50 protein-coding genes and 2 rRNA genes (1 of these 52 only partly in view) are annotated in these 57189 nt (G+C 73.7%); 42 read left to right on the forward strand and 10 right to left on the reverse strand.

Going from position 1 to position 57189, the window contains the following annotated elements:
• Nucleotides 1–93, forward strand: a 23S ribosomal RNA gene (locus tag ACIBIW_RS27315); the annotation flags it as partial.
• A gap of 129 nt (nt 94–222) precedes the next feature.
• A 5S ribosomal RNA gene (gene rrf, locus ACIBIW_RS27320) occupies nt 223–339 on the forward strand.
• A gap of 60 nt (nt 340–399) precedes the next feature.
• Here the strand turns inward: rrf and ACIBIW_RS27325 are convergent.
• Nucleotides 400–1797, reverse strand: coding sequence for a hypothetical protein (locus ACIBIW_RS27325; RefSeq protein WP_399339717.1), 1398 nt, complete (start codon nt 1795–1797; stop codon nt 400–402).
• Here ACIBIW_RS27325 and ACIBIW_RS27330 point away from each other — a divergent pair.
• The gene (locus ACIBIW_RS27330; protein WP_399339718.1) at nt 1780–2643 is read left to right on the forward strand and encodes a tetratricopeptide repeat protein; all 864 of its coding nucleotides are present in this window, start codon (nt 1780–1782) and stop codon (nt 2641–2643) included. The genes ACIBIW_RS27325 and ACIBIW_RS27330 overlap by 18 nt on opposite strands.
• Nucleotides 2644–2706: 63 nt before the next feature.
• Here ACIBIW_RS27330 and ACIBIW_RS27335 read toward each other — a convergent pair whose 3' ends face one another.
• A complete protein-coding gene (locus ACIBIW_RS27335; RefSeq protein WP_399339719.1) occupies nt 2707–4005 on the reverse strand; it encodes a DUF1015 family protein in 1299 nt (432 codons plus the stop codon).
• Between the two features lie 103 nt (nt 4006–4108).
• Here ACIBIW_RS27335 and ACIBIW_RS27340 point away from each other — a divergent pair, with 103 nt between their 5' ends.
• The 4 genes from ACIBIW_RS27340 (at nt 4109) to ACIBIW_RS27355 (ending at nt 8280) form a co-directional block, all read left to right on the forward strand.
• Nucleotides 4109–5137 carry an HAD-IIA family hydrolase gene (locus ACIBIW_RS27340; RefSeq protein WP_399339720.1) on the forward strand — a complete coding sequence of 343 codons (1029 nt, stop codon included), beginning with the start codon at nt 4109–4111 and terminating at the stop codon, nt 5135–5137.
• Between the two features lie 83 nt (nt 5138–5220).
• Nucleotides 5221–6264 (forward strand): FecCD family ABC transporter permease, encoded by a 1044-nt coding sequence (locus ACIBIW_RS27345; protein WP_399339721.1) that lies wholly within the window; start codon nt 5221–5223, stop codon nt 6262–6264.
• Nucleotides 6261–7289, forward strand: coding sequence for a FecCD family ABC transporter permease (locus ACIBIW_RS27350; RefSeq protein WP_399339722.1), 1029 nt, complete (start codon nt 6261–6263; stop codon nt 7287–7289). The genes ACIBIW_RS27345 and ACIBIW_RS27350 overlap by 4 nt, the downstream gene beginning before the upstream one ends.
• Nucleotides 7290–7380: 91 nt before the next feature.
• Nucleotides 7381–8280 carry an ABC transporter ATP-binding protein gene (locus tag ACIBIW_RS27355; protein ID WP_399339723.1) on the forward strand — a complete coding sequence of 300 codons (900 nt, stop codon included), beginning with the start codon at nt 7381–7383 and terminating at the stop codon, nt 8278–8280.
• 150 nt (nt 8281–8430) lie between these two features.
• On the opposite strand, the gene ACIBIW_RS27360 is transcribed toward ACIBIW_RS27355, so the two are convergent.
• A complete protein-coding gene (locus ACIBIW_RS27360; protein ID WP_399339724.1) occupies nt 8431–8778 on the reverse strand; it encodes a sterol-binding protein in 348 nt (115 codons plus the stop codon).
• Between the two features lie 43 nt (nt 8779–8821).
• On the opposite strand from ACIBIW_RS27360, the gene ACIBIW_RS27365 reads away from it, so the two are divergent.
• The 5 genes from ACIBIW_RS27365 (at nt 8822) to ACIBIW_RS27385 (ending at nt 14429) form a co-directional block, all read left to right on the forward strand.
• Entirely contained in the window at nt 8822–9286 is a 465-nt protein-coding gene (locus ACIBIW_RS27365; RefSeq protein ID WP_399339725.1) for a hypothetical protein, read from the forward strand.
• A 7-nt stretch (nt 9287–9293) separates the two neighbouring features.
• On the forward strand, nt 9294–10106 hold the full coding sequence (locus tag ACIBIW_RS27370; RefSeq protein ID WP_399339726.1) for a TlyA family RNA methyltransferase: 813 nt from the start codon (nt 9294–9296) through the stop codon (nt 10104–10106).
• Nucleotides 10103–11017 carry an NAD kinase gene (locus ACIBIW_RS27375; RefSeq protein ID WP_399339727.1) on the forward strand — a complete coding sequence of 305 codons (915 nt, stop codon included), beginning with the start codon at nt 10103–10105 and terminating at the stop codon, nt 11015–11017. The genes ACIBIW_RS27370 and ACIBIW_RS27375 overlap by 4 nt, the downstream gene beginning before the upstream one ends.
• A gap of 124 nt (nt 11018–11141) precedes the next feature.
• Nucleotides 11142–12899 (forward strand): DNA repair protein RecN, encoded by a 1758-nt coding sequence (gene recN, locus ACIBIW_RS27380; RefSeq protein WP_399339728.1) that lies wholly within the window; start codon nt 11142–11144, stop codon nt 12897–12899.
• 387 nt (nt 12900–13286) lie between these two features.
• Nucleotides 13287–14429 carry a glycosyltransferase family 4 protein gene (locus tag ACIBIW_RS27385; RefSeq protein ID WP_399339729.1) on the forward strand — a complete coding sequence of 381 codons (1143 nt, stop codon included), beginning with the start codon at nt 13287–13289 and terminating at the stop codon, nt 14427–14429.
• Nucleotides 14430–14679: 250 nt separating this feature from the next.
• On the opposite strand, the gene ACIBIW_RS27390 is transcribed toward ACIBIW_RS27385, so the two are convergent.
• Nucleotides 14680–16452 carry a glycoside hydrolase family 15 protein gene (locus ACIBIW_RS27390; RefSeq protein WP_399339934.1) on the reverse strand — a complete coding sequence of 591 codons (1773 nt, stop codon included), beginning with the start codon at nt 16450–16452 and terminating at the stop codon, nt 14680–14682.
• A 599-nt stretch (nt 16453–17051) separates the two neighbouring features.
• On the opposite strand from ACIBIW_RS27390, the gene ACIBIW_RS27395 reads away from it, so the two are divergent.
• The 14 genes from ACIBIW_RS27395 to ACIBIW_RS27460 all read left to right on the forward strand — a co-directional run bounded on the left by ACIBIW_RS27395 (nt 17052) and on the right by ACIBIW_RS27460 (nt 33345).
• Nucleotides 17052–18716 carry a CTP synthase gene (locus ACIBIW_RS27395; protein WP_399339935.1) on the forward strand — a complete coding sequence of 555 codons (1665 nt, stop codon included), beginning with the start codon at nt 17052–17054 and terminating at the stop codon, nt 18714–18716.
• A gap of 153 nt (nt 18717–18869) precedes the next feature.
• The gene (locus tag ACIBIW_RS27400) at nt 18870–19490 is read left to right on the forward strand and encodes an NUDIX domain-containing protein (RefSeq protein WP_399339730.1); all 621 of its coding nucleotides are present in this window, start codon (nt 18870–18872) and stop codon (nt 19488–19490) included.
• A 342-nt stretch (nt 19491–19832) separates the two neighbouring features.
• Nucleotides 19833–22112, forward strand: a complete 2280-nt coding sequence (locus ACIBIW_RS27405; RefSeq protein ID WP_399339731.1) for a tetratricopeptide repeat protein — start codon at nt 19833–19835, stop codon at nt 22110–22112.
• A 167-nt stretch (nt 22113–22279) separates the two neighbouring features.
• Nucleotides 22280–23395, forward strand: a complete 1116-nt coding sequence (gene ald, locus ACIBIW_RS27410; protein ID WP_399339732.1) for an alanine dehydrogenase — start codon at nt 22280–22282, stop codon at nt 23393–23395.
• 457 nt (nt 23396–23852) lie between these two features.
• Entirely contained in the window at nt 23853–25010 is a 1158-nt protein-coding gene (locus ACIBIW_RS27415; RefSeq protein ID WP_399339733.1) for a ParA family protein, read from the forward strand.
• Nucleotides 24995–25654: a hypothetical protein gene (locus tag ACIBIW_RS27420; protein WP_399339734.1), complete on the forward strand. Its 660-nt coding sequence runs from the start codon at nt 24995–24997 to the stop codon at nt 25652–25654. The genes ACIBIW_RS27415 and ACIBIW_RS27420 overlap by 16 nt, the downstream gene beginning before the upstream one ends.
• Nucleotides 25655–25696: 42 nt before the next feature.
• Nucleotides 25697–26938, forward strand: coding sequence for a segregation and condensation protein A (locus ACIBIW_RS27425; protein ID WP_399339735.1), 1242 nt, complete (start codon nt 25697–25699; stop codon nt 26936–26938).
• 136 nt (nt 26939–27074) lie between these two features.
• Entirely contained in the window at nt 27075–27767 is a 693-nt protein-coding gene (gene scpB / locus ACIBIW_RS27430) for an SMC-Scp complex subunit ScpB (RefSeq protein ID WP_399339736.1), read from the forward strand.
• Nucleotides 27767–28834 carry a pseudouridine synthase gene (locus ACIBIW_RS27435; protein ID WP_399339737.1) on the forward strand — a complete coding sequence of 356 codons (1068 nt, stop codon included), beginning with the start codon at nt 27767–27769 and terminating at the stop codon, nt 28832–28834. The genes scpB and ACIBIW_RS27435 overlap by 1 nt, the downstream gene beginning before the upstream one ends.
• Nucleotides 28835–29041: 207 nt before the next feature.
• Entirely contained in the window at nt 29042–29908 is an 867-nt protein-coding gene (locus ACIBIW_RS27440; RefSeq protein WP_399339738.1) for an NUDIX hydrolase, read from the forward strand.
• Nucleotides 29905–30963, forward strand: coding sequence for an ADP-ribosylglycohydrolase family protein (locus ACIBIW_RS27445; protein ID WP_399339739.1), 1059 nt, complete (start codon nt 29905–29907; stop codon nt 30961–30963). The genes ACIBIW_RS27440 and ACIBIW_RS27445 overlap by 4 nt, the downstream gene beginning before the upstream one ends.
• Before the next feature lie 122 nt (nt 30964–31085).
• Nucleotides 31086–31535: a hypothetical protein gene (locus ACIBIW_RS27450; RefSeq protein ID WP_399339740.1), complete on the forward strand. Its 450-nt coding sequence runs from the start codon at nt 31086–31088 to the stop codon at nt 31533–31535.
• Nucleotides 31536–31558: 23 nt separating this feature from the next.
• Complete coding sequence (locus ACIBIW_RS27455) at nt 31559–32725, forward strand: sensor histidine kinase (RefSeq protein ID WP_399339741.1); 1167 nt, start codon at nt 31559–31561, stop codon at nt 32723–32725.
• Nucleotides 32722–33345 (forward strand): response regulator, encoded by a 624-nt coding sequence (locus ACIBIW_RS27460; protein WP_399339742.1) that lies wholly within the window; start codon nt 32722–32724, stop codon nt 33343–33345. The genes ACIBIW_RS27455 and ACIBIW_RS27460 overlap by 4 nt, the downstream gene beginning before the upstream one ends.
• 9 nt (nt 33346–33354) lie before the next feature.
• Here ACIBIW_RS27460 and ACIBIW_RS27465 read toward each other — a convergent pair whose 3' ends face one another.
• Nucleotides 33355–34047 carry a DNA polymerase beta superfamily protein gene (locus ACIBIW_RS27465; RefSeq protein ID WP_399339743.1) on the reverse strand — a complete coding sequence of 231 codons (693 nt, stop codon included), beginning with the start codon at nt 34045–34047 and terminating at the stop codon, nt 33355–33357.
• A 242-nt stretch (nt 34048–34289) separates the two neighbouring features.
• Between ACIBIW_RS27465 and aroH the strand changes: the two genes are divergently transcribed.
• The 5 genes from aroH to der all read left to right on the forward strand — a co-directional run bounded on the left by aroH (nt 34290) and on the right by der (nt 38842).
• Nucleotides 34290–34652, forward strand: coding sequence for a chorismate mutase (aroH, locus tag ACIBIW_RS27470; protein WP_399339744.1), 363 nt, complete (start codon nt 34290–34292; stop codon nt 34650–34652).
• On the forward strand, nt 34649–35743 hold the full coding sequence (locus ACIBIW_RS27475) for a prephenate dehydrogenase (RefSeq protein ID WP_399339745.1): 1095 nt from the start codon (nt 34649–34651) through the stop codon (nt 35741–35743). Before aroH ends, ACIBIW_RS27475 begins: the two co-directional genes overlap by 4 nt.
• Before the next feature lie 153 nt (nt 35744–35896).
• A complete protein-coding gene (cmk, locus tag ACIBIW_RS27480; protein WP_399339746.1) occupies nt 35897–36616 on the forward strand; it encodes a (d)CMP kinase in 720 nt (239 codons plus the stop codon).
• Between the two features lie 56 nt (nt 36617–36672).
• A complete protein-coding gene (locus ACIBIW_RS27485) occupies nt 36673–37293 on the forward strand; it encodes a lysophospholipid acyltransferase family protein (protein ID WP_399339937.1) in 621 nt (206 codons plus the stop codon).
• A 76-nt stretch (nt 37294–37369) separates the two neighbouring features.
• Nucleotides 37370–38842 (forward strand): ribosome biogenesis GTPase Der, encoded by a 1473-nt coding sequence (gene der, locus ACIBIW_RS27490; protein WP_399339747.1) that lies wholly within the window; start codon nt 37370–37372, stop codon nt 38840–38842.
• 18 nt (nt 38843–38860) lie between these two features.
• On the opposite strand, the gene ACIBIW_RS27495 is transcribed toward der, so the two are convergent.
• Nucleotides 38861–39265, reverse strand: coding sequence for a hypothetical protein (locus tag ACIBIW_RS27495; RefSeq protein ID WP_399339748.1), 405 nt, complete (start codon nt 39263–39265; stop codon nt 38861–38863).
• Between the two features lie 116 nt (nt 39266–39381).
• Nucleotides 39382–40236: a hypothetical protein gene (locus ACIBIW_RS27500; RefSeq protein WP_399339749.1), complete on the reverse strand. Its 855-nt coding sequence runs from the start codon at nt 40234–40236 to the stop codon at nt 39382–39384.
• Nucleotides 40237–40734: 498 nt separating this feature from the next.
• Between ACIBIW_RS27500 and ACIBIW_RS27505 the strand changes: the two genes are divergently transcribed.
• The 3 genes from ACIBIW_RS27505 to ACIBIW_RS27515 all read left to right on the forward strand — a co-directional run bounded on the left by ACIBIW_RS27505 (nt 40735) and on the right by ACIBIW_RS27515 (nt 43563).
• Nucleotides 40735–41997: a glycosyltransferase gene (locus ACIBIW_RS27505; RefSeq protein ID WP_399339750.1), complete on the forward strand. Its 1263-nt coding sequence runs from the start codon at nt 40735–40737 to the stop codon at nt 41995–41997.
• A complete protein-coding gene (locus ACIBIW_RS27510) occupies nt 41994–42842 on the forward strand; it encodes a hypothetical protein (protein WP_399339751.1) in 849 nt (282 codons plus the stop codon). The genes ACIBIW_RS27505 and ACIBIW_RS27510 overlap by 4 nt, the downstream gene beginning before the upstream one ends.
• Nucleotides 42843–43347: 505 nt before the next feature.
• Complete coding sequence (locus tag ACIBIW_RS27515) at nt 43348–43563, forward strand: I78 family peptidase inhibitor (protein WP_399339752.1); 216 nt, start codon at nt 43348–43350, stop codon at nt 43561–43563.
• Nucleotides 43564–43604: 41 nt separating this feature from the next.
• On the opposite strand, the gene ACIBIW_RS27520 is transcribed toward ACIBIW_RS27515, so the two are convergent.
• Together ACIBIW_RS27520 and ACIBIW_RS27525 are read right to left on the reverse strand one after the other, a co-directional pair.
• Nucleotides 43605–44642: a phosphatase PAP2 family protein gene (locus tag ACIBIW_RS27520; RefSeq protein ID WP_399339753.1), complete on the reverse strand. Its 1038-nt coding sequence runs from the start codon at nt 44640–44642 to the stop codon at nt 43605–43607.
• Nucleotides 44643–44902: 260 nt separating this feature from the next.
• Nucleotides 44903–46090 carry a hypothetical protein gene (locus ACIBIW_RS27525; RefSeq protein WP_399339754.1) on the reverse strand — a complete coding sequence of 396 codons (1188 nt, stop codon included), beginning with the start codon at nt 46088–46090 and terminating at the stop codon, nt 44903–44905.
• Between the two features lie 271 nt (nt 46091–46361).
• On the opposite strand from ACIBIW_RS27525, the gene ACIBIW_RS27530 reads away from it, so the two are divergent.
• Nucleotides 46362–47906, forward strand: a complete 1545-nt coding sequence (locus ACIBIW_RS27530; RefSeq protein ID WP_399339755.1) for an MFS transporter — start codon at nt 46362–46364, stop codon at nt 47904–47906.
• 72 nt (nt 47907–47978) lie between these two features.
• Complete coding sequence (locus ACIBIW_RS27535; RefSeq protein WP_399339756.1) at nt 47979–49160, forward strand: acyl-CoA dehydrogenase family protein; 1182 nt, start codon at nt 47979–47981, stop codon at nt 49158–49160.
• Between the two features lie 51 nt (nt 49161–49211).
• Here ACIBIW_RS27535 and ACIBIW_RS27540 read toward each other — a convergent pair whose 3' ends face one another.
• Nucleotides 49212–49652 (reverse strand): cell division protein SepF, encoded by a 441-nt coding sequence (locus ACIBIW_RS27540; RefSeq protein WP_399339757.1) that lies wholly within the window; start codon nt 49650–49652, stop codon nt 49212–49214.
• Between the two features lie 323 nt (nt 49653–49975).
• Here ACIBIW_RS27540 and ACIBIW_RS27545 point away from each other — a divergent pair, with 323 nt between their 5' ends.
• From ACIBIW_RS27545 to kdpB, 6 genes are all read left to right on the forward strand, one after another.
• The gene (locus tag ACIBIW_RS27545; protein WP_399339939.1) at nt 49976–51334 is read left to right on the forward strand and encodes a DUF5685 family protein; all 1359 of its coding nucleotides are present in this window, start codon (nt 49976–49978) and stop codon (nt 51332–51334) included.
• Nucleotides 51335–51774: 440 nt separating this feature from the next.
• Entirely contained in the window at nt 51775–52671 is an 897-nt protein-coding gene (locus tag ACIBIW_RS27550) for a S1 family peptidase (RefSeq protein WP_399339758.1), read from the forward strand.
• Nucleotides 52672–52992: 321 nt separating this feature from the next.
• Nucleotides 52993–53115 (forward strand): hypothetical protein, encoded by a 123-nt coding sequence (locus ACIBIW_RS27555; RefSeq protein ID WP_399339759.1) that lies wholly within the window; start codon nt 52993–52995, stop codon nt 53113–53115.
• A 20-nt stretch (nt 53116–53135) separates the two neighbouring features.
• Nucleotides 53136–53219: a K(+)-transporting ATPase subunit F gene (gene kdpF / locus ACIBIW_RS27560; protein WP_399339940.1), complete on the forward strand. Its 84-nt coding sequence runs from the start codon at nt 53136–53138 to the stop codon at nt 53217–53219.
• A gap of 6 nt (nt 53220–53225) precedes the next feature.
• Nucleotides 53226–54893, forward strand: coding sequence for a potassium-transporting ATPase subunit KdpA (kdpA, locus tag ACIBIW_RS27565; protein WP_399339760.1), 1668 nt, complete (start codon nt 53226–53228; stop codon nt 54891–54893).
• A 170-nt stretch (nt 54894–55063) separates the two neighbouring features.
• A protein-coding gene (gene kdpB / locus ACIBIW_RS27570) for a potassium-transporting ATPase subunit KdpB (RefSeq protein ID WP_399339761.1) crosses the window boundary here: on the forward strand, nt 55064–57189 show its 5' portion. The gene runs 1 nt beyond the window's last position; the window shows 2126 of its 2127 coding nt (coding positions 1–2126); the start codon lies at nt 55064–55066; its stop codon straddles the right edge of the window (only 2 of its three bases are visible, at nt 57188–57189).

The following is a 57189-nucleotide window of genomic DNA, read 5'->3' on the forward strand; positions in this document are numbered from 1 at the left end:
GGCTCCCAGGAGACGACTGGGTTGATAGGCCAGGTATGGAAGCCGGGTGACCGGTGGAGTTGACTGGTACTAATAGGCCGAGGGCTTGTCCTCAGATACTCGCGTCCACTGTGTTGGTTCTCAGACAACGAACAGTTGTGCTGGCTGAACAGCGTCACTAATTGAAGAGTGTGCTTGTTCGCTGCCCTGTTCTGGCCCCCGCAAGGGGGAAACTGATGGGGTTTCGGTGGTCATAGCATAAGGGAAACGCCCGGTCACATTCCGAACCCGGAAGCTAAGCCTTATTGCGCCGATGGTACTGCGAGGGGGACCTCGTGGGAGAGTAGGACGCTGCCGAACAATTTGTGGAGGACCCTCGGTCCCGGCGTGCATGCTGGGACCGAGGGTCCTTTTGTATTTTCAGGGCTTGTTTTCCAGGGCGCGGCACGCGGGCGCCCGCGTCAGAATGATCGCTGTACCCAAGAAGGAGCCAGAGCGATGCCCACCAACTCTCCCGACGAGCGACCGGAGCGCGGAGAGCGCCGCCGGGACAGTGGTGAACGCGGCGGCTACCGCGGCGGTCCCCGCAGGGACGGCGACCGCCCACGCAACGACCGCTCCGGCGACCGCGGTTACGGCAGGGGAAGCCGGCAGGGCGACCAGGGTGACCGCGGCGGTTTCCGCCGTGACGACGACCGTGGCGGCTTCCGCGGGCGGGACAGCCGGGACGGCCGGGGCGGGCGCGGTGAGCGTGATGAGCGTGGGCGTGGTGGGCGTCCGCCGTTCCGGCGTGACGACAGGCCCGGTGGTGGGCGTGACAGCGGTGGTTACCGCGGTGGCGGCGACCGGCCCCCGTACCGCCGCGACGACCGCCAGGACCGCGACGACCGCCGCCGCGACGACCGGGGTGACCGCTACGAGCGGGGCGGCAGCTATGACCGTGGAGGCCGCGGAGACCGGGGTGAGCACCGGGGGAGTGACCGCGGTGGCTACCGAGGCGGCTTCGACCGCGGCGACGACCGCGGGGACCGGGGGCGCCACGGCGACCGGCCGCGCTCCGGCGGCTACGGGGACAGGCCCAGGTCCGACCGCTACGACGACCGCCCCCGTTCTGACCGCTACGGCGACCGGGGCGACCGGGGCGACCGCGGCCGGAGCCACGACCGCCGCGACGACCGCGGTGGCTACCGCCGTGACGACGACCGCGGTGGTTTCCGTCGCGATGACGACCGTGGTGGCTTCCGTGGGCGTGACGGCCGTGATGGCCGTGATGATCGGGGCGGGCGCGGTGAGCGTGATGAGCGTGGGCGTGGTGGGCGTCCGCCGTTCCGGCGTGACGACAGGCCCGGTGGGGGACGTGACAGCGGTGGTTACCGCGGTGGCGGCGACCGGCCCCCGTATCGCCGCGACGACCGTGGTGACAGGGCCGGTGGTGGTTTCCGCAGGGACGGTGACAGGGCGCCGTACCGCCGTGACGACCGTGGTGGGCCGCGCCGCGAGGGTGAGAGGGGCGGCGGTGAGCGGCCCGCGTTCCGGCGCGACGAGCACCGTGGCGACACCCGGCCCGGCGGCGGCTACCGCGGCCGCGACGACCGCGACCGGCCCGGCAGGGGCCCGCGCCGCGACGACCGGTGGGACGGCGGACGCGGGCGGACCGGTGGTTTCCGGGGCCGCGACGACCGGCGCGGTGACGACCGCCGGGGCGGCGGGCGCTTCCGCGACGAGCGCGACCGGGACCGGGAGCCCATCAGGCGGCTGCCCATCCCCGAGGACGTCACGGGCGACGAGATCGACAAGGACGTGCGGCAGGAGCTGCACAGCCTGCCCAAGACGCTCGCCGACGACGTGGCGAAGAACCTGGTGATGGTCGCCCGCCTGCTCGACGAGGAGCCCCAGCGCGCCCACGAGTACGCCAAGGTGGCGCTGCGGCTCGCATCGAGGGTGGCCGCGGTGCGCGAGTCCGCCGGGTTCGCCGCGTACGCCAACCAGCTCTACGGCGAGGCGCTCGCCGAGTTCAGGGCGGCCCGCAGGATGACCGGGCACGCCGAGCTGTGGCCCGTGATGGCCGACTGCGAGCGCGGGCTCGGACGCCCAGAGAAGGCGCTCGACATGGCAGGGGCCCCCGAGGTGAACAAGCTCGACAAGGCCGGCCAGGTCGAGATGCGGCTCGTCGCCGCAGGAGCCAGGCGCGACCTGGGGCAGTTCGACGCCGCCATCGTCACGCTCCAGAGCCCCGAGCTGGCCTCGGGCTCGATCCACCCGTGGACCGCGCGGCTGCGGTACGCCTACGCGGACGCGCTGCTCGCGGCCGAGCGCACCGACGAGGCACGCGACTGGTTCGCCAAGGCCGTGGAAGCCGACAAGGACGGCGCCACCGACGCCTCCGACCGGCTCGCGGAGCTGGACGGCGTCGAGTTCACCGACGCCCTCGACGCCGAACAGGAACTGGCCGTCGCCACCTTCGACGCCATCCAGGATCTCGACCCCGTCGCCCCCCTCACCGACGACACCGACCCCACCGACGACATCGACGACATCAACAGCGCCGACGAGGTGACGGACGAGCCGGGCGCCGACGACGCTCCCGACACCGACGAGCCCTCGGGCGCCGCCACCGACACCGACCCCGACACCGGCCGCGACCCCGGTCAGAGCCCCGCCTAGCCCCACCACCGCCGAGCCCGGCTCGGCCCCCCGGAACCGGCCCCGCCGCACGCCCCGCCCGCCTCACACCCTGAGGCTCCGCAGGACGAGCCCCGTGGCCGGTTTCGGGCCGAACGACGTGGACTTGCGCGGCATCATCACGCCCCGCCGCGCCAGTTCGCGTACCGCGTCCTCGTGGACCGGGTGCAGCAGCACCGCCGTGCCGTTCTCCCGCTCCGCCTTCGCCACCGCTGCCGGGGCGTCATGGATGTAGGCGACGTCCTCCGGGGCGTCCCGTACCCGCCAGACGCCGTCGAGCAGCGTCTCGTGGAGCACCGTCGCGTCCAGGGAGCGCCAGCGCTCCGGGCGGTCGGCGGGCACCGTCCGCGCCAGCAGGGCGGGCTCCGGGCGGTCCAGCAGATGGAACGACCCGTCGCCCGCGAGCAGGAACGCGTTGCCCTCCGCCGCCGCCCCGGCCAGCTCCGCGAGGGCGTCCTCCAGCGGCCCCGCCACCCGGCGCACCCGGAAGAGACCGGCCGCCGCCGCCAGCGCGTCCCGTACCGGAAGGCGGTGCAGCACCCGGTGGATCGCGCGGACCCGCAGCGGATGGCGGGCCGTGTCCACCAGCAGCACGAGACCGAAGTCCCAGGGGCCGGGAGCTAGTTGCTCCGCGCGTAGATTCAGATACGTGGCCCAGCGGTGGTGGCCGTCGGCGATGAGGGCCTGGTGGCGTGCCAGGTCCGCGCGGACCTCCGCGATCCGCGCCGGGTCCGTGACCGCCCACAGCCGGTGCAGGAAGCCGTCCTCGGTGACCGTCGACAGCAGCGGCTCGGTGGCCGCCGCCCGCTCCACCACCGCGGCCGTTCCCGTCACCGAGCCGTCGCCGCGGTAGGTCAGCAGCAGCGGCTCCGGATTGGCGGCGGTGGCACGCATCAGCTCGGCGCGCTCGGCCACCACCCCCGGCATGACGTCCTCGTGCGGCAGCACCACGCCCTCCCGCGGCGGGGTCAGCCGCAGCGCCCCGATCACACCGCGCTGCACAAGGCCGTCGCCGCGCTGCTCGTACACATACAGGCCGGGCTCGGGGTCGACGGCGAGCACGCCCTGCGCGAGCCAGCCGTCGAGGGTCGCCGCGGCCTGCTTCGGGCCGGTCGACGGCGACGGCGCCCTGGGCAGGATCAGCCGGACCACGTTGTGCGGGTCGGCCGACTCCAGATGGTCCTGGCCGTCGGGGCGCACCACGACGTCGTACGGCGGCGACATGACCGCCGAGAGGCTGCCGACGCGCGCGGGCACATAGCGCACGCCTTTGAAGGGAACGAGATCCAGGCCGCCGCGCGGTGGAATCGCAGGCGTACCCTCGCTGGAACCGGCGCTGTTCATTGCGGCATCGTATGTGCACGGTCGGTATCGGTGCAGTGGTGCCGATGCGGGATGATCGGGGCACTGCTTCCCGACCAAGTCCCCGACCAAGGAGCGATCTGCGATGAGCCAGACCGTCAGGACGCGGCCCGGCGCCAGCCCCCGGGAGCTGCACCGGGCCTACGACACGGCGCTGCTCGACCTGGACGGGGTGGTCTACGCGGGCGGCGCGGCGATCGCGCACGCGGTGGAGTCCCTCGACCGCGCGCGCGGCGCGGGCATGCGGCTCGCGTACGTCACGAACAACGCGCTGCGCACACCGGACGCCGTCGCCGCGCACCTGACGGAGCTGGGGATTCCCGCGGCCGGCGACGACGTCGTCACCTCGGCGCAGGCGGTGGCGCGACTGATCTCCGACGCGTTCCCCGACGGGGCGCGGGTCCTCGTCGTCGGCGGCGAGGGGCTGCGCGCGGCGCTGCGCGAGCGCGGACTGCGCCCCGTCGAGTCCGCCGACGACGAACCGGACGCCGTCGTCCAGGGATACGGCGGCCCCGACCTGGCCTGGGGCCGGTTCGCCGAGGCGTGCTACGCGGTGGCCAGGGGAGTGCCCTGGTTCGCGTCGAACACGGATCTGACCATCCCGAGCGGGCGCGGCATCGCCCCGGGCAACGGGGCGGCGGTCGAGGTCGTACGGATCGCGACCGGCGCGGAGCCCCGGGTCGCGGGCAAGCCGCTGCCGCCGATGCACCGGGAGACCATCCTGCGGACCGGGGCGAAGCGGCCCCTGGTCGTCGGCGACCGCCTCGACACCGACATCGAGGGCGCCTTCAACGGCGGGGTCGACTCCCTGCTCGTGCTGACCGGCGTCACGGACGCCGCCGGGCTGCTGGCCGCGCCGCCCGAGCACCGGCCCACGTACGTCGACGAGGACCTGCGCGGGCTGCTCACCGGGCAGCCCGAAGTGGAGTCGGGCGACGGCGAGTTCCGCTGCGGCGGCTGGCGGGCCGCGGCCGGGCGCGAGGAGTTGGCGCTCGACGGCGACGGCGCGGCCGTCGACGGGCTGCGCGCGCTGTGCGCGGCGGCCTGGACCGCCGCGGGGGACGGCGGGTGCGCCCTCGACCCCGGCAAGGCGCTGGCCCGCCTGGGTCGCTGACCGCACGCGGGGCGGCCCCCGGGGGGTGAGGCAAGGCCAGGGGAGTGGCGGCGCGGAGGGACGGTTAGGTTAACCTAACCTCTGTGTTGGTCGACAGTCCCCCAGAAAAGCGCGCCGCCGCGGCGCCCGCCCCGCCCCGGCGGCGTGCGGTGCGCGGTCTCGGGCTCCTCGTCACCGTGGTGATCCTGGCGCTCGTCGCGGCGGCGAGCATCGCGATCGGCGCCAAGCAGCTCTCCCTGGGGCAGGTGTGGCACGGCCTGTTCCACGACACCGGCACCTACGCCGACGTCGTCGTCGGGCAGCGCCTGTCCAGGACCCTGCTGGGGCTGCTCGCCGGGGCCGCGCTCGGCCTCGCGGGCGCGGTGCTCCAGGCGCTGACCCGCAACCCGCTGGCCGACCCCGGGCTGCTCGGCATCAACGCGGGTGCGTCGGCCGCCGTGGTCACCGCCATCACCTTCCTCGGGGTCACCTCGCTGGCGGGCTACGTATGGTTCGCCTTCGTCGGCGCCGCCGTGGTCGGGGTGCTGGTGTACGCGCTCGGCGGCAGCAGGGGCGCCACCCCGGTGCGGCTCGCGCTCGCCGGGACGGCGCTCTCCGCGGCGCTGTCCGGCTACCTCCAGGCCGTGATGCTCTCCGACAGCCAGGCCCTGGGCACGATGCGCTTCTGGACCGTGGGATCGCTCGCCTCCGCCAACAACCACACCATCCTCCAGGTGCTGCCGTTCCTCGGTGTCGGCGCCGTCATCGCGCTCGGCCTCGCCAGGCCGCTGAACGCGGTGGCCATGGGCGACGACACCGCCAGGGCGCTCGGCGCCGGGCTCGGCCGCACCCGGTTCCTCTCGATGCTGTCCGCGACGCTGCTGTGCGGGGCCGCGACCGCCGCGTGCGGGCCCATCGTCTTTGTCGGGCTGATGGTGCCCCATGTCGTACGGTCCTTCACCGGGCCCGACCTGCGGTGGATTCTCCCGTACGCGACGCTGGCGTCGCCGGTGCTGCTGCTGGGCGCCGACGTCATCGGGCGGCTGATCGCCCGGCCCGCCGAGATCCAGGTGGGCATCGTCACCGCGGTCCTCGGAGGCCCCGTCTTCATCTACCTGGTCCGCAGGCGGAGGGTGGCACAACTGTGAGGGCGGTAAGGACGCGGGGCGGGCTCTCGCTGCGCTTCGACACCCGGGCCCTCGTGGTCGTGGTGCTGCTGGTGCTGATCGCGCTGGCCGCGGGCGTCGTACTGATCGGCACGGGGGACTTCCCCATCCCGGTCTCCGGGGTGCTGCGCTCGCTCGTCGGCGACGGCGACCCGGGCCAGGAGTTCATCATCAACGAACTGCGGCTGCCCAGGGTCCTCGTGGGCCTCCTCGTGGGGTCCGCGCTCGGGCTCTCGGGGGCGCTGTTCCAGGCCGTCGCGCGCAACCCGCTGGGCAGCCCCGACATCCTGGGCATCGGACAGGGCTCCACCGCCGGGGCGCTGGTGGTGATCGTGCTCGTCTCCGGCAGCGCGGTGGAGGTCGCCCTCGGGGCGCTCGTGGGCGGTCTCGCCACCGGCGCCGCCATGTACCTGCTCGCGTGGAAGCGTGGGGTGCACGGCTACCGCCTCGTGCTCGTCGGCATCGGCGTCTCCGCCATCATGACGGCGGTCAACGGCTACCTCCTCACCAAGGCCGACCTGGTCGACGCGGCGCGCGCCGTGGTGTGGATGACCGGGTCGCTCGACGGGCGGGACTGGGCCCAGGTCTGGCCGCTGCTCGTGGTGTGCGGGGTGCTGGTGCCCGTGGCGCTGTTCCACGCCCGGGCGCTGCGGATGCTGGAGATGGGCGACGACACCGCGTACGCGCTCGGGGTGCGGGTGGAGCGGACCAGGATGACGCTGCTGCTGACCGGCGTGCTGCTGGCCGCAGCGGCCACCGCGGCGGCGGGCCCCGTGGCGTTCGTGGCGCTGACCGCGCCGCAGCTCGCCAGGCGGCTCACCCGCTCGCCGGGGCCCAACCTGCTGCCCGCGCTCTGCATGGGCGCGGCCCTGTTGATCGGCGCCGACTGGGCCTCCCAGCGCGTCTTCGGCGCCGACCAGCTCCCCGTCGGCGTGCTCACCGGTGTCCTCGGCGGGGTCTACCTGCTGTGGCTGCTGGTCACCGAGCGCAGGGCGGGGCGGATATGACCCCGGGGGCAGCCGCCGGAGCCCGCCAGGGACCCGGTGCGCACACGAACGAGACGACCACAGGCGCGAGCGGAGCGAAGGAGGGCCCGGCATGACGGTCGGCGCGGGAACCGGAGAAGGGATGAGCGTGGTCGAGGACCGCAGCCCACGGGACGGCGCGGCGGCGCCCGCGCCCGGGGCCCGGGAGGGCAACCGGCTCGTCGCGGACGGCGTCACCCTCGGATACGACCAGCGCGTCATCGCGGAGAACCTCTCCGTGGAGATACCCGACCGCTCCTTCACCGTCATCGTGGGACCCAACGCCTGCGGCAAGTCCACCCTGCTGCGCGCCCTGTCCCGGATGCTCAGGCCGCACCGGGGCACGGTCCTCCTCGACGGGCAGGCCATCCACTCGCTGCCCGCGAAGAAGGTCGCCAGGACCCTCGGGCTGCTGCCGCAGACGTCCATCGCGCCCGACGGCATCACCGTCGGCGACCTCGTGGCCCGCGGCAGGTACCCGCACCAGGGGCTGCTGCGGCAGTGGTCGTCCGAGGACGAGCGCGTCGTACGGGAGTCCATGGAGTCCACCGGCATCGCGGAACTCGCCGACCGCTACGTCGACGAGCTGTCCGGAGGGCAGCGGCAGCGGGTGTGGATCGCCATGGCGCTTGCGCAGCAGACCCCGCTGCTCCTCCTCGACGAGCCCACCACCTACCTGGACATCCAGCACCAGATCGACGTGCTCGACCTGTGTGCGGAACTCCACGAGGAGCAGGGCAGGACGCTGGTCGCGGTGCTGCACGACCTCAACCACGCCGCCCGCTACGCCACCCACCTCGTGGCGCTGCGCGACGGGCGCGTGGTGGCCGAGGGCGCCCCCTCCGACATCGTCACCGCGAAGCTGGTCGACGACGTGTTCGGGCTCGCCTGCCAGGTCATCGAGGACCCCGAGACCGGTACGCCGCTGGTGGTACCCGCGGCCCGCAGGCCGAAGGCGCGCGGCGGGAAGTGACACGGGGTCCGGGCGGCCGGGGTCCGGGCGATCGTGGTCCGGGCCGATCGTGGTCCGGGCGATTGCGCCGGAGACCCTGTCCGCCGGTGGCCCATACCCCGCCGGCCCGCCCCGGCCGGGGCCGTGCGGGGGGTGTGCTCCGCGCCGGGGTCAGAGCAGTTTGCGCAGCCGCAGCAGGTCCCGTACGCCCGCCTCCAGGCGGACCCGGCCCGAGCCCCAGGCGCGGGCGAAGTTCAGTTCGCCGTCGACCATCGCCACCAGGTCGTCCCCGGTCGCGGCGATCCGGATCTGCGCCCGCCGGGACGGGGCGCCCCCGACCGTGTCCTCGACCTCGATACTGCCGTCCCGCAGCCGGCCCGTGAACGTCGTGTCGAGGTCCGTGACGTGGCAGCTCAGGGAGCGGTCGAGGCCCGCGGTGCCCGGCACCCCGCCCGCCGGGGCCGCCATCCGCCGCGAGAGCCTGTCGAGTGCCGCACGGCACTCCTGAATCGTCGCCATCGGCAGCGACGGTACCCCACCCCTTCGGGGTAGCGTCGGGGCCATGAACGACCTCCCCGCCGGCCGGCCCGCACCCTGGCCGCCGCGCCCCGCGCCGCAGCGGCCCGTACCCCCGCCGCCCCCAGGGCCGGAGAACGCCGCGGACGGCCGGGACACCGACCCGGGCCCGCCCGCGCCGGAAGGCCACGCACCCGACGCCCCCGGGCGGACCGGCGCCCACCAGGACGCCCCCGAGGAAGCCGACGAGCGGGACGGCCCCGACGCCGCCGGGCCGCACCCCGGTCCCGCCGGGCCCGAGGCGCTGGGTGTGCCGCGCTCGCCCACCGGGAATGCCGAGGTGGACGCGCGGCTCGCCCGGCTCGCCGACACCGACCTGCTCGCCACCGACGGGCACCTGGAGGTGTACGAGGACGTCCACCGCGCCCTGCGGGACACCCTCACCGCGCTGGACGCCCCGCCGGGCCCGAGACCCCCCGCGCCCGCACCCCACGACCACACCAGGAGCTGAAGAGAACGTGGCAGGAGTGGCACGCAGCCGCCTCGACGCCGAACTGGTGCGCAGGGGCCTGGCACGCTCCCGCGACCACGCGGGCACACTGATCGCGGAGGGGCGCGTCCGGGTCGGCGGGCTCACCGCGACCAAGTCGGCCACCATGGTGGAGACCGGCGCCGCCGTCGTCGTCGCGGCCGACGAGAACGACCCCGGGTACGTCTCCCGCGGCGGCCACAAGCTGGCCGGGGCGCTCGCCGCCTTCACCCCGCGCGGGCTCGTCACCGAGGGCCGCCGCGCCCTCGACGCAGGCGCCTCCACCGGCGGCTTCACCGACGTCCTGCTGCGCGCGGGCGCCGCGCACGTCGTCGCCGTGGACGTCGGGTACGGACAGCTCGCCTGGTCGCTCAGGAGCGATCCCAGGGTCACCGTCAGGGACCGCACCAACGTCCGCGAGCTGACCCTCGAACAGGTCGGCGAGCCGGTGGACCTCGTCGTCGGCGACCTGTCGTTCATCCCGCTCGCCCTGGTACTGCCCGCGCTCGTACGGTGCGCGAGCCCCGGGGCCGACCTGGTGCTGATGGTCAAGCCGCAGTTCGAGGTCGGCAGGGAGCGCCTCGGCAGCGGCGGCGTGGTGCGCAGCCCCCGGCTGCGCGCGGACGCGGTGCGGGGCGTCGCCGAGCACGCCTGGGGCATGGGGCTCGGGGCGCTCGGCGTCACCGCGAGCCCGCTGCCTGGCCCCGCGGGCAACGTTGAGTATTTTCTGTGGCTGCGTGCCGGTGCGGCCGAGCCGGAACCGGCCGACATCGAACGCGCAGTGGCGGAGGGGCCGCGGTGACACAGACGCACGATCCGAAATCCCGGACAGTCTTCCTTCTCGCGCACACCGGACGCCCCGCGGCGATCCGCAGCGCGGAACTGGTGGTGCAGGGGCTCCTCAGGTGCGGCATCGGGGTACGGGTGCTCGCGGCCGAGGCCAGCGACCTGCCGCTGCCGCCCGAGGTCGACCTGGTGGACGAGGCGGCCCCGGGGTCCCTGGACTCCTGTGAACTGCTCATCGTGCTCGGCGGCGACGGCACCCTGCTGCGCGGCGCCGAGTTCGCCCGCGCCTCGGGCGTGCCGATGCTGGGCGTCAACCTCGGCAGGGTCGGCTTCCTCGCCGAGGCCGAGCGCGACGACCTGGACAAGGTCGTGGACCGGGTGGTGACGCGCTCCTACGAGGTCGAGGAGCGTATGACCGTCGACGTGTCCGTGCACACCAACGGCGACGTGGTGCACCGCGACTGGGCGCTCAACGAGGCCGCCGTGCAGAAGGACTCCGCCGAGCGGATGCTCGAAGTGGTGCTGGAGGTCGACGGGCGCCCGGTCACCGGCTTCGGCTGCGACGGCATCGTCTGCGCCACCCCCACCGGCTCCACCGCCTACGCGTTCTCCGCCGGGGGCCCCGTGGTCTGGCCCGAGGTGGAGGCGCTGCTGATGGTGCCGATCAGCGCCCACGCCCTCTTCGCCAAGCCGCTGGTGACGTCGCCCGACTCGGTGCTCGCCGTGGAGGTGCAGCCCGGCACCCCGGTGGGCGTCCTGTGGTGCGACGGGCGGCGCACCATGGAACTGCCGCCCGGCGCCCGGGTCGAGGTGCGCCGCGGCGCGGTCCCGGTACGGCTCGCCCGGCTCCACCACGCCAACTTCACCGACCGCCTCGTCGCCAAGTTCGCGCTGCCGGTGGCCGGATGGCGGGGCGCGCCCGTCTGATCCGGGCGCGGCGGGGGCCGCGGTCCCACTCCAGCGGGTGACACCTTGGCTACCGGCGCCCCCGCCACCTGCGCTTTCGCGGCGGCGGGGCAGGGGCCGTCGCACAGGCGGCCCCCGACCTCGTATGGTCGGAAGCGTGTTGGAGGAGATGCGGATACGGTCGCTCGGAGTCATCGACGACGCGGTGGTCGAGCTGTCCCCCGGGTTCACCGCCGTCACCGGCGAGACCGGCGCGGGCAAGACCATGGTCGTCACCAGCCTCGGACTGCTGCTCGGCGGCCGCGCCGACGCCGCCCTGGTACGGATCGGCGCCAAGGCGGCCGTCGTCGAGGGGCGCCTCAGCGTGCCCCCCGACGCCCCCGTCGCGGGCCGCGCCGAGGAGGCCGGCGCCGAACTCGACGACGGGGCGCTGCTGATCAGCCGCACCGTCTCGGCAGAGGGCCGCTCCCGCGCCCACCTCGGCGGCAGATCCGTGCCCGTGGGGCTGCTCGCCGAGCTGTCCGAGGACCTGGTCGCGGTGCACGGCCAGACCGACCAGCAGGGTCTGCTGAAGCTCACCCGGCAGCGCCAGGCGCTCGACCGCTACGCGGGCGACGCGGTCACCGTGCCGCTCGCCAAGTACACGACCACGTACCGCAGGCTGCGGGCCGTCGCCGCGGATCTCGACGAGATCACCACCCGCGCCAGGGAGCGCGCCCAGGAGGCCGACCTGCTGCGCTTCGGGCTCGACGAGATCGCGGGCGTGGAGCCACGCGCGGGGGAGGACACGGATCTGGCGGCGGAGGCCGAGCGGCTCGGCCACGCGGAGGCGCTGGCCTCGGCCGCCGCCGCGGCGCACGCCGCCCTCGCGGGCAACCCCGAGGACCCGGAGGGCGTGGACGCCACCACCCTCGTCGCGGGCGCCCACCGCACCCTGGAGACCGTGCGCGGACACGACCCGGCGCTCGGCGCCCTCGCGGGCCGGCTCGGGGAGATCTCCATCCTGCTCGCCGACGTCTCGGGAGAACTGGCCGGATACGCCGACGACCTCGACGCCGACCCGCTGCGGCTCGCCGCCGTCGAGGAGCGCCGCTCTCAGCTCACCCAGCTCGTCCGCAAGTACGGCAGTCCCGACGAGGGCCTGGCCGCCGTCCTCGACTGGGCCGAGCGCGGCGCCGCCCGCCTCGCCGAACTCGACGGCGACGACGACCGCGTCGGCGAGCTGAGCGCCGAGCGCGACGCGCTGCGCGCCGAACTCGGCGGCTTCGCCCAGGCGCTCACCGAGGCACGCACCGAGGCGGCCGAGCGCTTCGGCGCCGCCGTCACCGAGGAGCTGGCCTCCCTCGCCATGCCGCACGCGCGCGTGACGATCGAGCTGCGGCACACCGAGGCGGAGGCTCCCGACGGCATCGAGGTCGACGGCCGCACCCTCGCCTACGGGCCCAGCGGTGTCGACGAGGTCGAACTCCTCCTCGCCCCGCACCCGGGCGCCCCCGCGCGGCCCATCGCCAAGGGCGCGTCGGGCGGCGAGCTGTCCCGGGTGATGCTCGCCGTCGAGGTCGTCTTCGCGGGCACCGACCCGGTGCCCACCTACCTCTTCGACGAGGTCGACGCGGGCGTCGGCGGACGCGCCGCCGTCGAGATCGGCAGACGGCTCGCCAGGCTCGCGAAGACCGCGCAGGTCGTCGTGGTCACCCACCTGCCCCAGGTGGCCGCCTTCGCCGACCGCCAACTGCTCGTCGAGAAGACCGATGACGGCTCGGTCACCAGCTCGGGCGTGAAGACCCTGGAGGGCGAGGACCGCGTCAGGGAGCTGTCGCGCATGCTCGCGGGCCAGGACGACTCGCAGACCGCGCGCGCCCACGCCGAGGAACTTCTCGCCGCCGCCCGTGCGGACATCTGACGCACACCCACCCGCCCACCTGACCCCTCGGGCATGCCCCAAGGGGACGGGTCCGGGCGCCCGATCGGACTAGTTCCCTCCGCTGATATCGCTCGTGTGGGTGATATCCGGCCGATCTTCTGACGACTGTGTGACGGTGAACACCCGTATCGCCAGGGGCGAGCGCCAGAGCGAGGACACAACAACCGTGCGCAGTGGCATCCTTGGCCCTGTACCAAAATAGGGGTGCCGTGTTCGAGAGCGGCCGGGAGCGAAAGGGGACGCGCCGTGCCGCACGCCGCCCCGCCCCCGCCGTCCGCCCCCGCCTCCGGTGGTCGAGAACCGTCCGGCGCCCCCGCGCCGCGTCCCCGTAAGACCGTCCCCCCGCCGAACCAGGAGCCCGGCCCCGTGAGCAGCCACGCACCGCACGGCCACGCGTCGCTGCGCGCCGTGCAGGTGGTCGGCGGGCGCGGCGCGGGCCTGGTGCGCCCGCTGGCCGCGGGGCTTGTCGCCAGGGGCGTGCGGGTGCTGGTGTGCGCCCCGCCCGAGGCCGAACGCCTCCACCGTTACACCGAGGCCGGGGCCAGGCATCTGCCGCTGCCCTGGCACCGCGGCCCGGTGAGCGTCGCCGCCCTGCGGGCCGCCTGCCGCGACGCCGACGTGGTGCACGCGCACGGGTTGCAGGCCGCGCTGCGCAGCGCCCTCGCCCTCACCGGGCGCGCCACCCCCCTCGTGGTGACCTGGCCGCCGCCTCTCGTCACGGGCACCGCCGAGCCCGAGGGCTCGCGGGGGCGGCTGCGGCGGATGCTGGAGCGGCGCGCCGCACGCGCCGCGTCCGTGGTGTTGGGCGCGGACCCCGACGCCGTGGCCACCGCGCGGCGGCGCGGCGCGAGGGACGCCAGGCTCGCCGCGGTCGCCCTCGTCGTCGCCAGGTCACCGCACCCGCGCCGGGACACCGACCCGGACGACCCCGGCGGCAAGGCACGCGCCGAACTCGGCGCCATGGGCCGCCCGCTGCTGCTCGCGGTCGGCGCGCTGCGGCCGCGCCAGGGCATGGACGTGCTGCTCGACGCGGCCCGTAGCTGGCGCGGCTTCGACCCCGAGCCGCTGCTGGTCGTCGTCGGCGAGGGACCGCTGCACGGCAGCCTCCAGCGCCGCATCCACCGGGAGCGGCTGCCGGTGCGGCTGCTCGGCGAGCGCGACGACCTGCCCGACCTGCTGGCCGCCGCCGACATCGCCATCGCCCAGGGCGGCGCCGCCGCCCGCCCCGTCCTCGCCCACCAGGCGCTGCACGCGCGCGTGCCGCTCGTCGCCGCCGACTCGGGCTGCACCGCGGCGCTCGTCGGCCAGGCCGCCCAGTTCTTCCCCGACGGCGACGCGCGCGCCCTCGGCCGCGCCGTCGTACGGCTGCTCGCCGATCCGGCGCGGCGCGAGGCGCTCAAGGACCTCGGCGCCGAGCGCGCCGCGACCTGGCCGACCGAGGACGAGACCGTCGCCCAGACCCTCAGCGTCTACGACGAACTCACAGGACCCGCGCCCGCGCTCGCCTGAACCCTGCCCCCGGACCGCCCCTGACCCCCGAGCCCGGCCCCGGAAGCACCCCCCGGAGAGGGAACGTTTTTCGGCCTGGGACGAAACGGAGAAGCTGGCCGGAAAACGGCGAAAACCAGCGGAAAACCTACGGAAACACCAAAGACACAAAGCGGAAAAGAGCTGGCAAAGCGCCCATGAAAAAGGGGACCTCGACACCGCGAGATCCCTCGAAAGGGAACCCGCCCGAACACCCGGGCGGGCCCTTGCCTCAGCCCCCGTACGCCCCGCACGCCGTCAGGCGCAGCGCGGTGTCGATGAGGGGCACATGGCTGAACGCCTGCGGGAAGTTCCCGATCTGGCGCTTGTTCACCGGGTCCCACTCCTCCGCGAGCAGCCCCAGGTCGTTGCGGAGCGCCAGCAGCTTCTCGAAGAGCTTGCGGGCCTCCTCCACCCTGCCGATCATCGCCAGGTCGTCCGCGAGCCAGAACGAGCAGGCGAGGAAGGCGCCCTCGGCGCCGGCGAGCCCGTCCACCCCCTCGTCACCCGCGTCGTCCCCGGTCGTCGGGTAGCGCAGGATGAAGCCGTCCGGCGTCGACAGCTCCCGCTGGATGGCCTCGATGGTGCCGATCACCCGCTTGTCGTCCGGCGGCAGGAAGCCCATCTGCGGGATGAGCAGCAGCGAGGCGTCCAGCTCCTTCGACCCGTAGGACTGGGTGAAGGTGTTGCGCTCCTTGTCGTAGCCGCGCTCGCACACATCGTGGTGGATGTCGTCGCGCAGCGCCCGCCACTTCTCCAGCGGGCCGTCCGCCTCACCCGACTCGATCAGCTTGATCGTGCGGTCCACCGCCACCCAGGCCATCACCTTCGAGTGCACGAAGTGCCGCCGGGGCCCGCGCACCTCCCAGATGCCCTCGTCGGGCTCGTCCCAGTGGTCCTCCAGATAACGGATCAGCTTCAACTGCAACAGCGCCGCATAGTCACTGCGTGCCAACCCGGTCATGTGCGCCAGGTGCAGCGCCTCGGTGACCTCGCCGTACACGTCGAGCTGGAGCTGCTGCGCCGCGTTGTTGCCGACCCGCACCGGCTGCGACTCCTCGTAGCCGGGCAGCCAGTCCAGCTCCGCCTCGCCCAACTCGCGCTCGCCCGCGATGCCGTACATGATCTGGAGGTTCTCCGGGTCGCCCGCGACCGCCCGCAGCAGCCACTCGCGCCAGGCCCTCGCCTCCTCGCGGTACCCGGTGCGCAGCAGCGACGACAGCGTGATCGCCGCGTCCCGCAGCCAGGTGTAGCGGTAGTCCCAGTTGCGCACGCCGCCGATGTGCTCAGGCAGCGAGGTGGTGGGGGCCGCGACGATGCCGCCGGTCGGCGCGTACGTCAGCGCCTTCAGCGTGATCAGCGAGCGGACCACCGCCTCCCGGTAGGGACCGTGGTACGTGCACTGCGCCACCCACTCGCGCCAGAAGTCCTCGGTGGCCTCCAGGGCGGCGTACGGCTCCGGCAGCGCGGGCGGCGCCTTGTGCGACGGCTCCCAGGACAGGGTGAACGCCACCTTGTCACCGGGTGCCACGGTGAAGTCCGCGTAGGTCGTCAGGTTCTTGCCGTACGTGCCCACCGGCGTGTCGAGCCAGACCGAGTCGGGCCCCGCCACGGCGACCGTACGGCCGTCGATCCGGCGCACCCACGGCACCACGCGCCCGTACGAGAAGCGCATCCGCAGCGCGGAGCGCATCGGCACCCGGCCGCTGACCCCCTCCACGACGCGCACCAACTGCGGTGCCCCGTCCCGCGGGGGCATGAAATCGGTCACCCGCACCGTGCCCCGCGGGGTGTCCCACTCGGACTCAAGTACCAGGGACTCCCCGCGATAGCGCCGCCGCGCCGCCGACGGGGGCTCGGTATCGGCGGGGTGGGCGGGCCCCAGCCGCCAGAACCCGTGCTCCTCGGTGCCCAGAAGGCCCGCGAAGATGGCATGCGAGTCGAAGCGGGGCAGGCACAGCCAGTCCACGGTGCCGTCCCGGCAGACCAGGGCGGCGGTCTGCATGTCTCCGATGAGTGCGTAGTCCTCGATGCGCCCGGCCACGTGTATCTCCAGTCAAACGGCCACGTCGCCCCCCCCCAGGGGAAGGCGTCCGCTTTGCGGTCAAGGGATTGTCAATGCGATATCACTGCTGAGAACGCCTGCCGAGGGGCTCTTCAGACCGGTGTCCACGGGCGGGATGGTGCCCTCTTCCGGCCTGCTCGGCTGCGAGCGTCCGAGCAGCATACGACGCACCTGGGCGATCCGTGCGCCGCATCTGGGAACCGGGAGCGGCCACGGGAGTGACGTCGTCTACGCGTGTCCGGGCGGCTGCGGAGCGTGGCCGAGTACAGCCCCTTTTCGGCACTGTTAGTCTGGTGGTCCGTGGACCGGTGGGTGTTCTTTCCGGTGATCTGACCCGACTGCACCAGATGCTGAGCCAGGCCCGACCGCTGACGGACCGGGCTTCGCGGCAGGCGGGACTGACCCGGAGGGACCCGGGGTCGTGTCGTTCACATGGCCCACCCCCTCCGAGCCGCAGCGAAGGCGCCTGGCGGACACCTCTCCGACAGCGGCCGCCGCTCCGCATCTCCGACCGCGACCACGGGAGCCCCGTCTTGGCCATGCCGAACCGCCTGCCGACATCCCCCATGACAAAACACATCTTCGTCACCGGAGGTGTCGCGTCCTCCCTCGGCAAGGGCCTCACCGCCTCCAGCCTCGGCGCGCTGCTCAAGGCGCGCGGGCTCCGGGTCACCATGCAGAAGCTCGACCCGTACCTGAACGTCGACCCCGGCACGATGAACCCCTTCCAGCACGGCGAGGTGTTCGTCACCAACGACGGCGCCGAAACCGACCTCGACATCGGACACTACGAGCGATTCCTCGATGTCGACCTTGACGGTTCCGCCAACGTCACGACCGGCCAGGTGTACTCGCAGGTCATTGCCAAGGAGCGGCGCGGCGAATTCCTCGGCGACACCGTGCAGGTCATCCCGCACATCACCAACGAGATCAAGCACCGCATCCGCCGTCTCGCCAGCGACGACGTGGACGTCGTCATCACCGAGGTCGGCGGCACCGTGGGCGACATCGAGTCGCTGCCGTTCCTCGAAACCGTCCGCCAGGTGCGGCACGAGGTGGGCAGGGACAACGTCTTCGTCGTCCACATCTCCCTCCTCCCCTATATCGGTCCTTCGGGCGAACTGAAGACCAAGCCCACCCAGCACTCCGTCGCCGCGCTGCGCAACATCGGCATCCAGCCCGACGCCATCGTGCTGCGCGCCGACCGCGAGGTCCCCACCGCCATCAAGCGCAAGATCTCCCTGATGTGCGACGTGGACGAGGCGGCCGTGGTCGCCGCCATCGACGCCAAGTCCATCTACGACATCCCCAAGGTGCTGCACACCGAGGGCCTGGACGCGTACGTCGTGCGCAAGCTCGACCTGCCGTTCCGCGACGTCGACTGGACCGTCTGGGACGACCTCCTCGACCGCGTGCACAACCCCGACCACGAGGTCACCGTCGGCCTCGTCGGCAAGTACATCGACCTGCCCGACGCCTACCTCTCCGTCACCGAGGCGCTGCGCGCGGGCGGGTTCGCCAACCGAGCCCGGGTCAAGATCAAGTGGATCACCTCGGACGACTGCCGCACCCCCCAGGGCGCCGAGGAGCAGCTCTTCGACGTCGACGCCGTCTGTGTGCCCGGCGGCTTCGGCGACCGCGGCGTCAGCGGCAAGGTCAGCGCCATCCGCTACGCCCGCGAGAACGGCATCCCGCTCCTCGGGCTCTGCCTCGGCCTCCAGTGCATCGTCATCGAGGCCGCCCGCGACCTCGCCGGCATCGCCGACGCCAACTCCACCGAGTTCGACTCCGGCACCGCCCACCCCGTCATCTCCACCATGGCCGAGCAGCTCGACATCGTCGCGGGCGACGGCGACATGGGCGGCACCATGCGGCTCGGCATGTACCCGGCGAAGCTGGCCGAGGGCTCCCTCGTCCGGGAGGTGTACGAGGGCAGGGAGTACGTGGAGGAGCGCCACCGGCACCGCTACGAGGTCAACAACGCCTACCGCGGCGAGCTGGAGAAGAAGGCGGGCCTCCAGTTCAGCGGCCTCTCGCCGGACGGCAAGCTGGTGGAGTACGTCGAGTACCCCCGCGACGTCCACCCCTACCTCGTCGCCACCCAGGCCCACCCCGAGCTGCGCTCCCGCCCCACCCGCCCGCACCCCCTTTTCGCCGGCCTGGTCGCGGCCGCGGTGCGGCGCAAGACCGGCAAGGCCGCCTGACCCGCCGCCACCCCCGGGAGATACGGTGACCGGGGCACGCCCTTTGCGGAGCGTGCCCCGGTTTCGCCTGCTCCGTACCGGCGTCCGAGGGCGTGCCCGGCGCGCCCGGGCGGGGTCGGCGCCTGTACCCCCGTGTGCGGAAGGACGGCAGCAATGACGATCAGGGACACCGCCGACGAGTGGCGCGTCCGCGCCACCAGGACCCCCTTCACCGGTCACAAGACCTCCGTCCGCACCGACGAGGTGGTCATGCCCGACGGCTCCCTGGCCGGGCGCGACTACCAGGTGCACCCCGGCTCCGTGGCCATCCTCGCCCTCGACGACCAGGACCGTGTGCTGCTCATCCGCCAGTACCGCCACCCGGTGCGCCACCGGCTCTGGGAGATCCCCGCGGGGCTCCTCGACGTGCCGGGCGAGAACCCCCTCCACGCCGCGCAGCGCGAGCTGTACGAGGAGGCCCACGTCAAGGCCGAGGACTGGCGCGTCCTCATCGACGTCTACACCAGCCCCGGCGGCTCCGACGAGGCCGTGCGCATCTTCCTCGCCCGCGACCTCGCCGAGGCCGAGGGCGCACGCTTCGCGTCCGAGGACGAGGAGCAGGACATGGAGCACGCCCGCCTCCCCCTCGACGAAGTGGTGCGCGGCCTGCTCGCGGGCGACCTCCACAACACCTGCCTCGCCGCGGGCGTCCTCGCCCTGACCGCAGCCAGGGGCGCCAACGCCGTGGAGTCGCTGCGCCCCGCCGACGCGCCCTGGCCCGCCCGCCCCTTCTAGGCCGTGTCGTTCGGATCTTCGCGGGGGCGCGACGCCAGCTACGGCACCTCGCCGCGTTGTCGGACCGTCCACGTACGCCCAGTACGAGGACGATCCTCCGCCTTGCGATGCACCGCATCTGACGCCGCACCCTGGTCCACGAAGATCCAAACGACACGACCTAGGTCCTGTCCTGCCGGCAGGCCCGGTCCTGCCGGTCCTCGCGGGGCCGCCCCACCCGTGCGAACGAGTACGAAACCCGCACCCCGCCGGGGCCTTCCCGGCTCCGCGCGGGGGTGTCAATTAGGCTCGGGAAACCCGGTGAGACCCCCGCCGGGACGGTGTGCGACGGGAGCGTGACCCGTGACGGATCAGGCGGCGGATTCGGACGGCGCGAGAGCGGCCCGGCCCGAGGAACCGGACCGGGACCGAGAGCCGACAGAGCGTCAGCTCATCGGCCGGGAACGGGAGTTGAAGGAACTCAAGGCCGACATCGCGCGCACGGGGCTCGACACCCTCGCCGGCCGCAAGGCACCGCGCGCCCGCGTCCTGCTGATCGCGGGAAGGCCGGGCTCCGGACGCTCCGCGCTCGCCGCGGAACTCGTGCGCCAGGTCGCCCCCCGCTACCCGGACGGCGTCCTCAGGGCCCGGCTGAGCGAACCGGACGGCACACCCGTGCCCCTCTCCCGCACCGCCCGCGACCTGCTCACCGCCCTCGACCTCGGCGCCGTGCCGGGAGCGGCCGAGGACGACCTCACCGGGGCCCTGCGCGACGCACTCGCCGGCCGCAGGGTCCTGCTCCTCCTCGACGCCGCCGCCGACGCGGAACAGGTCGACGCGCTGCTGCCCGACGCCCCCGACTGCCTCGTCGTCACCGTCTCGCGCGGCCCGCTCACCGGCATCCAGGACGTGCGCCCCTGCACCCTCGGCGGACTCGACACCAAGTCCGCGGTGGAACTCCTCACCCGCTACACCGGCAGCGTCCGCGTCACCTGCGACCCCAGGGCCGCCGAGACCCTCGCCGAGCTGTGCGGCGCGCAGCCCGCGGCCCTGCTGCTCGCGGGCGGCTGGCTTGCCGCCAGGCCCAAGGCGTCCGTGGCCGACCTCGTCAGACGGCTGCGCGCGGAACCCGCCGTCGGCTCGCCGCTGCGCCGGGCGTTCCGCCAGGTGTACGCGGACATGCCGGCCCCCGCCGCCCGGATACTGCGACTGCTCGCGCTCGTCCCCGCCGGGCTCGCCGACCCGCACACCGTCTCCGCGCTGGCCGGCTGCTCGGTCACCACCGCGCACACCACCCTCGACGACTTCACCGCCTTCGGGCTGCTGCGCGCCGTGGCCTCCCCGCTGCCGCAGTACGAGGTCCCCGACTGCCTGCTGCCGCTGCTGGACGAACTCGCCGGGGCCGAGGACCGCCCCGCCGAGCTGCAACTCGCCCGCGCCCGCATGCTGGAGCGCACCGTACGGCTGCTGAACTCCTGCCGCGCCGTCACCGAGCCCGAGGGCTCAGAGGCGCGCCGCCAGCTCGCCGCACTGCCCCGCACCCTGCGCTTCCCCAACAGGGCGACCGCCGCCTGCTGGCTGCGGCTGCGCCTGCCCGCGCTCCTTGCCACCGCGCGCGCCGCTGTCGCCGACGGCGGCCTCGACACGCTGGCGCGCCGGCTGATGGCGGCACTCGTACGGGCGCTGCTCGCGCATTACGGCACCCAGGCGGCCGCGGCCGAGCTGTACGGCGTCCACGAGATGGTCCTCGACGTCGCCGAGCGCCGCGGACTGCACAGGGAACGTGCCGCCGCGCTGCTCAACCTGGCCGACCTCGACGCCCGCACCGGGCGCACCGGGGACGCGCTCGCCCGCTACCGGGCCGCGCTTGAGGCGGGACGCCTCGCTCAGGACACCTATGCCACCGGGCGCGCCATGGAGTCCATCGGCGGCGCCCACCAGATGCTGGGGGACTGGCAGCGCGCGGGGGACTGGTTCGGCAGGGCGCTCTCCCAGCGCCTCGGCCGCGAGGAGCGCGCGGACGCCGCCAGGCTCTACGGGCGGCTCGCGGGCGTGCTCACTCAGCAGGGGCGCCACGAGGACGCGATGCGCCACTGGCGGGCCTGCGCCACGGGCCACCGCAGGGAAGGCGACGCGGAGGGGCACGCCAGGGCCCTCGCGGAACTGGCCAGGGTCCAGGAGTACGCGGGCCGCCCCACCGACGCGCTGCGCACCTGCGAGGAGGCGGTGGAGTGGGCCAGGCACGCGGGCGACACCCGCCTTGAGGCGGCGCTCGGGCTGCGGCTCGCCGACACCTTCGAACGGCTCGGCGACCCCGCCGCCGCCCGGCTGCACCGGTCGGCGGCACACCGGCTGCTGGGGGAGGAGCGCTCCCCGGAGCCTGCCGTGACGGCGGGTGCTGCTGCGGCGGCGGACGGTGCGGGGGCGGAGGGTGCGGGGGCGGAGGGCGCCGCGGAGGGGCCCGATGTCTCCGAGGCCGTCGAAGGCGCCGAAGGCTCCCGGGGCGCCGAGGGCGCGGACGAGGCGGAGGCGCAGGTGGCGGAGGAGCCGGAGGAGTCGGAGGAGCCCGATCCTTCCCCGGAGCCCGCCTCACTGCCAGCGGCCTCTACCTCTGAAACCAGTGGCTCCACGGAAGGAAAATGAAACATTGGAAGGATAGACTCCGGGAAATCCTTCATTAGAATGGTCCAGCGGCCGGCCTGCGCGATTTTGCTGTGACCGCCGCGAATGCGGCGTCTGTGCGGGTACGGAGCGCTATGCCTGGAGCCCCGAAGGACCCCGAATCCCTGAGCCAAGGACCGTGATCGACGATGAAGGTCGGCATCCCCCGCGAGGTCAAGAACAACGAGTTCCGCGTGGCCATCACCCCCGCGGGGGTGCATGAACTGGCGCGCCATGGACACGAGGTCGCCGTCGAACGGGACGCGGGCGCCGGGTCCTCCATCACGGACGGCGAGTACACGGCGGCGGGCGCCCGTATCGCCCGTACCGCCGACGAGGTCTGGGCCGCCAGCGACCTGGTGCTGAAGGTCAAGGAGCCGATCGCCGAGGAGTACGACAGGCTCCGCAAGGACCAGACCCTCTTCACTTATCTGCACCTGGCCGCGTCGAAGGAGTGCACCGACGCCCTCGTCCAGTCGGGCACCACCGCCATCGCTTACGAGACCGTGGAACTGCCCAACAGGACGCTGCCGCTCCTCGCCCCGATGTCCGAGGTCGCGGGCCGGCTCGCGCCGCAGGTGGGCGCGTACCACCTGATGCGGGCCGCGGGCGGGCGCGGTGTGCTGCCCGGCGGGGTGCCCGGGGTGCCCGCGGGCCGCGCCGTCGTCATCGGCGCCGGGGTCTCCGGCTGGAACGCGGCCCAGATCGCCGTCGGGATGGGCTTCCATGTCACCCTCCTCGACAAGGACATCACCAAGCTCAGGGAGGCGGACCGGATCTTCGGCACCCGCATCCAGACCGTCGTCTCCAACGCCTTCGAGTTGGAGCGCGCCTGCCTCGCCGCCGACCTCGTCGTCGGCGCCGTGCTGGTGCCGGGCGCCAAGGCGCCCAAGCTGGTCTCCAACGAGTTGGTGGCGCGGATGAAGCCCGGCAGTGTCCTTGTCGACATCGCCATCGACCAGGGCGGCTGCTTCGAGGACTCGCGCCCCACCACCCACGCGGAACCGACCTTCCCCGTCCACGACTCGGTGTTCTACTGCGTCGCCAACATGCCCGGCGTCGTCCCCAACACCTCCACCCACGCCCTCACCAACGCCACCCTCCCCTACATCGTGGAACTGGCCGACCGGGGCTGGGTCGAGGCGCTGCGCCGCGACCCGGCCCTCGCCAAGGGGCTCAACGTGCACCACGGCCGGGTCGCGTACGCCGAGGTCGCCGAGGCCCACGGCATGGAGCACGTCGAACTCGCCGCGCTCCTCGGCTGACCCGCACGCCCGGCCCCCCGGTGAGGCGGCGCGCCACGCCCGGCGCGCCGCCGCCGCGTCAACTCCGTGTGCACGGGCCGCGGTCCCCGGCGGGTCCGATCGCGCCGAACCCGCTTCGGCGTGTCGCGTGAGTGTGTGTCGCGCCACTGTGCCAATGCCATCGGGATGTTCGCCCCGCGCGGGGTTCAACTCGCCTCGAACGTAACCCTTTAACCGATTCGCACACCCGCCGCGATCGCTGAACGCCCCCCGTGCACCCTTGACAGCGGGGTGTTCCATTGCCGACACATCGCCTCGGGTACGGCGGATTGTGTTGCTGCGAACCCGTGACACGCCATAGAGTCGCCAACCGTCGGCATGGTGCCACGCTGACCTATCTAGAAGTCCCCAGGTCCCCAAGGAGGTAAGACGACTTGTGAATGAGTCGACATTTTCTCCCGGGGGTGGTCAACCAGGGATGTCCGCGCAGGCCGAGGTCCCCGCGGGCTTCGAGGCTGTCGGCTCCGTCGCTGTCCGCACCTTGACCGCACAACAGAGCCCGCTGGCGACACCGTCGCGTACGGCGCGTACCAAGCAGACTCTGCCAGCACACCAGAGCATGGATGGCCATCACGTGAACGCCATGGCCGGCGACCGAAGTGGCGACAACCGCGGCCGCTTCGCCGACTACGACGACCTGCCCGAGGGGCACTTCTACGACCCCGACGCCGAGTACGAGCCGGACCCCGAGTACGCGGCCACGCTCGCCCCCGACGCCGCACGCCAGCGCCGCGAGCGCGTCGGCCCCACCGGCCGCCCGCTGCCGTACTTTCCCATCCCGGGCCCGCTGACCGACCACGGCCCCGCGAAGATCATCGCGATGTGCAACCAGAAGGGCGGCGTGGGCAAGACCACGTCGACCATCAACCTGGGTGCCGCGCTCGCCGAGTACGGACGGCGTGTGCTGCTGGTGGACTTCGACCCGCAGGGCGCCCTCTCGGTGGGGCTCGGCGTCAATCCGATGGAGCTCGACCTGACGGTCTACAACCTGCTCATGGAGCGGGGCATGGCCGCCGACGAGGTCCTGCTGAAGACCGCCGTGCCCAACATGGACCTGCTGCCGAGCAATATCGACCTGTCCGCGGCCGAGGTCCAGCTCGTCTCCGAGGTCGCCAGGGAGTCCACGCTCCAGCGCGCCCTGAAGCCGCTGATGGCCGACTACGACTACATCGTGATCGACTGCCAGCCCTCGCTCGGCCTGCTGACGGTCAACGCGCTCACCGCCGCCCACAAGGTCATCGTGCCGCTGGAGTGCGAGTTCTTTGCGCTGCGCGGTGTCGCCCTGCTCACCGAGACCATCGAGAAGGTCCAGGAGCGGCTGAACCCGGAGCTGGAACTCGACGGCATCCTCGCCACCATGTACGACTCCCGTACGGTGCACAGCCGCGAGGTGCTCGCCCGCGTGGTCGAGGCGTTCGACGACCACGTCTACCACACGGTCATCGGCCGTACCGTCCGCTTCCCCGAGACCACCGTCGCGGGCGAGCCCATCACCACCTACGCCTCCAACTCCGTCGGCGCCGCCGCCTACCGCCAGCTCGCCAGGGAGGTGCTCGCCCGGTGTCACGCCGAGTGAGTCTGCCGGGGGCCGACGAACTGTTCCGCACCACCGGGGGGACCGCGCTCCAGGCGTCCACCCCCAGGCGCCCGGCCAACGGCGAGCCGAGAGTGCCGCCGCCCGCGGGCGAGAGCGACCCGGTGGGGACGGGCACCGCCAACCCGAAGGACACCGCACCGGCCAAGGAGGCGCCGGGCGGCCACGGCGCAGACGACGACGGCGAACGCACCGAGCACTCCACCGCGGAGGCCGCGGCCGCTGAGCCCGCCACCCGCACCGAGGAGCGCCCGACGGACGGCGAGCAGCCCGCGGGCCGCGCCGGGCGCCGCCAGGACCCCATGGCCCCTCCGGGCGCCCAGCGCACCGCGGGCCCCCCGGGAGCGGCGGCGGCCGCCGCCGGGCCCGCGCCGCAGCAGCGGCGCCGCGGCCGGTCGGGCGGGCGCAGGCCCAGCGGGCGCGAGCGGCACGACGAGAAGATCACGGTGTACGTCTCCGCCGAGGAGCTGATGGACCTGGAGCACGCCCGCCTCGTCCTGCGCGGGGAGCACGGCCTCGCCGTCGACAGGGGACGCATCGTCAGGGAGGCGGTGGCCGTCGTGCTCGCCGACCTTGAGTCGCGGGGGGACGCGAGCATTCTGGTACGACGGCTGCGCGGCCGGTAGCCGCCGGGCACCGCCGCCGACGCACCACCGTCATACGACGCGATGACCGCGAACGACGCACAGAACTCCGCCGGGGGGCGCCCACGCAGGGGGCGGCGGGCCCTGGGACGAGGGCCCGGAGGCATCTTCCCCGGATCCCACGCCACCCCATTCGGCTCGGACGCGCCGCCCGAGGACCCGCCGGACACCCAGGAGCCACCGGCCGTTCAGGACCCGCAGGACCCGCCGTCCGGTCAGGACTTGCCGACCGGTGTCGACACAGCGACAAGCGGCGATGTCGCCCCCGATGCCGATGCCGATGCCGATGCCGATGCCGATGCCGATGCCGACGCCGACGCCGCGCCTGCCACCGGCGGGGCGGACACCGCGCCCGTCACGGCCGAGCCGTCCCCGGATGCGCGCGGGGAGGCCGCGGAGGGCGCGCCCGAGGCCGACGAGGGCGTGTTCACCGTGCGGCTCTCGAACTTCGAGGGCCCCTTCGACCTCCTGCTCCAACTGATCTCCCGGCACAAGCTGAACGTCACCGAGGTCGCGCTCTCCAAGGTCACCGACGAGTTCATGGCGCACATCAGGGCCATGGGGCCCGACTGGGACCTCGACCAGACCACCGAGTTCCTGGTCGTCGCCGCCACCCTGCTCGACCTGAAGGCGGCCAGGCTGCTGCCCGCGGCCGAGGTCGAGGACGAGGCGGACCTCGCGCTCCTCGAAGCCAGGGACCTGCTCTTCGCCCGGCTGCTCCAGTACCGCGCGTACAAGCAGATCGCGGACATCTTCACCGCGCGCCTCGACGACGAGGCCCGCCGCTACCCCCGCACCGTCGGCCTCGAACCGCACCACGCCGAGCTGCTGCCCGAGGTGGTCATCAGCATCGGCGCCGAGGGCTTCGCCCGGCTCGCCGTCAAGGCGATGCAGCCCAAGCCGGTGCCCACGGTCTACGTCGACCACATCCACGCCCCGCTGGTGAGCGTCGTGGAACAGGCGCAGGTGGTGGTGGCGCGGCTGCGCGAGGCGGGCCGGGCGAGCTTCGCGGAGCTGGTGGCGGACGCCGCGGACACCCTGACCGTGGTGGCGCGCTTCCTCGCGCTCCTTGAGCTGTACCGCGAGAAGGCCGTCGGGCTCGACCAGGAGGACGCGCTGGGCGAGCTGACCGTGACCTGGACGGGCGGCGAGGGCGACACGCGGCCCACGGTGACCGACGAGTTCGACCGCGGCCCGGTCGACCCGGAGGCGGACGGCGGGCGGCGCGCCCCCGAGGCGGCGGGCGCGGCGCCGGGCGAGCCGTGAGCGCGCGGCGCGGCCCTTGGCGCGTGCCCCCGCGGCACGGCGGCGGGACGAGCAGGGCGAGCGGGGCGAGGACCACGGCAGGGGGCCCGGCGTACGGGCGCCGCCCGCCGGTACACGACCAGGGGCGGAGGACGGCATGACGGAGCGCGGAGCCGGGCGGGACAGCGCCGGGCAGGACGCCGCGGGGCAGGACGCCGCCGGGGCGCCGCTCACGGTGGCGGACCTTGAGCTGAAGCCCGCCCTTGAGGCGGTCCTGATGGTGGTCGACGAGCCGGCGACCGCCGACCACCTCGCCAAGGTGGTGGACCGGCCGCGACGCCAGGTCGAACAGGCGCTGCGGGAACTCGCCGACGACTACACCACCGAGGGCCGCGGTTTCGAACTGCGCCTCGTGGCGGGCGGCTGGCGCTACTACACGCGGGCCGAGTACGCGGCGGCCGTCGAGCGCTTCGTGCTGGACGGACAGCAGGCCAGGCTGACCCAGGCCGCCCTGGAGACCCTGGCCGTGGTCGCCTACCGCCAGCCCGTCAGCCGCTCCCGGGTCTCCGCGGTACGCGGTGTGAACTGCGACGGCGTGATGCGTACCCTGTTGCAACGGGGCCTGATCGACGAGGCGGGCACGGAACCCGAAACAGGTGCGATCCTTTACAGGACGACGAACTACTTCCTGGAGCGCATGGGCCTGCGCGGCCTTGACGAGCTTCCGGAGCTGGCCCCCTTCCTCCCGGAGGCGGAGGCGATCGAGGCCGAGACCCAGGAGGGCGTGCCGTCGTTCGATCCGGACGCACCGGACAATGACGCGGACCACCAGACGGCGACGGAATTTTGATGCGAAGCAGCGGCAGGAACAGCGGGCGCGGGAACCACCGGGGAGCCGGTAACTCCCGCGACGACAGGCAGCAGCGCCGGGGCACGCCCCGGCCCGAGGAGCGCCGTTACGACGTGGGGGGTTCCGGCCCGGGAGCGGGGGACCAGGGCGGCGGTGCGCGCGGTGGCCGCGGCTCGGCAGCCCGCGGCGGCGCCAAGGGCGGCCCGAAGCAGGGCAGGCCCCAGGGCTCACGCAGCGCCCCCGCGCGCTCACGGGAGTACGAGGCCCATGCCGAGGAGCGCAACCGCGAGCGGTACGCGGGCGGGAAGAAGGCCGCGCCGCCCAGGACGTTCCCCGGCGCCGAGCAGGAGGGCGAGCGGCTCCAGAAGGTGCTGGCCAGGGCCGGGTACGGCTCACGGCGCTCCTGCGAGGAGCTGATCGAGCGGCGCAGGGTCGAGGTCAACGGCAGGATCGTGGTCGAGCAGGGCCTGCGGGTCGACCCCCAGCACGACGAGATCAAGGTCGACGGGCTGACCGTGGCGACCCAGTCGTACCAGTTCTTCTCGCTGAACAAGCCCGCGGGCGTGGTCTCCACGATGGAGGACCCGGAGGGCCGCCAGTGCCTCGGCGACTACGTCACCAACCGCGAGACCAGGCTCTTCCACGTCGGCAGGCTCGACACCGAGACCGAGGGCGTCATCCTGCTCACCAACCACGGCGAGCTGGCCCACCGGCTCACCCACCCCAGGTACGGGGTGAAGAAGACGTATCTCGCCGCCCTCCAGGGCCCCATCCCGCGCGACCTGGGCAAGCGGCTGCGCGAGGGCATCCAGCTCGACGACGGGTACGCCCGCGCCGACCACTTCAGGGTCGTCGAGCAGACCGGCAAGAACTACCTGGTCGAGGTGGTGCTGCACGAGGGCCGCAAGCACATCGTGCGCCGGATGCTCGCCGAGAGCGGCTTCCCCGTGGACAGGCTGGTGCGCACCGCCTTCGGACCCATCACCCTCGGCGACCAGAAGTCCGGCTGGCTGCGGCGGCTCTCGAACACCGAGGTCGGGATGCTGCTGCGGGAGGTCGATCTCTAGGACGGCAGGCGCCAAACGGGCGCGTCGGCGGCACACGGCCGGTTCCGGGTCTCCCGGGACCGGCCTTCCGCGTTTTCCCGTTCCCGGCAAAAGGGGGTTGTGGTGTCGCCGCTTCGTCTTTATAGTCGTGGTGACTATTAAAGCGGGTCGGGTCGGCGACCGGCGGGCTCGTCATAGGACGCGATGCGGAAGGGGCGTGAGGGGCGGATGAAGGAACTGAAGGAAGATCAGGCGGCCGGGGCGGTCCGGCCGCCACCGGACACCGGACCCGCCACGACCGCGGAGACCAGCCTCGCGCGGACCGTCGCCCGCGCCGCGGACGGCACCGCGCCCCGCCGCGCACCCGGCGCCGCACCGCCCGAGGGATACGACAAGCACGCCTTCGAGCCCTTCGCGGTCACCGTCGATCTGGCCGTGTTCACCCTCCGCCACGGCGGACTGCACGTCCTGCTCGTCGAGCGCGGCGAGGAGCCCTTCACGGGCCGCTGGGCGCTGCCGGGAGGCTTCGTGCTGCCGCACGAGTCCGCCGGCACCGCGGCCCGCAGGGAGCTGGCGGAGGAGACGGGCCTCGACACCGGCACCGTCGCCGGGCTCCATCTGGAACAGCTCGCCACCTACAGCGAGCCCGACCGCGACCCCAGGATGCGGGTGGTCTCCGTCGCCTACGCCGCCCTCGTTCCCGACCCGCCCGAGCCCCGGGGCGGCGGCGACGCGGCCCGCGCCGCCTGGCTCCCCTTCAGGGAGCACGGCGGCCTCGCCTTCGACCACGACGGGATACTCGCCGACGCCCACGAACGGGTCGGCGCCAAGCTGGAGTACACCTGCCTCGCCACCTCCTTCTGCCCGCACCAGTTCACCCTCGGCGAGCTGCAACAGGTGTACGAGTCGGTATGGGACACCACCCTCGACCGCCCCAACTTCCGCAGGAAGGTGCTGGCCACCCCCGGCTTCGTCGAACTCGTCCCGGGCGCGGCCCGGCTCACCGGCGGCCGCGGCAAACCCGCCGCCCTCTACCGCAGGGGCCCGGCCGGCACCCTCCACCCGCCCCTGCTGCGACCGGGAGGACGCGCATGACCGACACCGCAGCCCCCACCCCCGCCGCGCCCGAAGGCGCGGCGAGAACGGGCAAGCGGGCCGCCACCGGCGCCCTGCTCGGCCTCGCCCTCGGCGACGCCCTGGGCTTTCCCACCGAGTTCAACGACGTGCCCGCCATCCTCGCCAAGTGCGGCCCCTGGCGCGAGATGGAGCTGCCCAGGCCCGCCTTCGTCACCGACGACACCCAGATGACCCTCGCCCTCGGCAGGGCCCTGGACACCGCCCTCGCCCAAGGCGCCCTCGGCCCGGAACGCCTGGAAGCACCGGCACGCCGCGAGTTCGTCGCCTGGTACCACTCGCCCGACAACAACCGCGCCCCCGGCGCCACCTGCCTCACCGCCTGCTCCCTCCTGGAGGACCCGGACACCCCCTGGCAGCGGGCGAGCCGCACCGGCTCCAAGGGCTGCGGCGCCAATATGCGGGTCGCGCCCGTCGGCCTCGCCCCCGGCCTCGACGACGAACAGCGCTCGGGCGCGGCCCAGTTGCAGGCCGCCCTCACCCACGGCCACCCCACCGCGCTTGCCGCAAGCGACCTCACCGCCCACGCCGTACGGCTCCTCGCAGACGGGGCCGAGCCCACGGGACTCGTCGGACTCCTGCGCTCGTACGCCTACGACAACCGCACCCGCTACCACCACCGTTGGCTGGGCGACCTGTGGCGGACGGCGGGCGACCCAGGGCCCGAGGAGTTCGCCGCCCGCGGCTGGGACGAGTGCCTGGCGGTGCTCGACCGGCTGCGGGAAGCGCTCGCCGCACCCTCGCCCGAGACCGACCCCTGCCTCGCCACCGGCGCGGGATGGATCGCCGAGGAGGCGCTCGCCACGGCGCTGCTGTGCTTCCTCCAGTTCGTCGGGCAGCCCCTCACCGCGCTGCGCAGGGCCGCCTGCACCTCAGGCGACTCGGACTCCATAGCCTGCCTCGCCGGGGCGTTCGCGGGCGCCCACCACGGCGCCGGGGTCTGGCCGCGCTCCTGGGCGGGCGGCATCGAGTACCGGGGGGAACTCCTCGCGCTGGGAGCGTCCTGGGACGGCTGAGGCGGCGGCCCACCGCCCCACCGCACCAGCCCGCCCGCCACCCGCCGTCCGTCGACCGGTGGACACGGGAGTCGACTCCCGGTCGACGGCGGACGGCCGCGCCGCCGCCTACGGTCGTGCGCATGAGACACCTCAAGGACGACGAACTGGTCCCCGCGCTGTCGGCCCAGCTCGGACAGGAACTGCTCGCCGCCGTGTACGCCAGGATCGACACCGCGCTCGGACCGGCCCGCATGCTGACCCCGCTCGGCAACTACCTGGTGGCCAGGCCCGCCGCGCGGGCCGCAGCGCACCGGATCACCGCACGCACCGACGTACCGCTGGACGCGGCGATGGTCCTCGGCCTCACCGCCGACGCGCTGCACGTCTGGAGCGCGGACCCGATGCTCAACCGGGTCGGTGACCACGTCGGCGAGATCTCCCTCGACCGCGTCACGGACATCACCGTGATACCCGGCCGGAGCTGGCAGCAGGTCACCGTCAGGCTGGCCGAGGGGGAGAAGGTCGAGGTCCAGGGCCGAGGGGCCACCCACGCGCTGGCCGCCGCCTTCCGGGAGCGCTCCGCGCGCTGATCTCGTGCTGCATACTGGTCCGCGTGTCTCAGACCCTGCCTCACGCGCTGGACGAGCATGCCTGGACACAGGGAGCGATCATTCGCGACGCGTACTACGGGGTGGTGCTCGCGGGGTCGATCGCCGCGGTGTGGGTGACGGGCGTCGGCACCGGCCGCGTCGTGGCGATCGCGGCGCTGTGCGCGTTCGTCCCCTGGCACTGCCTCGTCGGCCGCCGGGCACACCGGGGCACTCCGGTACCGGCCCGCACCGTCTGCTACCAACTCGGGGCGCTCGGGCTGCTGGTCACCGCCCAGGTGGCCACCCTGACCAGCTCCACCGTGCTCTTCGCGCTGATCCCGCAGTCGTTCATGCTGCTGCCGGTCGGCTGGGCCCTGCTCGGGCTCGTCGTGTTCAACGCGGTGCCGGTGGTCGAGGCGGTGAGCGCCCCGAGCCGCCACGGCGCCGCCGTGGTCGGAGTGCTGGTGCTGTGCGTGGCGTTCGGGGCGCAGTTCGGCTGGTGGGTGCAGCGGATCATCAAGCAGAGCCGGGGCCGCGCCGACCTCATCGAGCAGCTTGCCGCCGCGCGGGCCGAGTTGGCCGAGTCGGAGCGGCAGGCCGGGATGCTCGCCGAGCGGCAGCGGCTCGCCATGGAGATCCACGACACGCTGGCGCAGGGCTTCACCAGCATCGTCATGCTGCTGGAGGCGGCCGACTCGGCACCGCCTGACCAGGCCAGGGCGCACCGGGAGCGGGCGGCACGCGCCGCCCGGGAGAACCTGGCGGAGGCACGCGCCCTGGTCTCCGCGCAGCCGCCCACGGAGCTGACCGGCTCGTCGCTGCCCGACGCCCTGCGCCGGCTGGTCGAGCGGCTCGGCGAGGAGACCGGTGTGATGACGTCATGGGAGCTGACGGGCGAGCCCCAGCGGCTGCCAGCCGCCACGGAGGTCGTCGTACTGCGCTGCGCCCAGGAGGCGTTGGCGAACGTACGGCGGCACGCGGACGCGGCACGGGCGCGGTTGAGCCTGCGGTACCTGCCCGGCGGGATCAGGCTTGAGGTCGCGGACGACGGCGCGGGCTTCGACCCCGGCGCCGCGGCCGGCTTCGGCCTCGCCGGCATGCGCGAGCGGGTCACCAGGGCAGGCGGCCACCTCGACATCCGCAGCACCCGCGGCTCAGGCACCGTGCTCACCGTGGAGGCACCGGCGTGATCCGGGTGCTCCTTGTCGACGACCACCCGGTGGTGCGGGAGGGCCTGCGCGGGATTCTCGGCGCGGAGGACGGCATCGATGTGGTGGGCGAGGCCGGGTCGGCCGCGGCCGCGGTCACCGAGGCCAGGGTGCACCGGCCCGACGTGGTGCTGATGGACCTGCGGATGCCGGAAGGCGACGGGGTCCAGGCCACCAGGGACCTGCTGGCGCTCGACCCCGACTGCCGGGTGGTGGTCCTCACCACGTACGAGAACGACGCGGACATCCTGCGGGCGGTCGAGGCCGGTGCCACCGGCTACCTCCTCAAGGACGCCGGGCGCGGCGAGCTGGCGGGGGCGATCCGCGCGGCGGCGCGCGGCGAGACGGTGCTCGCCCCGTCCGTCGCGGCACGGCTGGTCTCCCGGATGCGCGGCGCCCCGGCCGGGCTGACCCCGCGCGAGATCGAGGTGCTGCGGCTGGTCGGCGCGGGCCGTACGAACGCGGACATCGGCAGGGAGCTGTTCATCAGCGAGGCCACGGTGAAGACGCACCTGCTGCGCACCTTCGAGAAGCTGGGCGTCTCGGACCGCACGGCGGCGGTCACCGCGGCGCTGCGGCGCGGCATCCTCCCGCCGTACTGACCCCGGCGGTCAGGCGTCCGCCGAGGCCCTTCTGACCCTGATCAGGAAATCCTCCACCCGGGCGCGGTCGGGACGCCCGGGCAGGGGGCTGCCGTCGAGCGCCGCCCGCGCCTCGTCCGCGAGCCGCCCCATCACCGGTTCGAGCCGGTCCCAGGGCACCTCGCCGCGCTTGACCGCGAGCAGCCACTCGCGGTCGGCCCCGACGTCGAGGACGAGGGCGCCGGTGCGCAGCAGGTCGCGGCAGCTCCGCAGCAGCCGCAGCAGATGGACGACGTGGCGCCAGCGCGGCGCCCCGTGGTTGCGCAGGTCCGCCTCCAGCTTCTTGCGCTGCCCCACGGCGTAGCGGGCGAAGCTGTCGTACGTCTCCCGGGAGAGGAAGGCACCGCGCAGGGACAGCAGTTCGCGCCCCGTCTCGTCCGCGTACTCGACCAAGGGGGAGTGCAGGCACTCCAATACATTGGGGTTGGAGCGCAGGCCGAGCCCGCAGAAGCGCTCCACCTCCCAGGAGAACTGCTCGTCCGCGGGGCCCGCCACATGCGTCGGCGGCTTCTCCAGGCGCCAGAACAGCGCGGTCGGCGCCACGAAGACACCCCTGCGGTCGGTGTCGCTGCGCTCCGTCTGGAGCCCGAAGGCGCGCGAGCCCATCACACACGAGTAGACGGTGTGGTGCCGGACCAGATCGACGTCGGCGACAGGGCGCAAGGGGACTCCCCGGCCTCCGGGGAGGCGTGGCGGTGCGGAAACGGGCGGGGCGCGGGACGCGCGTACGCGAGGAGCGTAGGCGAGCGGCGGCGGACACGTACGGGAATTCCGCCCCCCGGTCACCCCGGGCACGGCCGCCCGCGGCGAACTAGGCTGCCCACCGGTGTCCCGGCCCGCCCGTGGCGTGCGGGGACACCGGCGGGGGGCACACCAGCCCAGGGCACAGCCGAGGAGCGATCACCGTGGCCGTACGAGCGGTTCGTGGCGCCGTCCAGCTCGACCGGGACGACGCCGCCCACATGGACGAGCGGGTCGGGGAGCTGCTGAGGGCCGTGCTGGAGCGCAACGGGCTGACCGCCGACGACCTGATCAGCATCTGGTTCACGGCCACCCCCGACCTGCACAGCGCCTTCCCCGCCGCGGCGGCACGCGGCATCGGGCTGAGCGACGTGCCGCTGATCTGCGCCAGGGAACTCGACGTCGAGGGCGCCATGCCCCGGGTCGTCCGCCTCCTCGCCCACATCGAGACCGACACCCCACGCGCCGCCGTCACCCATGTCTACCTGGGCGCCGCCGCCGCACTGCGCAAGGACATCGCCCAGTGAGAACCGCACTCGTCATCGGCACAGGACTGATCGGCACCTCCGCCGCCCTCGCCCTCAGCGCGCACGGCGCCGAGGTCCACCTCGCCGACCACGACCCCCAGCAGGCACGCACCGCCGCCCAGCTCGGCGCCGGCACCCTGACCGCGCCCGCGGGCCCCGTCGACCTCGCGGTGGTCGCCGTGCCGCCCGCGCACGTCGCCGCCACCCTCGCCGAGGCGATGCGCGGGGGAGCGGCCCGGGCCTACCTCGACGTCGCCAGCGTCAAGGGCGGGCCGCTGCGGGAGCTGGAAGGCATGGGCGTGGACCGCGCACGGCTCGCCTCGTACATCGGCTCGCACCCCATGTCGGGCCGGGAGAAGTCCGGGCCGCTCGCCGCCACCGCCGACCTCTTCGAGGGCAGGCCCTGGGTGCTCACGCCGAGCCGGGAGACCGACACCGAGGTGCTGAACCTCGCGCTCGAACTCGTCGCCCTCTGCCGCGCGGTGCCCGTCGTCATGGACCCCGACGCCCACGACCGCGCCGTCGCCCTCGTCTCCCACATGCCGCACCTGGTCTCCAGCATGGTCGCCGCCCGGCTCGAACACGCCGACGAGGCCGCCGTACGCCTCTGCGGCCAGGGCATCCGCGACGTCACCAGGATCGCCGCCTCCGACCCCCGGATGTGGATCGACATCCTCTCCGCGAACCCGGCGCCCGTCGCCGACCTGCTCTCCGAGGTCGCCTCCGACCTCCAGGAGACCGTGCGCGCGCTGCGCGCCCTCGACTCCGCCGACCAGGACAAGCGCCTGGCGGGCACGGCGGGCATCCAGTCCATGCTCAGCCGCGGCAACGCCGGGCAGGTGCGGGTCCCCGGCAAGCACGGCACGGCGCCCGCCGCGTACGAGACCGTGGCCGTCCTCATCGACGACCAGCCGGGGCAACTGGCCCGTATCTTCGCCGACGCCGGGCTCGCCGGGGTCAACGTGGAGGACGTCCGCATCGAGCACGCCACCGGGCAGCAGGCAGGTCTCGTCGAGCTGATGGTCGTACCGCAGGCCGCCGCGGTCCTCAGCACCGCCCTGCGCGACCGCGGCTGGTCCATCCGCGCCTGACACCGGGGGCCGCGCGGGGCCCGGCCGCGGGGCCCCGGGCGGCCGTGCCCGCGGCGCGCAGGAGCCAGTAACCTGGTGCGGGGCGCGGCCTGTGCCCCGCACCAGGCAGCGCGGCCCCGTCACGCGCCCGCACCAGGAAGGTGTCCGTCCCCCGTGGAAACCCCGGCAACGGCAGTACCCGCCGCACCCGCCCCCCGGTCAGCACCGGCCGTGACCGTCGCCGTCGACGGCCCCTCGGGCACCGGCAAGTCGAGCACCTCGAAGGCCGTCGCGGCCCGGCTCGGCTTCCGCTACCTCGACACCGGGGCCCAGTACCGGGCGATCACCTGGTGGATGGTCAAGCACGGGGTCGACATCGCCGACCCGGCCGGGATCGCCGCCGCCGCGGGCAAGCCCGACATCGTCTCGGGCACCGACCCCGCCGCGCCCACGATCACCGTGGACGGCGTCGACGTCTCGGTGCCCATCCGCACTCCCGAGGTCACCGCCAAGGTCAGCGCCGTCAGCGCGGTGCCCGAGGTCAGGGCCCGTATCACCGGGATCCAGCGGTCCATCGCGGCCGCCGCGGACCTCGGCATCGTGGTCGAGGGCCGCGACATCGGCACGACCGTCCTGCCGGGCGCCGACGTGAAGATCTTCCTGACCGCGTCCCCCGAGGCCCGCGCCGCCCGCCGCAGCGGCGAGCTGGGCGGCGCCGACCTCGCCGGCACCCGCGAGGCCCTGGTCAAGCGGGACGCCGCCGACTCGGGACGCAAGACCTCGCCACTCGCCAAGGCCGCCGACGCCACCGAGGTCGACACCACGGAACTCACCCTCGACGAGGTCGTGGAGCGGGTCGTCGCGCTCGTCGGGGAGAAGCGGGCCGCGAAGTGAGCGACGCTCCCTCCGAGCGGGGCGCCGACATCGGCCGCAGGATCGGCGTCGGGCTGATGTACGGGCTGTGGCGGCCGCGGGTGCTCGGCGCCTGGCAGCTCCCGGCGGCGGGCCCGCTGATCATCGCCGTCAACCACTCCCACAACATCGACGGCCCCATGGTGATGGGCACCGCGCCGCGCCCCGTGCACTTCCTGATCAAGAAGGAGGCGTTCGTCGGACCGCTCGGCCCCTTCCTCGACGGCATCGGACAGCTCTCCGTCGACCGCGAGGGGACCGACCGCGGCGCCGTCACCCGCGCCCTCGGCGTCCTCGCCGACGGCGGTGTGCTCGGGATATTCCCCGAGGGCACCAGGGGCGAGGGCGACTTCGCCTCGCTGCGCGCCGGGCTCACCTACTTCGCGGTGCGCAGCGGCGCGCCCATCGTGCCCGTCGCCGTGCTCGGCAGCAGGGAGCGGCAGGGCCGCCTCGTCTCCGCGCTGCCGCCGCTGCGCTCCCGGGTGGACGTGGTCTTCGGCGCGCCGTTCCTCGCGGCCGAGCCCGGCGGGCGCCGTACAAGGACGGCCCTCGACGAGGCCACCGAGCGCATCAGGGAGCGGCTGACCTCGCACCTGGAGCGGGCCAGGCGCACCACCCGGCGGCCCGGGCGCGACAGGCAGGCGGCGCCCGGCGCCTGAGGGCTGCCACACTTCCCGTGGTGGCGGCGGCGCAGCCGCCCCACCGATCCCCTCCACCGAACGAGGTACGCACGTCATGAACGACCAGACCCCGCCCGAAGGCGGCCCCGCGCCCGAGCACGGCGCCCTGGGCGGAGCCGAGTTCGACGAGTTCGTGGAACTCGCGGCGGACGAGGGGTTCGACGCCGAGGAGGTCGAGGGCGCCATCGAGGCGGCGAGCCTCGGCCCGCTGCCCGTGCTCGCCATCGTCGGACGCCCCAATGTCGGCAAGTCGACCCTGGTGAACCGGGTGATCGGCCGCCGTGAGGCGGTCGTCGAGGACCGCCCGGGCGTCACCAGGGACCGGGTCACCTACGAGGCGGAGTGGTCGGGGCGCAGCTTCAAGGTGGTCGACACCGGCGGCTGGGAGCAGGACGTCCTCGGCATCGACGCCTCCGTCGCCGCCCAGGCCGAGTACGCGATCGAGGCGGCGGACGCGGTCGTCTTCGTCGTCGACGCGACGGTCGGCGCCACCGACACCGACGAGGCCGTGGTACGGCTGCTGCGCAAGGCGGGCAAGCCGGTGGTGCTCTGCGCCAACAAGGTCGACGGCCCGAGCGGCGAGTCCGACGCGGCCGCCCTGTGGGCCCTCGGCCTCGGCGAGCCGCACCCGGTCTCCGCGCTGCACGGCCGCGGCACAGGCGACATGCTCGACGCCGTCCTGGAGGTCCTGCCGACCGCGCCCAGGGAGACCTTCGGCGCGGCGCCCGGCGGCCCCCGCAGGGTCGCCCTGATCGGCCGGCCGAACGTCGGCAAGTCCTCGCTGCTGAACAAGGTGGCGAAGGAGGACCGGGTGGTCGTGGACCCGCTCGCGGGCACCACCCGCGACCCGGTCGACGAGCTGATCGAACTCGGCGGCAGGACCTGGAAGTTCATCGACACCGCCGGTATCCGCAAGCGGGTCCACCTCCAGCAGGGCGCCGACTACTACGCCTCCCTGCGCACCGCGGCCGCCGTGGAGAAGGCCGAGGTCGCGGTGGTGCTGATCGACGCGAGCGAGAGCATCAGCATCCAGGACCAGCGCATCGTCACCATGGCCGTCGAGGCGGGCCGGGCGCTGGTGCTGGCGTACAACAAGTGGGACACGCTGGACGAGGAGCGCCGCCACTACCTGGAGCGGGAGATCGAGACCGAGCTTGGCCAGGTCGCCTGGGCGCCCCGGGTGAATGTCTCGGCGCACACTGGGCGCCATATGGAGAAGCTGGTCCCGGCGATCGAGACCGCCCTGGAGGGCTGGGAGACCCGGGTGCCGACGGGGCGGCTCAACGCGTTCCTCGGGGAGCTGGTGGCGAGCCATCCGCACCCGGTGCGCGGCGGCAAGCAGCCCCGCATCCTCTTCGGCACCCAGGCGGGCACCAGGCCGCCCCGGTTCGTGCTGTTCGCCTCCGGCTTCCTTGAGGCGGGCTACCGCCGCTTCGTGGAGCGCAGGCTGCGCGAGGAGTTCGGCTTCGAGGGCACTCCCGTGCACCTGTCGGTGCGGGTGCGGGAGAAGCGGGGCCGCAGGAAGTAGCCGCGCGGGGCCGGCCGCTCAGGAGTCGCGCCGTCCCGGCGGCAGGACCGCGGGGACCAGATCGCCAGGGCCGTGCGGCGGGCCCGCCGGGTGCCAGCCGCCGGTGCCGTAGGCGTTCTCGCCGTGCCGGGGGGCTCCGGCGTGCCGGGCGCCGCCTGCGCGCCGCTGCTCGCCGTGGCCGAAGCCGCCCGCGCCGCCGTCCGAGCGGCCGGGCAGGCTGGAGAACGACGTGAACCCGAGGTCCTCCTCGCCGCTGCGGTCCCCAGGCAGCGCCTTGAACGCCCTGCGGTACTCCGCGTAGAGCGCGTCGTAGATGGGGGTCGTCGAGGGGTCGCCGGGGTGGCGCATGGCGGGGATCGGCGACTGGTGGGCGAAGCGGGGGGCCGGGTCGTATGTCTGCACGTACGTGCCCAACGACGGCATTCGTCCCAGGATGCGGGCCCGTGCCCGGATTCCCCGGGACGGGGCCGTGGGCGCGTGGGCGCGCGTGTGCGGCCCCGACGGCCGTCCGCCGGGGCCGGGTGGTGCCCGCGGTGGGATCAGGTGCCCGCCAGCGGCATCGTGGCCGCGACCAGGCGCCCCGAGGCGCAGGCGCGGTCGAGGGCGTCGCGCAGCAGGTCCTCGCGCGGCTGGTGGCCGATGGAGCCGACCGGCGCGGCCAGCACCAGCACCTGCTGGCGCTTGGTGGCGGCGGTCCGCCAGGCGTCGGTGACCTGGAGCGCCTGGTGCGCCTGCCACCAGGCGACGGGGGAGCCGCCGCCGGTCCCGGGCTGGAGCACCGCGTGCAACTGGCCCATGGCGAGCAGCACCGACCAGCCGTGCAGCACGGGGGGCACGGTGTTCACATCGCTGAGCGGCACGAAGCCCTGTTCGATCAGCAGGGGCAGGAAGTCGTCGCCAGGTCCCTCGGTGCCCGGTCGCGCGATCGGCCCTGTCGGCTCGACGACCAGGGCGGGGTGCAGCTCCCGCTCCACGAGGACGAGGCCGCTCGTCACCCCGAGCACGGCCTGCCGCGGCGCGGGCCGCGGCACCTGCTGCTGCTCGGGGGCGGGAGCAGGGGCCTGCACGGGGGCCGGGGCCGCGTGCGCGGGCGCGGCGGCCGGGGGCGGGGCGCCCGCGCCGCCGGTGATGGAGCGCACGGCCCCCTGAAGCTGCTCCTCGGTGACCTGGACGACCTGGGAGGGCAGGCAGGTCGCGTGGGCGAAGGCGAGCACGGCGGTCTCGTCGCCGACGAACAGGACCGTACTGGTGCGTTCCTGCTCCGAGTCGCCCGGGGTGCGGCAGGAGGTGCAGTCGTAACTGCCCGGGGCGTTGTCTCCGGCGAGCAGCCGGTCGGCTTCATCGTCGCCGATCTCGGCGCGTACGTCGTCGCTGACGTCGAGCATGCGCGGCACGGGGTGGCTCCTCGGGGATCGGTGGTGCGGGCGGGCGGCGGTCGCCCGGCCATGGGCCGGGCGGCTCCCGGCTCATGAACTGGACAACGGAGAGCCGCCGCGTCGGTCACGCCCGGGGGCGAACGGAATCGAACCATCCGTCCTGCCGTGCGAGGAGTGTCGGCATACCCCGCGTGCCGGGCGGTCCGGGCCGGTCCCGCGCACGTCACGGCGGGGAAACCCGAGGTGGGCCGCCATACGAGGGGTCCGCGAACCCCGATTCACAAATCGACAAATTTCCACATTCCCGCATAAAATAGATGACCGAAAATCGTTGCCCCGCCGCACGGGCCCCGAGTGCCTTCGCGGGCTCCAGGTTCCCTCCCGTCCCTATCGATGGCGCAACCGTTCGAGAACGACCCGGTCATGCGCCCAACCCCACGCCCGCCGCCGAGGTCTTGCCTGGGGAAGGCGGCCGGGTACCGGACGATCGCGCGCCAGTGCGAGAAGCGGAGCGGTATGCACATCTCGTTCCTCATCCACAACGCGTACGGCATCGGGGGCACCATCCGGGCGACGGGCACCCTCGCCGCCACCCTCGCGCAGCAGCACGACGTGGAGATCGTCTCCGTCTTCCGGCACCGCGACGCCCCCGCCCTGCCGCCCGGCCAGGGGGTGCGGCTCTCGCACCTCGTCGACGTGCGCGCGACGGGCGGCGACGCGGGGCACCCCGACCACCGCCGCCCGTCGCGGGCGTTCCCGCGCGGGGACGGGCGTTACCCGCAGTACAGCGCCCTCACCGACCGCCGCGTCGCCGCGTATCTGCGCGCCCTTGAGGCGGACGTGGTGGTGGGGACGCGGCCGGGGCTCAATGTCCAGATCGCCCGCGGCGCCGGGCGCGGCCCGGTGCTGGTGGGCCAGGAGCACCTGACCCTCGACGGGCACTCCCGCGCGCTGCGCGCCCAACTGCGCGCCGCCTACCCTGGGCTCGACGCGCTCACTACGACCACCCGCGCCGACGCCGCCGCCTACCGCGCCAGGCTCGGGCTGCCGGGCGTCCGGATCGAGCCGCTGCCGGGCTCGGTGCCCGCGCCCTGTGTGGCGCCCGCGGACGGCACCGGCCGGTGGGTGGTGGCGGCGGGCAGGCTCACCCCGGTCAAGCGTTACCCGCTGCTGGTCAGGGCCTTCGACACGGTACGCGCGCGGCGGCCCGACTGGCGGCTGCGCATCTACGGCACCGGTGAGCAGCACGACGAGCTGCGCCGCCTCGTGGACCGCCTCGGGCTCTACAACCACGTCTTCCTGATGGGGCCCGCGGCCCCGATGGAGTCCGAGTGGATCAAGGGCTCCATCGCGGCCGTCACCTCGCGCGCGGAGTCGTTCGGGATGACCATCGTCGAGGCCATGCGCTGCGGCCTCCCGGTGGTCGCCACCGACTGTCCTCTCGGACCCGCCGAGATCATCGAGCACGGCGTCGACGGCCTGCTGGTCGAGGTCGACAGCGCCGACGCCGTCGCGCACGGGCTGCTCACCCTCATCGACGACGACGCGCTGCGGCAGCGGATGGCCGCCGCGGCCCGCGCACACGCCGCGCGCTTCGACCCCGGCACCGTCGCCGAGCGCTGCGCCGCGCTCTTCACCGACCTGCGGTCCCACGGCGGCGCCCGGCAGCGCCCCGGGCCCCGCGCGTCCCTGCACCGCACCACCGCCACCTTTTACGGCGGCCTGCTCGCGGCGCGGGCCACGGCCCGTACCGCCCTCGGAAAGGGGCGCACCGCATGACGTCCGTGGCGAACCCGCCCGGCGGGCGCAGACCCGGCGCCGCGCGGCGCGGCCCGCACGCCGACTGCGTGGCCGACAGCGCCGGGGGCATCACCTTCGACATCACCGACGGCGCCGCCCTCGGCGAGGGCTCGCACGTCCTGCTGCGGCTGCGCGGCGCCCCCGACCCCGGGCAGGAGGTACGGCTGCCGCTGACCCCCGCGGGGGACGGCAGGCTCAGGGCGGCGCTGCCGGGCAGCGTGGCGCTCGCCGAGGGCCGCTGGGACGCCTATGTGACGGCGCCCGGCGCGGGCCCCGTGCGCCTCGCACCGGGCGTGGGCGACCTGCGCTCGCTCGTCGACCGGATACCGGCCGGCGACCGGGGCCCCATCGCCGTCCGCATCCCGTACCCCACCGCGCAGGGTCACCTGTCCGTGCGCTGCTGGCACAGGAGCCTGCACGCGGAGGCGGGGGAGCTGCTGGTCGGGGACGGCACCCTGACCGTGCACGGCCGGGTGTACGGCACCGTGCTCACCGACGCCGCCCACCTGGAGCTGCGCGCCCGCCGCCCCAGCAGGTCGGTGCTGCGCCCGGGGGGCTGCGCGGTCGTGGGGGAACGATTCTCCTGCACCATCGGATACGGGCCGCTGGCCGCGGAGCCGGGCGTCTGGGACCTGTGGCTGCGGCCGGACGGCGAGGCGGGCCCCCGGGTGCGGGTGGCGCGCCTCCTCGACGACGTCGCCGACAAGAAGACCGTCTTCACCTACCCCACCGTGACCCTCCCGGGCCCGCGCGGCCCGGTGGACGCGGGCCCGTACTACACGCTCGACAACGACCTGGCGATACGGGTCGCGGAGCGCGGCTGAGCCCGCGCCGGAGCGCCGCGGGGCCCGAGCCCGGCGCCGCCCGCCTCACACGGCGGCCCCGGCGCCCGTCCGTTCACCGCGCCGTAACGTTCCGCCGCAGGGGGCCGCCGGGGCCCGTCCGACGCCGTGGTTACTCTTCCGTAGATGTGGAATTCTTGTGCTCCCGGCGCTTTTCGGACAGTCCGGCATCGCCCGATGTAAGCGGGGGATCAGTGCCGCGGCTACCCGCGTCACTTTCTCGGGAGGGCCGTTCCGCTTTCCCCGGCGGGCCTTCGGGACCACGGTCCGATTATCCGATGCGGTGGCTCCGGCAAAACGCGGGAACAAAGCGCGGTGCGAGGCCGAAAGGGCGCGCGAATTCCGGTGCCGCGAGGGTTGTGTGCCGTGACAGAAGCGTGACAGGACGGGGACCGGTCACACAAGGTGGCGGCGGCCGGACGGGTGCGGGGCGCCACGGGCGCCGTCGCGGCTTCCATGATCCCGCCGGGGCGCTTACCGTGACGCCATGGCACCCATTCCGAAGCCCGTCCCGGAGCCCGAGGACAACACCGACGCCTATGTGGGGCTCGACGCCGCGGACGCCGAGCGCCGCGCGCGCGAGCGCGGCTGGACGACCGTGCGCTCGCTGCCGCCCGGCACGGTGATCACCATGGAATACCGCCAGGGCCGCCTCAACTTCGAGGTCGAGGAGGGCGCCGTACGGCGCTGCTGGCGGGGCTAGCCCCGCCAGCGGGGCGCGCGCCCGTGGCGGCAGCCGCGCTGTCAGCGCGCCGGTGAGGTGGTCGGGCGTGAGGGGCGGTCGCCGTGCGGCGGGCGGCGCGTTCCGGCTCCCGCGCGCGGGGTGACCGGGGTCCGCTCCGTGCGGGACGGCGCGTGCGCTCCCGGCGGGGGCGCCTGGTGGTGGCCCCCCGCCGTCCTGCCGGACGCCGCGGGCCGCAGGGGTACGACCGGTTCGAGCCGGGGCCCCCCGTCGTCCTCCACGGCGGTCGCGGGTGCGGCCGGGGCGGGTCCCGCGGGCGCCGCCGCCCCCGGGGCCTTGGTGCCGCGGTCGCGCCACATGTCCCGCAGCCGGAACAGCCAGGTCTCGGTGCGCGCGATCAGCGGTTCGAGCCAGGGCAGCGCCAGCAGGACGAGCAGGCCCGCGGCCCAGCCGAGCACCACGTCGCTCAGCCAGTGCGTACCGAGGTAGACGGTGGTGAGGCCGACGCCGAGCGCCAGCGCGGCCGAGCCGGCCGACAGATAGCGCCTGGCGCGCGGGGTGGAGGCCAGATAGGCGAGTATCCCCCAGGTCACGACCGCGTTGGCGGTGTGCCCCGAGGGGAATATGTCGCCGCCGCTCCACATCTCGTTGGACCCGATCACGGTCGCGTAGTGCGGGCCGAGGCGGCCCATGCCGATCTTCGCGGCGCCCACGGTGGCGTTGAGCAGCAGCAGCGCGGCGCCCAGGGTCAGCAGCGGGCGCAGCGTGTGCTGGCGCCAGGAGCGCCAGCCGAGCCAGGCGGCGACCATCACGGCGGTCGGGCCGCGCTGGCCGAGAACCACGTAGTAGTCGAGGAAGGCGTGCACCGACGGCCACTGCTGGTAGGGCCGGAAGAACATGACCTCCCAGTCGAAGCTCACCACCCAGGTCGTGGTCACCACGGCCCACACCATGACGAGGTAGAAGGCCAGGGTCGCGCAGAGCAGCACGACCCGGTGCCGGCTCATCGTGGGCACATCCAGATGGGCCGGTCGCTCCGGCTCACGGTCCAGCCGGGCGAAGACCCGGTCAAGACGGGTGAGGGTTCGTTCGGTACGCACTCAATCGACGCTACAGGGAGTGAGGTGGAAAGCCGATCGAAACCACGGGTTTGTGATGACGATGTGATGTGGGATTGCTCTCAACTGGCGGCTAATTCAAGGGGCATTCGCAATCGGCCGATGTGCTTCTCGTTCAATTCTATGGGTGGTCCTTATGGGTGTTTTATGGGCAGGTTGAATTCTGTTCACCGGGCGTGTGTTCGTTATTTTCCTGGCGCTCATACGTGATCTTGGCCGGGTCCGCGCGGGTCCGCCCGGGGTCAGGGCGGCCCCGAACCCAGAAGCCAGAACGCGCCGTATACGGCGGAGAGCGCCGTCAGCGTCCCCAGCACCGCCGCCGACCTGCCGGGACGCGCCCGTGCCAGCGCGACGGCGGCCGGCAGCAGCAGCGGGAAGGCCGGCAGCAGCAACCGCGGTTTCGAGCCGAAGTAGCCCCGTGCGCACAGCGCGAGTACCACGACGAGGCCGCAGTACACCCACAGCGCGGGCGGCTGCCCCCCGCGCAGACACCTCGCGTACACCCAGACCACCAGCGCCACGCCCGCGACGAGGGCGAGCCCCGCGAACACCGAAGGGAACCCGGCGAGACGAGCCCCGGCGAACCGGGCGAAGGCCGCGCCGCCGTCGAAGCCGTTGCCCCACTGCGCCTGGACGTCGAGGTAGCCGAGGAGGCCGCCCCCGGTGCGGTGCCCCACCCAGAGCACGAAGCCCGCCGCGCCCAGCGGCGCCAGCACCGCGCCCGCCGCCATCCGCCACCGCTCGCCCCGGTCCGCGGGGCGCTCCCGCACCCACACCAGGGCCACCGTCGCCCACACCGCGGCCGCGGCCGCGAGCCCCACGGGCCTGGTCAGGCCCGCGAGGCAGGCCAGCAGGCCCGCGGCAGGCCAGCGCCGGGCCAGCGCCGCGTACAGCGTCCACGCGGCGAGCGCGGTGAACAGCGACTCGCTGTACGCCATGGACTGCACCACGCCCACCGGCACCGCCGCCCACAGCACCGCCGCGCAGACCCCGGCCCGCCGCCCGTACAGCAGGTCGGCCACCGCGAAGACGCCCCACCCCGCGGCGAGCGAGCCGAGCGCGGCGACCAGAAGCCCGGTGTCGGCGGCGGACAGCGGGGTCAGGGCGGCGCCCAGCCGTTCCAGCCAGGGCAGCAGCGGGAAGAACGCGTAGTTCGTGTGCACGGTGCCGTCCGGCAGCACCACCCGCCAGCCGTAGCCGTGCTCGGCGACCCGGGTGTACCAGAGGGAGTCCCAGCGCGCCGCGAGGAGCTGGTGCGGGCTGCGCCCCGCCGCCGCGCACCACACCGCGAGGACCGCGGCGCCGAGCGCCCGCACCGCGGCCACCCCCAGCAGCGCGGGCGCCGCGTGCCGCAGCGCGTCCAGCGGGCCCCCGGCGGGCCGCCGGGCGGCGGCGGGCGCCCCGTCCCGGCGTTGATCAAGATCGGTCACGCGCTCGATTATCTGTGTTCACACCCGCCCCCGGCGCCGTTCACGGAAACGACGCGGCGCCCGGCCGCCCGCCGGCCCCCGAGAACTGTGGCGCATACCACACCCTCCGGGCTCAACCGTCACAAGTGCACCACAAGTCACCCCGCGACCGTCGCGTACGCTGGCCGCTCATCCGCCCGTCGCCGCCGGTCATGCGCCCGTTCACCGCACCGCGGCGCCGGAACACGCACCGGGGCCCCGGAGTCCCGAGGGCCGACCGGGAGGTGACCTGATGTCCGGGACGATGACGGCCGCCACGCGCGCCGCCACCGCGCACGGGTCCCGCGGGCGGCGGCCGGAGGAGCGCCGCTGGCTCGTCCTCCTCGTGCTCTGCTCCAGCCTGCTGCTGGTCGCGCTCGACGCCACCGTGCTGCATGTGGCGGTCCCCGCCGTCACCCGCGACCTGCGCCCGAGCGGCACCCAACTGCTGTGGATCGTCGACGTCTACCCGCTGGTCTGCGCCTCGCTGCTGATCCTCTTCGGCACCCTCGGCGACCGCGTCGGCCGCCGCCGGGTGCTGCTGCTCGGCTACGCGCTCTTCGGCGCCGCGTCCGCCGTCGCCGCCTTCGCGGACGGCCCCGCGCTGCTCATCGGGGCGCGCGCCCTGCTCGGCGCGGGCGGCGCGATGATCATGCCCGCGACGCTCTCCATCCTGCGGCAGGTCTTCCCCGACCGGCGCGAGCGCGCCGTCGCCATCGGGGTGTGGAGCGCGGTGGCCGCGGTGGGCGCCGCGGTCGGGCCGCTGCTCGGCGGATTCCTGCTCGAACACTTCTGGTGGGGCTCGGTCTTCCTGGTCAACGTCCCCCTGATGCTGCTCAGCATCCCCGCGGGCCGCCGTCTGCTGCCCGAGTCACGCGGCGGGACCGAGGGCGCCTGGGACGTGCTGGGCGCGCTGCTGGCCGCCGGAGGGCTGTTCTGCCTGGTGCTGTGCGTCCAGCGGCTCGGCGGGCGTGCCGCGCCCCTGGGGCCCTCGGTACTGCTGCCGCTGCTGTGCGGCGCCGCGCTGCTCACCGCCTTCGTACGCCGCCAGCGCGGCCGGGCGCGGCCCCTGGTGGACCTGGCGCTGTTCGCAAGGCCCGCGTTCGGCGCCTCCGTGGGCTGCATCGTGGTGGCGATGCTGGCGCTGGTCGGCCTCGAACTCGTCGCCGCCCAGTACCTCCAGCTCGTCCTCGGGCTCTCCCCGCTCGACACGGGGCTGCGGCTGCTGCCGCTGACCGTGGCCGCCATGGCAGCGGGGCTCGTCGGCGCCGTCCTGCTGCGGGGGCTGGGGCCCCGCGCCATGGTCGCGCTCGGCTTCTTCCTCACCGCCTCCGCCGTCGCCGGGCTCACGGCGATGGGCGACCACGACAACCCCCCGCTGCTGCTCGGCGGCTTCGTCGTGCTCGGCTTCGGCCTGGAGACCACCCTCTTCGGCGCCTACGAGTCCATGCTGAACGAGGCGCCGCCCGAGACGTCCTGCGCGGCCGCCGCCATCGGCGAGACCTCGTACCAGCTCGGCGCGGGGCTCGGCATCGCGCTCCTCGGCAGCGTGATGAACGCCGCGTACGCCCCCGGGGTCGGCGCGGCGCCCGGGGTCCCCGAGGCCGCGCGGAGCGGCGCGGCGCGCTCGCTGGGGGAGGCGTACGAGATCGCCGGGCGGCTCGGGCCCGGTCCCGGCGCGGCGCTGCGGGCCGCGGCACGCGCGTCGTTCGTCCACGGGCTCCATGTGACGCTGCTGGTCAGCGCCGCTCTGCTGCTCGTGGGCGCACTGGTGGCGCTGCGGCTGCCGCGCCGCTGAGCACCGCCGCCCACCCCGCGGGGGAGGCCCGTGCGCCGGGCCGCGCGGGGGCCGGTGATAGTTTCCGTGACCATGACCGAGCGCACCGTCTTCGACCCGGCCGACCCCCTCGGCCTCGACGACCTGCTCACCGACGACGACCGCGCCATCCGCGCCACCGTCCGCGAGTGGGCGGCCGACCGGGTGCTGCCGCACGTCGCCGGGTGGTACGAGCGCGGCGAACTGCCCGGCGCCAGGGAACTGGCGAGGGAGCTGGGCGCGCTGGGCGCGCTCGGGATGTCGCTGACCGGTTACGGCTGCGCGGGCGCGAGCGCCGTGCAGTACGGCCTCGCCTGCCTGGAGCTTGAGGCCGCGGACTCCGGCATCCGCTCGCTGGTGTCGGTGCAGGGCTCCCTCGCCATGTACGCGATCCACCGCTTCGGCTCCGAGGAGCAGAAGCGGCGCTGGCTGCCGCCGATGGCCGCGGGCGAGACGATCGGCTGCTTCGGCCTCACCGAGCCCGACCACGGCTCCGACCCGGCGAACATGCGCACCGCGGCGCGCCGCGACGGCACCGACTGGGTCCTCGACGGGCGCAAGATGTGGATCACCAACGGCTCGATCGCCGGGGTCGCGGTGGTGTGGGCGGGCACCGAGGACGGCATCAGGGGCTTCCTCGTCCCGACGGACACCCCGGGGTTCTCGGCCCCCGAGATCCACCACAAGCTGTCCCTGCGGGCCTCGGTGACCAGCGAACTCGTCCTCGACGGGGTACGGCTGCCGGCCGACGCGGCGCTGCCCGAGGCCCGTGGCCTCCGCGGGCCGCTGAGCTGTCTGAGCCACGCACGCTACGGGATCGTGTGGGGCGCCATGGGCGCCGCCCGCGCCTGCTTCGAGACCGCCCTCGACTACGCACGCACCCGGGAGCAGTTCGGCCGCCCCATCGGCGGCTTCCAACTGACCCAGGCGAAGCTGGCGGACATGGCGCTCGAACTGCACAAGGGCATCCTGCTCGCCCACCACCTCGGCAGGCGCATGGACGCGGGCCGGATCAGGCCGGAGCAGATCAGCTTCGGCAAGCTGAACAACGTGCGCGAGGCCATCGACATCTGCCGCACCGCCCGTACGGTGCTGGGCGCCAACGGGATCTCCCTGGAGTACCCCGTGATGCGGCACGCGACCAACCTGGAGTCGGTGCTCACGTACGAGGGCACGGTGGAGATGCACCAACTGGTGCTGGGCAAGGCGCTCACCGGCATCGACGCCTTCCGGTAGCCGCGCTTCCCAGGGGTGGGACCCGGCGCGGCGGCCGGTGAGCGGCCTTGCCTAGCTCTGGTTGAAGAAGCCGTCGCCGCCGTGGGAGGTCTGCCTGGTGTTGACGATCTGGGTGTCGGCGGGCGTGAGCAGGAACACACGGTTGGCGACGCGGTCGATGGAGCCGCGCAGCCCGAAGATGAGGCCGGCCGCGAAGTCCACCACGCGCTTGGCGTCGGCGGCGTCCATCGCGGTGAGGTTCATGATGACGGGCACGCCGTCGCGGAACATCTCCCCGATGGCGCGCGCGTCCCGGAAACTGTCCGGGGTGATGGTGCCGATCCGGCGGCCGCGCTCGGCCGCGGACTCGTCCGCCACTCTGACCCGGGGGTCGGTGACCCACGCACCGCTGGTGCTCTCGGGCCCGTCCTCCTCGTAGCCGTCGTAGTAACGGTCGTCATCGTTGTCGTCGACGAGGCCAAGCCAGGCACTCGCCTTGCGCACCGATCCCATGGACGCCTCCTCTCCCAGCGGTCTTGCTGCGATCCGCAATCCCTATGGTTGTCCATGATGCGGATGACGCGCCAAGGGGATAGTCGCCGCGCGGGCTTTTCGTGACGGTACTGAAGCACACGTTCCCGCTGCGGGCCTTGATACTCAAGGGTCTTTCCGTGCGCGACTGCTGACTGTGAGTGAAATATTATTCTTCGCGGCGTCCGAGTGACGGTCGGAGCGTCCGGGTGAACGCCCCGGTGAGTACGATGCCGCAGGTGGCACGGCTGGTGCCGGTGAAGCGGGGCCCGGGCGCCGAAGCGGCCGCGGGTACGGGGGTTCATATGTTCGGGATAGTCAGGCCGTGTACGCATGTGCTCGGTGACGAGTTGAAGACGCAGTGGATGGCGCACCTGTGCGGGCTCTGCCTCGCACTGCGCGGCGATCACGGACAGCTCGCGCGGGTGGTGACGAACTACGACGGACTGCTCGTCTCGGTGTTGACGGAGGCTCAGCGCGGCCCGGCCGACGGCGCGCGCCGCAAGGCGGGCCCCTGTCCGCTGCGCGGTATGCGCACCGCGTCGGTCGCCAAGGGGGAGGGGGCCAGGCTGGCCGCCGCGGTCTCGCTCGTCCTCGCCGCCGCCAAGGTGCGCGACCACGTCGCCGACGGCGACGGGGTGCTGGCGCGCCGCCCGGCCGCCGCGGCGGCCCGCAGGCTCGCCGAGAGCTGGGGGAGGGCGGGGGAGCGCTCGGGCGCCGCGGTCGGCTTCGACACCTCCGTGCTCGTCGAGGCCGTGGACCGGCAGCTCGGCATCGAGGAGTTGGCGGGCCCCGGCACCCCGCTGCTCACCGTCACCGAGCCCACCGAGACCGCCACCGCGGCCGCCTTCGCGCACACCGCCACGCTCGCGGGGCGCCCGGCCAACGCCGCCCCGCTCGCCGAGGTCGGCAGGCTCTTCGGGCGGCTGGCCCATCTCCTCGACGCCGTCGAGGACCTGGAGGCCGACGCGGAGTCGGGGGCCTGGAACCCGCTCGCCGCCACCGGCACCTCCCTCGACGAGGCCCGCAGGCTCGCCGACGACGCGCTGTACGGCATCCGGCTCGCGCTGAAGGACGTCGAGTTCCACCGCGGCCGCGGCAGGAGGGGCGACGGCGCCCGGCTCGCCCATGTGCTGCTCGTCCACGAGCTGCGCCGCTCGGTCGACCGCGCCTTCGGCACCTCGACCTGCTCCCACCAGGGCCACGGCGCCCACCAGCCCGGCCCCTACGCGCCCCCGCCCCAGCAGCCCGGCGGCCCCTATCCGCCCCAGCAGCCGGGCCCGTACGGGCAGCCGAACCCGTACGCCCAGCCGGGCCCGCCCCCGCAGCCCGTGGGTCCCGCGCCCGGCGGGCCGCGCCGCCACGACGGCGGTGACGGCGGCGGCGACGGCGGGGGCGGTGGCGGTGGTGGCGGCGACCGGGGCAACTGGGGCAACGGCGGCCGCCATCCGCAGCGCCGGGGCCTGATACCGGGCTGCTTCGTGGCCGTCGGGCTCTGCTGCTCCTGCAAGCTCTGCTGTGCCTCGGAGTACGAGGGCGCGTGGTCCCGGCAGCGGCACGAGGGGTTCTGCCGGGACTGCGACTGCGACTGCTGCGACTGCTGCAACGGGTGCGACTGCCCGTGCGACGGCTGTGACTGCTGCGACTGCGGCTGCGACTGCTGAGCCCCGTCCGCACGCGGCTCGCGGGGGTGAACGTGCCCGGGCGGCGGGACCGTTGGGCGCGGTCCTGGAGGGGCCGTGGCCCCTACGGGGCAGGGGGCGCCCTGCGCAAGACCGCGCCCGGGGACGTGGCGTGATCGGGTCCGGGGCGGGACGGCGCGCGGTGGATACCCCATTGGACGCACCCGCACCACACGCACGGATGATCACATAAACACCGGACGTGGACGCAAAGGCGCAGGCCGGGCTCGGGAGACGGGGCGTCAGATCTGCGCAGACGGCCGAAAGGCGCCCTTGTGCGGGCTCGCGGGCAAACAAATACTCCCCAACAGCGCTTGTCAGGAGCACGGCGTGTTCGGAGTACGGACACGCCCCCTTCCTGGCTGCGCCTCACGGACCCCACCCCACACGGGCCCCCGACTTCCCCCAGGAGGGAACGAGCAGTGAGGATCAAGCGCAACACCCCCCGCAGTGGTATTGCTAGACGCACCCGGCTGACCGCCGCGGCCACCGGCATCGTGGCGGCCGCCGCGATCGTCGTCCCGGCCGCCGCGAACGCGGACGACGGTGCGACCACCTACTCCGCGTCCCAGCTCGCCGCGGCGAGCACCGCCGTGCTCAAGGCCGACGTCCCCGGCACGGCCTGGGCCACGGACCAGAAGACGGGCGAACTCGTCGTCACCGCCGACAGCACCGTCTCCAACGCCGAGATCGCCAAGCTGAAGGACGCCGCGGGCACCAACGCGGGCGCCCTGCGCATCGAGCACACCCCCGGCAAGTTCAGCAAGCTGATCTCCGGCGGCGACGCCATCAACACGAGCGGCTGGCGCTGCTCCCTCGGCTTCAACGTGCGCAGCGGCAACACTTACTACTTCCTGACCGCCGGGCACTGCACCGACGGCGCGGGTAGCTGGTCCTCCGCGTCCGGCCAGCTCCTCGGCCAGACCGCCGGCTCCAGCTTCCCCGGCAACGACTTCGGCATCGTCCAGTACACCGGCTCCGCCAGCCACGAAGGCACGGTGGGCAGCCAGGACATCACCAGCGCCGCCACCCCGTCGGTCGGCAGCACGGTGTACCGCCGCGGCTCCACCACCGGTACCCACAACGGCCGGGTGACCGCCCTCAACGCCACCGTGAACTACGGCAACGGCGAGATCGTGAGCGGCCTCATCCAGACCACGGTCTGCGCCGAGCCCGGCGACTCCGGCGGCCCGCTCTACAACGGCACCACCGCCTACGGCCTGACGTCCGGTGGCAGTGGCAACTGCACCTCGGGCGGCCAGACCTTCTTCCAGCCGGTCACCGAGGCCCTGAGCGCGTACGGCGTCAGCGTCTACTGACGCCCGCCCGTCCCTGCGCGCCACCGGCCAGCGGCCGCCCCCGCCGTGCGCACGGCGGACCCCTGGCGCCCCTGAGCCGTCGAGCCCCCGTACGCCGCGGACGTACGGGGGCTCACCCATGTCCGCGCACGCCCCCGCGGGCAGATTCACCCCCCTTTTTTTTCTGCCTTTCGGGGGCCGACACGCCCGCCGGCATCACATTCCGGCCGCGTATCGGCCGCCGATTTCGTCAGAGATGCGTCAAGAGAGTCCCCTGTGCCGTATGGGAGGTGTCAACAAAGGCCATAAAGGGTTCGGAACGGGGTTTCCTCGACTTCGCAGATGTTCATCCCATCCGAACACTTCATTCAGGAGCCCCCGATGGCCGACGTGGCCTTCGTCGTCACCGTGATCGCGGTCTTCGCGCTGGTGGCATGTGTCGCGAAGGGGGTGACGAAACTGTGAGCGCCGCACTCGTGAGGGACATCGAGAACGTGGCCGGCCTCGTGGTGGCCGTCGCCCTGCTGGTTTATCTCGTCCTCGCCCTCGTGCGTCCGGAGAAATTCTGAGCCCCGATGAGTCCCGAACTCGCTGGTGTGCTCCAGCTCCTCGCACTGACCGCCGCCCTCGCCCTCGCCTACCGCCCGCTCGGCGACCACATGGCCGGGGTCTACTCCTCAGAAAGACACCTGCGGGTGGAGAAGTGGATCTACCGGGCCGTCGGGGCCGATCCGGACAGGCAGATGCGGTGGCCCGCCTACCTCCGCGGCGTCCTCGCCTTCTCCGCCGTCGGCGTGCTCTTCCTCTACCTGCTCCAGCGCCTCCAGGGGGCGCTGCCCGGATCGCTCGGCTTCGCCGCCATCGACCCCGACCAGGCGTTCAACACCGCGGCGTCCTTCGTCTCCAACACCAACTGGCAGTCGTACTACGGCGAACAGGCCATGGGCCACGTCGTGCAGACCGGCGGCCTCGCCGTGCAGAACTTCGTCTCCGCGGCCGTCGGCATGGCGGTGGCCGTGGCGCTGGTGCGCGGCTTCGCCCGGTCCCGCACGGGTGAACTGGGCAACTTCTGGTCCGACCTGGTGCGCGGCACCGTACGGGTGCTGCTGCCGATCGCCGCCGTCGGCGCCGTCGTACTGGTCGCCTGCGGCGCCATCCAGAACTTCGCGGGCATCCACGAGGTCGGCCAGTTCACGGGCGGCGCCCAGCAGTGGAACGGCGGCGCGGTCGCCTCCCAGGAGGCCATCAAGGAACTCGGCACCAACGGCGGCGGCTACTTCAACGCCAACAGCGCCCACCCCTTCGAGAACCCGAACGGTTTCAGCAACCTCTTCGAGGTCTTCCTGATCCTGCTGATCCCGACCGCCCTCACCCGCACCTTCGGCAGGATGGTCGGCTCGCCGCGCCAGGGATACGCCGTGCTCGCCACGATGGCCGTCATCTGGGTCGTTTTCACCGCCCTGATGATGTGGACCGAATTCGCCCACAAGGCACCGGCCCTCGATATCGCGGGCGGCGCCCTCGAAGGAAAGGAGACCCGTTTCGGGGTCGGCGGCACGTCCCTCTTCGCGGTGGCCACCACGCTCACCTCGACCGGTGCCGTCGACGGATTCCACTCCTCGCTCACCGGATTCGGCGGCGGTATCACCCTGCTGGGAATGCAGCTCGGCGAGGTCGCCCCCGGCGGTGTCGGCTCCGGCCTCTACGGAATTCTGGTCATGGCCGTCATCGCGGTGTTCGTCGCGGGCCTCATGGTCGGCAGGACGCCCGAGTACCTGGGAAAGAAGATCGGCGGCCGGGAGATCAAGTTCGCGGCCCTCTACCTTCTCGTCACCCCGGCGCTCGTGCTCTGTTTCACCGCCGCGTCCACGGCCCTGCCCACACCGAAGAACTCCGTCCTGAACCCCGGCGCCCACGGCTTCTCGGAGATCCTCTACGCGTTCACCTCGGGCGCCAACAACAACGGCTCGGCCTTCGCGGGTCTCGGCGCGGACACCCAGTGGTACAACACCGCGACCGGGCTCGCCATGCTGCTCGGCCGCTTCCTGCCCATGGTGTTCGTCCTCGCCCTGGCCGGCTCCCTCGCGCAGCAGCGGCCGGTCCTCGCCACCGCGGGCACCCTGCGCACCGAGAAACCCCTGTTCGCCGGCGTACTGACGGGCACCCTGCTGATCGTCACCGGGCTCACCTACGTCCCGGCGCTCGCGCTCGGACCCCTCGCGGAGGGGCTGGCGGCGACATGACACGGGAGAACGGCGGAAAACCCGCCGCAGGCGCCGCAGGACACCCGGCGCGCGACGGACACACGGCACGCGTTCGACGGCGCGTTCGACAACGAGAGCAAGCACGAGAGCAAGCACAAGAGCGGCACCAGGAACGACGGCGGGAACCAGAACGAGAGGGCGAGGGCGCCATGTCCACTGCCACCCAGGGCCGGGCGCCGCACGGCGGCGCGCCCACCGGGCGCGGACCCGGCAACGGCCGTGACGGCCGGGTGGGCGCGGGCCTCTTCGAGCCCCGGCAACTGCTGAGGTCGCTGCCTGACGCTTTCCGCAAGCTCGACCCCGGGACCATGGCCAGGTCGCCCGTGATGTTCGTGGTGCTGGTCGGCTCCGTGCTCACCACGGCGCTCGCCCTCACGGACCCCGGCGACTGGTTCGGCTGGGTGATCGCCGCCTGGCTCTGGTTGACCGTCGTCTTCGCCAACCTGGCGGAGGCGGTCGCCGAGGGCCGCGGCAAGGCCCAGGCCGACACCCTGCGCAGGGCCAGGCAGGACACCGTCGCGAGGCGGCTGCGGGGCACCGCCGAGGAGCGGGTGCCCGGCACCGCGCTCATCGGCGGCGACCTGGTGGTCTGCGAAGCGGGGGACGTCATCCCGGGGGACGGCGACGTCGTCGAGGGCGTCGCGAGCGTCGACGAGTCCGCCGTCACCGGCGAGTCGGCGCCCGTGATCCGGGAGTCGGGCGGCGACAGGTCCGCCGTCACCGGCGGCACCCGGGTCCTCTCGGACCGCATCGTCGTACGCGTCACCGCGAGGCCGGGGGAGACCTTCCTCGACCGGATGATCCGCCTCGTGGAGGGCGCGTCCCGGCAGAAGACGCCCAACGAGATCGCGCTGAACATCCTCCTCGCCTCGCTCACCGTGGTCTTTCTGCTCGCCGTCGTCACCCTGAAGCCGTTCGCGGTCTATGCCGGAGCCGACGGGCAGACCTCGCTGGTCGTGCTGACCGCCCTGCTGGTCTGCCTCATCCCCACCACCATCGGCGCCCTGCTCTCCGCGATCGGCATCGCGGGCATGGACCGGCTGGTGCAGCGGGGCGTGCTCGCCATGTCGGGGCGCGCGGTGGAGGCCGCGGGGGACGTCAGCACCCTGCTGCTCGACAAGACCGGCACCATCACCCTCGGCAACCGGCGGGCCGCGGAGTTCGTGCCCGTACGGGGCGCCGACGAGGCGCAGCTCGCCGACGCCGCCCAGCTCTCCTCGCTCGCCGACGAGACGCCAGAGGGCCGCTCCGTCGTCGTCCTCGCCAAGGAGCGGTACGGGCTGCGCGAGCGCGGCCGGGGCGAACTCGACCGCGCCACATGGGTGCCGTTCACCGCGCAGACCAGGATGTCCGGCGTCGACCTCGCGGGGGACGGCGCCGCCCGCAGGGTGCGCAAGGGCGCCGCGGCGGCCGTCGCGGCCTGGGTCGCCGAGCGCGGCGGGCGGGTCGCCGCCGACGCGGAGGACATCGCGGACCGCATCGCGCGCGGCGGCGGCACCCCGCTCCTGGTGGCCGTCGAGGACGCCGCTGGCGCCCGGGTCCTCGGGGTGATCCACCTCAAGGACGTCGTCAAGGACGGCATGCGGGAGCGCTTCGCCGAGCTGCGCGGCATGGGCATCCGTACCGTCATGATCACCGGTGACAACCCGCTGACCGCCAGGGCCATCGCCGAGGAGGCGGGCGTGGACGACTTCCTCGCCGAGGCCACCCCCGAGGACAAGATGGCGCTCATCCGCGCCGAGCAGGCGGGCGGCAGGCTCGTCGCGATGACGGGCGACGGCACCAACGACGCGCCCGCGCTCGCCCAGGCCGACGTCGGGGTGGCGATGAACACCGGGACCTCGGCCGCCAAGGAGGCCGGGAACATGGTGGACCTCGACTCCGACCCCACGAAACTGATCGAGATCGTGGGCATCGGCAAGCAACTGCTGATCACCCGCGGCGCGCTCACCACCTTCTCCATCGCCAACGACGTCGCGAAGTACTTCGCGATCATCCCGGCGATGTTCACGGTCGCCCACCCGTCGCTCGACAAGCTCAACATCATGGGCCTGTCGAGCCCGGAGTCCGCGATCCTCGCCGCGGTGGTCTTCAACGCGCTGATCATCGTGGCGCTCGTCCCGCTCGCCCTGCGCGGAGTGCGTTACCGGCCGCTGAGCGCGGACCGGATGCTCCGGCGCAACCTCGCCGTCTACGGCCTCGGCGGGCTCGTCGCGCCCTTCGTCGGCATCAAGATCATCGACTTGATCGTCTCACTCGTCCCCGGAGTCGGCTG

Origin of the sequence: Streptomyces sp. NPDC050560 (assembly GCF_044457285.1) — a bacterium.
Lineage (GTDB): Bacteria > Actinomycetota > Actinomycetes > Streptomycetales > Streptomycetaceae > Streptomyces.

What these genes read in the sequence shown, in the direction of transcription:
- ACIBIW_RS27335 (WP_399339719.1), bottom strand. Translation starts at nt 4,005, where the DNA reads ATGAACAGCGCCGGTTCCAGCGAGGGTACGCCTGCGATTCCACCGCGC.
- ACIBIW_RS27340 (WP_399339720.1), top strand. Translation starts at nt 4,109, where the DNA reads ATGAGCCAGACCGTCAGGACGCGGCCCGGCGCCAGCCCCCGGGAGCTG.
- ACIBIW_RS27355 (WP_399339723.1), top strand. Translation starts at nt 7,381, where the DNA reads ATGACGGTCGGCGCGGGAACCGGAGAAGGGATGAGCGTGGTCGAGGAC.
- ACIBIW_RS27360 (WP_399339724.1), bottom strand. Translation starts at nt 8,778, where the DNA reads ATGGCGACGATTCAGGAGTGCCGTGCGGCACTCGACAGGCTCTCGCGG.
- ACIBIW_RS27365 (WP_399339725.1), top strand. Translation starts at nt 8,822, where the DNA reads ATGAACGACCTCCCCGCCGGCCGGCCCGCACCCTGGCCGCCGCGCCCC.
- recN (WP_399339728.1), top strand. Translation starts at nt 11,142, where the DNA reads ATGGTCGGAAGCGTGTTGGAGGAGATGCGGATACGGTCGCTCGGAGTC.
- ACIBIW_RS27390 (WP_399339934.1), bottom strand. Translation starts at nt 16,452, where the DNA reads ATGCAGACCGCCGCCCTGGTCTGCCGGGACGGCACCGTGGACTGGCTG.
- ACIBIW_RS27395 (WP_399339935.1), top strand. Translation starts at nt 17,052, where the DNA reads ATGCCGAACCGCCTGCCGACATCCCCCATGACAAAACACATCTTCGTC.
- ACIBIW_RS27400 (WP_399339730.1), top strand. Translation starts at nt 18,870, where the DNA reads ATGACGATCAGGGACACCGCCGACGAGTGGCGCGTCCGCGCCACCAGG.
- ald (WP_399339732.1), top strand. Translation starts at nt 22,280, where the DNA reads ATGAAGGTCGGCATCCCCCGCGAGGTCAAGAACAACGAGTTCCGCGTG.
- ACIBIW_RS27415 (WP_399339733.1), top strand. Translation starts at nt 23,853, where the DNA reads ATGTCCGCGCAGGCCGAGGTCCCCGCGGGCTTCGAGGCTGTCGGCTCC.
- ACIBIW_RS27425 (WP_399339735.1), top strand. Translation starts at nt 25,697, where the DNA reads ATGACCGCGAACGACGCACAGAACTCCGCCGGGGGGCGCCCACGCAGG.
- scpB (WP_399339736.1), top strand. Translation starts at nt 27,075, where the DNA reads ATGACGGAGCGCGGAGCCGGGCGGGACAGCGCCGGGCAGGACGCCGCG.
- ACIBIW_RS27435 (WP_399339737.1), top strand. Translation starts at nt 27,767, where the DNA reads ATGCGAAGCAGCGGCAGGAACAGCGGGCGCGGGAACCACCGGGGAGCC.
- ACIBIW_RS27440 (WP_399339738.1), top strand. Translation starts at nt 29,042, where the DNA reads ATGAAGGAACTGAAGGAAGATCAGGCGGCCGGGGCGGTCCGGCCGCCA.
- ACIBIW_RS27445 (WP_399339739.1), top strand. Translation starts at nt 29,905, where the DNA reads ATGACCGACACCGCAGCCCCCACCCCCGCCGCGCCCGAAGGCGCGGCG.
- ACIBIW_RS27450 (WP_399339740.1), top strand. Translation starts at nt 31,086, where the DNA reads ATGAGACACCTCAAGGACGACGAACTGGTCCCCGCGCTGTCGGCCCAG.
- ACIBIW_RS27485 (WP_399339937.1), top strand. Translation starts at nt 36,673, where the DNA reads ATGTACGGGCTGTGGCGGCCGCGGGTGCTCGGCGCCTGGCAGCTCCCG.
- der (WP_399339747.1), top strand. Translation starts at nt 37,370, where the DNA reads ATGAACGACCAGACCCCGCCCGAAGGCGGCCCCGCGCCCGAGCACGGC.
- ACIBIW_RS27495 (WP_399339748.1), bottom strand. Translation starts at nt 39,265, where the DNA reads ATGCCGTCGTTGGGCACGTACGTGCAGACATACGACCCGGCCCCCCGC.
- ACIBIW_RS27505 (WP_399339750.1), top strand. Translation starts at nt 40,735, where the DNA reads ATGCACATCTCGTTCCTCATCCACAACGCGTACGGCATCGGGGGCACC.
- ACIBIW_RS27510 (WP_399339751.1), top strand. Translation starts at nt 41,994, where the DNA reads ATGACGTCCGTGGCGAACCCGCCCGGCGGGCGCAGACCCGGCGCCGCG.
- ACIBIW_RS27515 (WP_399339752.1), top strand. Translation starts at nt 43,348, where the DNA reads ATGGCACCCATTCCGAAGCCCGTCCCGGAGCCCGAGGACAACACCGAC.
- ACIBIW_RS27530 (WP_399339755.1), top strand. Translation starts at nt 46,362, where the DNA reads ATGTCCGGGACGATGACGGCCGCCACGCGCGCCGCCACCGCGCACGGG.
- ACIBIW_RS27535 (WP_399339756.1), top strand. Translation starts at nt 47,979, where the DNA reads ATGACCGAGCGCACCGTCTTCGACCCGGCCGACCCCCTCGGCCTCGAC.
- ACIBIW_RS27540 (WP_399339757.1), bottom strand. Translation starts at nt 49,652, where the DNA reads ATGGGATCGGTGCGCAAGGCGAGTGCCTGGCTTGGCCTCGTCGACGAC.
- ACIBIW_RS27545 (WP_399339939.1), top strand. Translation starts at nt 49,976, where the DNA reads ATGTTCGGGATAGTCAGGCCGTGTACGCATGTGCTCGGTGACGAGTTG.
- ACIBIW_RS27555 (WP_399339759.1), top strand. Translation starts at nt 52,993, where the DNA reads ATGTTCATCCCATCCGAACACTTCATTCAGGAGCCCCCGATGGCCGAC.
- kdpA (WP_399339760.1), top strand. Translation starts at nt 53,226, where the DNA reads ATGAGTCCCGAACTCGCTGGTGTGCTCCAGCTCCTCGCACTGACCGCC.